The organism is Geobacillus sp. YF-1, from assembly GCF_052692335.1.
Map to the genome: position 1 here is coordinate 2,056,331 of NZ_CP199850.1, position 57,671 is coordinate 2,114,001.

41 protein-coding genes, 5 tRNA genes, 2 rRNA genes and 6 pseudogenes (1 of these 54 cut by a window edge) are annotated in these 57,671 nt (G+C 50.4%); 13 read left to right on the plus strand and 41 right to left on the minus strand.

Annotation, left to right across the window (positions count from 1 at the left end):
- The first annotated feature begins 437 nt into the window (after positions 1–437).
- Positions 438–511 (plus strand) — tRNA-Pro (locus ACTVIM_RS10120).
- Positions 512–590: 79 nt separating this feature from the next.
- Here ACTVIM_RS10120 and bioF read toward each other — a convergent pair.
- On the minus strand, positions 591–1,763 hold the full coding sequence (bioF, locus tag ACTVIM_RS10125) for an 8-amino-7-oxononanoate synthase (protein WP_445612529.1): 1,173 nt from the start codon (positions 1,761–1,763) through the stop codon (positions 591–593).
- A 208-nt stretch (positions 1,764–1,971) separates the two neighbouring features.
- Between bioF and ACTVIM_RS10130 the strand changes: the two genes are divergently transcribed.
- Positions 1,972–2,157 carry a small acid-soluble spore protein H gene (locus ACTVIM_RS10130; protein ID WP_031408827.1) on the plus strand — a complete coding sequence of 62 codons (186 nt, stop codon included), beginning with the start codon at positions 1,972–1,974 and terminating at the stop codon, positions 2,155–2,157.
- A 50-nt stretch (positions 2,158–2,207) separates the two neighbouring features.
- Here the strand turns inward: ACTVIM_RS10130 and ACTVIM_RS10135 are convergent.
- Positions 2,208–2,309: pseudogene (locus tag ACTVIM_RS10135) on the minus strand (glyoxalase); the annotation flags it as partial.
- Between the two features lie 39 nt (positions 2,310–2,348).
- A complete protein-coding gene (locus ACTVIM_RS10140; RefSeq protein ID WP_445612530.1) occupies positions 2,349–3,131 on the minus strand; it encodes a YhfC family intramembrane metalloprotease in 783 nt (260 codons plus the stop codon).
- 294 nt (positions 3,132–3,425) lie between these two features.
- Here ACTVIM_RS10140 and ACTVIM_RS10145 point away from each other — a divergent pair, with 294 nt between their 5' ends.
- Positions 3,426–4,862: a DDE-type integrase/transposase/recombinase gene (locus tag ACTVIM_RS10145; RefSeq protein WP_445612449.1), complete on the plus strand. Its 1,437-nt coding sequence runs from the start codon at positions 3,426–3,428 to the stop codon at positions 4,860–4,862.
- Positions 4,863–5,079: 217 nt separating this feature from the next.
- On the opposite strand, the gene ACTVIM_RS10150 is transcribed toward ACTVIM_RS10145, so the two are convergent.
- From ACTVIM_RS10150 to ACTVIM_RS10160, 3 genes and pseudogenes are all read right to left on the minus strand, one after another.
- Complete coding sequence (locus tag ACTVIM_RS10150) at positions 5,080–5,385, minus strand: autorepressor SdpR family transcription factor (RefSeq protein ID WP_445612531.1); 306 nt, start codon at positions 5,383–5,385, stop codon at positions 5,080–5,082.
- A gap of 312 nt (positions 5,386–5,697) precedes the next feature.
- Positions 5,698–5,955, minus strand: a pseudogene (locus tag ACTVIM_RS10155) (carboxyl transferase domain-containing protein); the annotation flags it as partial.
- 103 nt (positions 5,956–6,058) lie between these two features.
- Positions 6,059–7,726, minus strand: coding sequence for a class I adenylate-forming enzyme family protein (locus ACTVIM_RS10160; protein ID WP_445612532.1), 1,668 nt, complete (start codon positions 7,724–7,726; stop codon positions 6,059–6,061).
- A 236-nt stretch (positions 7,727–7,962) separates the two neighbouring features.
- Between ACTVIM_RS10160 and hpaB the strand changes: the two genes are divergently transcribed.
- Positions 7,963–9,408, plus strand: coding sequence for a 4-hydroxyphenylacetate 3-monooxygenase, oxygenase component (gene hpaB / locus ACTVIM_RS10165; RefSeq protein ID WP_445612533.1), 1,446 nt, complete (start codon positions 7,963–7,965; stop codon positions 9,406–9,408).
- 158 nt (positions 9,409–9,566) lie between these two features.
- On the opposite strand, the gene ACTVIM_RS10170 is transcribed toward hpaB, so the two are convergent.
- Positions 9,567–11,003 (minus strand): sodium/proline symporter, encoded by a 1,437-nt coding sequence (locus ACTVIM_RS10170; RefSeq protein ID WP_445612534.1) that lies wholly within the window; start codon positions 11,001–11,003, stop codon positions 9,567–9,569.
- A 287-nt stretch (positions 11,004–11,290) separates the two neighbouring features.
- On the opposite strand from ACTVIM_RS10170, the gene ACTVIM_RS10175 reads away from it, so the two are divergent.
- Complete coding sequence (locus ACTVIM_RS10175) at positions 11,291–12,532, plus strand: aminopeptidase (RefSeq protein ID WP_445612535.1); 1,242 nt, start codon at positions 11,291–11,293, stop codon at positions 12,530–12,532.
- Positions 12,533–12,900: 368 nt separating this feature from the next.
- Here the strand turns inward: ACTVIM_RS10175 and ACTVIM_RS10180 are convergent, their stop codons facing one another.
- The 12 genes and pseudogenes from ACTVIM_RS10180 to ACTVIM_RS10235 all read right to left on the minus strand — a co-directional run bounded on the left by ACTVIM_RS10180 (position 12,901) and on the right by ACTVIM_RS10235 (position 27,277).
- Entirely contained in the window at positions 12,901–15,711 is a 2,811-nt protein-coding gene (locus ACTVIM_RS10180; RefSeq protein WP_445612536.1) for a tetratricopeptide repeat protein, read from the minus strand.
- Positions 15,712–16,171: 460 nt separating this feature from the next.
- A pseudogene (locus ACTVIM_RS10185) lies at positions 16,172–16,813 on the minus strand (IS110 family transposase); the annotation flags it as partial.
- A gap of 69 nt (positions 16,814–16,882) precedes the next feature.
- A complete protein-coding gene (gene istB / locus ACTVIM_RS10190; RefSeq protein ID WP_445612537.1) occupies positions 16,883–17,635 on the minus strand; it encodes an IS21-like element helper ATPase IstB in 753 nt (250 codons plus the stop codon).
- Positions 17,632–19,137 carry an IS21 family transposase gene (gene istA / locus ACTVIM_RS10195; protein WP_445612379.1) on the minus strand — a complete coding sequence of 502 codons (1,506 nt, stop codon included), beginning with the start codon at positions 19,135–19,137 and terminating at the stop codon, positions 17,632–17,634. The genes istB and istA overlap by 4 nt, the downstream gene beginning before the upstream one ends.
- A gap of 139 nt (positions 19,138–19,276) precedes the next feature.
- Positions 19,277–19,777: pseudogene (locus tag ACTVIM_RS10200) on the minus strand (IS110 family transposase); the annotation flags it as partial.
- A gap of 750 nt (positions 19,778–20,527) precedes the next feature.
- Positions 20,528–20,827, minus strand: a complete 300-nt coding sequence (locus ACTVIM_RS10205) for a contact-dependent growth inhibition system immunity protein (RefSeq protein WP_033018634.1) — start codon at positions 20,825–20,827, stop codon at positions 20,528–20,530.
- A gap of 721 nt (positions 20,828–21,548) precedes the next feature.
- A tRNA-Arg gene (locus tag ACTVIM_RS10210) sits at positions 21,549–21,625 on the minus strand.
- Between the two features lie 328 nt (positions 21,626–21,953).
- A tRNA-Gly gene (locus ACTVIM_RS10215) sits at positions 21,954–22,024 on the minus strand.
- Between the two features lie 100 nt (positions 22,025–22,124).
- A tRNA-Arg gene (locus ACTVIM_RS10220) sits at positions 22,125–22,198 on the minus strand.
- A gap of 9 nt (positions 22,199–22,207) precedes the next feature.
- A tRNA-Gly gene (locus ACTVIM_RS10225) sits at positions 22,208–22,279 on the minus strand.
- Positions 22,280–22,454: 175 nt separating this feature from the next.
- Positions 22,455–25,384, minus strand: a 23S ribosomal RNA gene (locus ACTVIM_RS10230).
- A 335-nt stretch (positions 25,385–25,719) separates the two neighbouring features.
- Positions 25,720–27,277, minus strand: a 16S ribosomal RNA gene (locus tag ACTVIM_RS10235).
- The 16S and 23S rRNA genes sit together here with 4 tRNA genes alongside, the layout of an rRNA operon.
- 571 nt (positions 27,278–27,848) lie before the next feature.
- On the opposite strand from ACTVIM_RS10235, the gene ACTVIM_RS10240 reads away from it, so the two are divergent.
- Both ACTVIM_RS10240 and ACTVIM_RS10245 read left to right on the plus strand, forming a co-directional pair.
- Entirely contained in the window at positions 27,849–28,139 is a 291-nt protein-coding gene (locus ACTVIM_RS10240; RefSeq protein WP_445612538.1) for a hypothetical protein, read from the plus strand.
- 62 nt (positions 28,140–28,201) lie between these two features.
- Positions 28,202–28,645 (plus strand): Hsp20/alpha crystallin family protein, encoded by a 444-nt coding sequence (locus tag ACTVIM_RS10245; protein WP_144974992.1) that lies wholly within the window; start codon positions 28,202–28,204, stop codon positions 28,643–28,645.
- Between the two features lie 19 nt (positions 28,646–28,664).
- Here ACTVIM_RS10245 and ACTVIM_RS10250 read toward each other — a convergent pair whose 3' ends face one another.
- The 14 genes and pseudogenes from ACTVIM_RS10250 to ACTVIM_RS10315 form a co-directional block, all read right to left on the minus strand.
- Positions 28,665–29,684: a LacI family DNA-binding transcriptional regulator gene (locus ACTVIM_RS10250; protein WP_445612539.1), complete on the minus strand. Its 1,020-nt coding sequence runs from the start codon at positions 29,682–29,684 to the stop codon at positions 28,665–28,667.
- A 55-nt stretch (positions 29,685–29,739) separates the two neighbouring features.
- A complete protein-coding gene (galT, locus tag ACTVIM_RS10255) occupies positions 29,740–31,266 on the minus strand; it encodes a UDP-glucose--hexose-1-phosphate uridylyltransferase (protein WP_445612540.1) in 1,527 nt (508 codons plus the stop codon).
- A gap of 2 nt (positions 31,267–31,268) precedes the next feature.
- Positions 31,269–32,255 carry a UDP-glucose 4-epimerase GalE gene (galE, locus tag ACTVIM_RS10260; protein ID WP_031408800.1) on the minus strand — a complete coding sequence of 329 codons (987 nt, stop codon included), beginning with the start codon at positions 32,253–32,255 and terminating at the stop codon, positions 31,269–31,271.
- The gene (locus ACTVIM_RS10265) at positions 32,252–33,442 is read right to left on the minus strand and encodes a galactokinase (RefSeq protein ID WP_445612541.1); all 1,191 of its coding nucleotides are present in this window, start codon (positions 33,440–33,442) and stop codon (positions 32,252–32,254) included. The genes galE and ACTVIM_RS10265 overlap by 4 nt, the downstream gene beginning before the upstream one ends.
- A gap of 586 nt (positions 33,443–34,028) precedes the next feature.
- The gene (locus ACTVIM_RS10270) at positions 34,029–34,508 is read right to left on the minus strand and encodes a transposase (protein WP_445612542.1); all 480 of its coding nucleotides are present in this window, start codon (positions 34,506–34,508) and stop codon (positions 34,029–34,031) included.
- 173 nt (positions 34,509–34,681) lie between these two features.
- Entirely contained in the window at positions 34,682–37,723 is a 3,042-nt protein-coding gene (locus ACTVIM_RS10275) for a glycoside hydrolase family 2 TIM barrel-domain containing protein (protein WP_445612543.1), read from the minus strand.
- A gap of 21 nt (positions 37,724–37,744) precedes the next feature.
- Positions 37,745–38,569 carry a carbohydrate ABC transporter permease gene (locus ACTVIM_RS10280; protein WP_144975006.1) on the minus strand — a complete coding sequence of 275 codons (825 nt, stop codon included), beginning with the start codon at positions 38,567–38,569 and terminating at the stop codon, positions 37,745–37,747.
- Positions 38,562–39,497, minus strand: coding sequence for a carbohydrate ABC transporter permease (locus tag ACTVIM_RS10285; RefSeq protein ID WP_445612544.1), 936 nt, complete (start codon positions 39,495–39,497; stop codon positions 38,562–38,564). Before ACTVIM_RS10285 ends, ACTVIM_RS10280 begins: the two co-directional genes overlap by 8 nt.
- A 216-nt stretch (positions 39,498–39,713) precedes the next feature.
- Positions 39,714–41,003, minus strand: a complete 1,290-nt coding sequence (locus ACTVIM_RS10290) for an ABC transporter substrate-binding protein (RefSeq protein ID WP_445612545.1) — start codon at positions 41,001–41,003, stop codon at positions 39,714–39,716.
- A 208-nt stretch (positions 41,004–41,211) separates the two neighbouring features.
- Complete coding sequence (locus ACTVIM_RS10295) at positions 41,212–43,230, minus strand: beta-galactosidase (RefSeq protein WP_445612546.1); 2,019 nt, start codon at positions 43,228–43,230, stop codon at positions 41,212–41,214.
- 408 nt (positions 43,231–43,638) lie between these two features.
- A pseudogene (locus tag ACTVIM_RS10300) lies at positions 43,639–44,046 on the minus strand (transposase); the annotation flags it as partial.
- 293 nt (positions 44,047–44,339) lie between these two features.
- Positions 44,340–44,507 carry a lipase family protein gene (locus tag ACTVIM_RS10305; RefSeq protein WP_445614345.1) on the minus strand — a complete coding sequence of 56 codons (168 nt, stop codon included), beginning with the start codon at positions 44,505–44,507 and terminating at the stop codon, positions 44,340–44,342.
- A 116-nt stretch (positions 44,508–44,623) separates the two neighbouring features.
- On the minus strand, positions 44,624–45,652 hold the full coding sequence (locus ACTVIM_RS10310; RefSeq protein ID WP_445612547.1) for a hypothetical protein: 1,029 nt from the start codon (positions 45,650–45,652) through the stop codon (positions 44,624–44,626).
- 682 nt (positions 45,653–46,334) lie between these two features.
- Positions 46,335–46,445 (minus strand): annotated as a pseudogene (locus tag ACTVIM_RS10315) (transposase); the annotation flags it as partial.
- A 309-nt stretch (positions 46,446–46,754) separates the two neighbouring features.
- Between ACTVIM_RS10315 and ACTVIM_RS10320 the strand changes: the two are divergent.
- On the plus strand, positions 46,755–47,537 hold the full coding sequence (locus ACTVIM_RS10320) for an EcsC family protein (protein ID WP_445612548.1): 783 nt from the start codon (positions 46,755–46,757) through the stop codon (positions 47,535–47,537).
- A 165-nt stretch (positions 47,538–47,702) separates the two neighbouring features.
- Here the strand turns inward: ACTVIM_RS10320 and ACTVIM_RS10325 are convergent, their stop codons facing one another.
- The 7 genes from ACTVIM_RS10325 to ACTVIM_RS10355 form a co-directional block, all read right to left on the minus strand.
- Positions 47,703–49,889: an alpha-galactosidase gene (locus ACTVIM_RS10325; RefSeq protein WP_445612549.1), complete on the minus strand. Its 2,187-nt coding sequence runs from the start codon at positions 49,887–49,889 to the stop codon at positions 47,703–47,705.
- 103 nt (positions 49,890–49,992) lie between these two features.
- Positions 49,993–51,660: a glycerol-3-phosphate dehydrogenase/oxidase gene (locus ACTVIM_RS10330; protein WP_445612550.1), complete on the minus strand. Its 1,668-nt coding sequence runs from the start codon at positions 51,658–51,660 to the stop codon at positions 49,993–49,995.
- A gap of 189 nt (positions 51,661–51,849) precedes the next feature.
- Complete coding sequence (locus ACTVIM_RS10335; protein ID WP_445612551.1) at positions 51,850–52,404, minus strand: glycerol-3-phosphate responsive antiterminator; 555 nt, start codon at positions 52,402–52,404, stop codon at positions 51,850–51,852.
- A 16-nt stretch (positions 52,405–52,420) separates the two neighbouring features.
- Positions 52,421–52,576, minus strand: coding sequence for a hypothetical protein (locus tag ACTVIM_RS10340; protein WP_165570944.1), 156 nt, complete (start codon positions 52,574–52,576; stop codon positions 52,421–52,423).
- A gap of 17 nt (positions 52,577–52,593) precedes the next feature.
- Complete coding sequence (locus tag ACTVIM_RS10345; protein ID WP_445612552.1) at positions 52,594–53,979, minus strand: HAMP domain-containing sensor histidine kinase; 1,386 nt, start codon at positions 53,977–53,979, stop codon at positions 52,594–52,596.
- Positions 53,976–54,650 (minus strand): response regulator transcription factor, encoded by a 675-nt coding sequence (locus ACTVIM_RS10350; RefSeq protein WP_445612553.1) that lies wholly within the window; start codon positions 54,648–54,650, stop codon positions 53,976–53,978. Before ACTVIM_RS10350 ends, ACTVIM_RS10345 begins: the two co-directional genes overlap by 4 nt.
- 168 nt (positions 54,651–54,818) lie before the next feature.
- Positions 54,819–54,941: a hypothetical protein gene (locus ACTVIM_RS10355; RefSeq protein WP_255358719.1), complete on the minus strand. Its 123-nt coding sequence runs from the start codon at positions 54,939–54,941 to the stop codon at positions 54,819–54,821.
- 344 nt (positions 54,942–55,285) lie between these two features.
- Between ACTVIM_RS10355 and ACTVIM_RS10360 the strand changes: the two genes are divergently transcribed.
- From ACTVIM_RS10360 to ACTVIM_RS10370, 3 genes are all read left to right on the plus strand, one after another.
- Positions 55,286–55,750: an Hsp20/alpha crystallin family protein gene (locus ACTVIM_RS10360; protein WP_445612554.1), complete on the plus strand. Its 465-nt coding sequence runs from the start codon at positions 55,286–55,288 to the stop codon at positions 55,748–55,750.
- A gap of 208 nt (positions 55,751–55,958) precedes the next feature.
- Positions 55,959–56,144, plus strand: a complete 186-nt coding sequence (locus ACTVIM_RS10365; RefSeq protein WP_033021700.1) for a hypothetical protein — start codon at positions 55,959–55,961, stop codon at positions 56,142–56,144.
- The gene (locus ACTVIM_RS10370) at positions 56,144–56,398 is read left to right on the plus strand and encodes a sigma-G-dependent sporulation-specific acid-soluble spore protein CsgA (protein ID WP_445614346.1); all 255 of its coding nucleotides are present in this window, start codon (positions 56,144–56,146) and stop codon (positions 56,396–56,398) included. The genes ACTVIM_RS10365 and ACTVIM_RS10370 overlap by 1 nt, the downstream gene beginning before the upstream one ends.
- 367 nt (positions 56,399–56,765) lie before the next feature.
- Here ACTVIM_RS10370 and ACTVIM_RS10375 read toward each other — a convergent pair whose 3' ends face one another.
- Positions 56,766–57,113 (minus strand): YppG family protein, encoded by a 348-nt coding sequence (locus ACTVIM_RS10375; RefSeq protein ID WP_445612555.1) that lies wholly within the window; start codon positions 57,111–57,113, stop codon positions 56,766–56,768.
- A gap of 192 nt (positions 57,114–57,305) precedes the next feature.
- Here ACTVIM_RS10375 and ACTVIM_RS10380 point away from each other — a divergent pair, with 192 nt between their 5' ends.
- Positions 57,306–57,506 (plus strand): YppF family protein, encoded by a 201-nt coding sequence (locus tag ACTVIM_RS10380; RefSeq protein ID WP_033021686.1) that lies wholly within the window; start codon positions 57,306–57,308, stop codon positions 57,504–57,506.
- Between the two features lie 100 nt (positions 57,507–57,606).
- Positions 57,607–57,671, plus strand: partial view of a hypothetical protein gene (locus ACTVIM_RS10385; protein WP_445612556.1) — the start only. Its footprint extends 88 nt past the window's final position; only the first 65 of its 153 coding nucleotides appear in the window; the start codon lies at positions 57,607–57,609; the stop codon falls past the right edge of the window.

Below are 57,671 nucleotides of genomic sequence, written 5' to 3' on the forward strand. Positions count from 1 at the left end.
CCCCTCAAGTTGCCTCCGCTGTTTGAACAACAGCCGTTTTTCTTGTTCCCCTCCGCAAATATGTTTCTCAAATCGATCGCAAATCCGGGAAAGGGGGGACAGGAATCGTCTCATCGCGAACATACATCCCTTGATGGCGGAATCTCCTTTCTTCGAGCACATAGACATCCATCGTCTTTCTCCAACAACCTCGTTGTAGGCAAAGGAGAACGGTTTCAAGTATAATAAAAAAGAGGTGAGGAGCATGCAAGAAGCCATCAACATGTCCCCGTCCCCGTCATGGGAACATCAAATCGTTTGCGACAATCTTGTTTCCATGATCAAAGGAAAAAGTCCATACCAACTTTCAATGGCATCCTTTTCTGCCTTCATGAAAAATTAGCCATTGATCTTATCCTGTTTTTCTTGTATAATGAAGTATGTCTGACCAACCTCTTCGGGATGTAGCTCAGCTTGGTAGAGCACACGCATGGGGTGCGTGGGGTCGCAGGTTCAAATCCTGTCATCCCGATCGAAGGAAACCAGCCGAAAAACATCCGGCTGGTTTTTTTGTTCTCTCACCCATTTCCTTCTCGTAACGCCGTTTTTCCCTATGAAATCAACCCGATCTGCCTTCCTGCCCAAGCGATACGGTCAACAGCCACATCAACATCTTCTGCCGTCATGGCGGCGGTGATAGAAAAGCGAATGCGCGCCGTTCCCTCAGGGACGGTCGGCGGCCGGATGGCGATGGCGGCAAGGCCCGCTTCCTGCAGCGACTCGCTCATCGCCACAGCTTGGTCGTTCGGACCGACGATCACGGGAACGATCGGCGTCTCGCTGCCGCCGGTGTCAAAGCCGAGCTGTGTCAGTTTCGTGCGGAACCGTTCACTGAAGGCGTGCAGCCGCTCGCGCCGCTCCGGCTCGGATTGGACGATACGAATGGCCGCTTCATTGGCAGCAAGGACAGCAGGCGGCAAGGCGGTCGTAAAAATGAAGCTGCGAGCGCTGTTTATCAAGTAGTCGATCAGCCACGGCTCGCCGGTGACATACGCTCCGAAGCTGCCGAGCGCTTTGCTGAAAGTGCCGATGGCGATCACATCTTCTTCTTTCTCGAGCCCGAAATGGTGAAGCAGCCCTTCGCCGTTCGGCCCAAACACCCCGCCGCTGTGCGCTTCATCGACAATCAATATCGCGCGGTAGCGCCGTTTCAGCTCGACAAGCTCCGATAATGGCGCCAGATCGCCGTCCATGCTAAAAACAGCATCGGTGACGATCCATTTTCGTTTGCCCGGCGGAGATTGCCTTAATAATGCTTCCAGCTGATTGACGTCATTATGTCGATAGCGGAAACAGGTGGCTTTGCTCAGGCGAATCCCGTCAATTAAGCTTGCATGGTTCCACTCGTCGCTAAAGACGAGATCATCGCGGCGAATGAGCGCCGTCAGCACACCGATATTCGCGGTATAACCGCTGTTGAAAATGAGCGCAGCCTCCGCTTGTTTCCACTGTTTCAACGCGGCTTCGGCCCGCTCATAGAGCGGATGGTTGCCGACGACGAGCCGCGATGCCCCCGCCCCAGCCCCGTATCTTTGCATCGCCTCGCAACCCGCTTCAATGAGCCGCTGGTCATCCGCCAACCCTAAATAATTATTGGACGCTAAATTTAACATTGGCTTTCCGTTCAGGATGACCGAAGCGCCTGAGGTTTGTGCTCGGCGCAGCTGGCGCTTCTGCGCTTTTTGTTCCCATTCGTGCAGTTTGGCGATTAGTTCGGTTTTCATCCCTATCCCCCTTATATGTAAACTTTTTATAAAAAATAGTTTACATTAAAAACCGCGAATCGGCTAGGAAAAGATGGTCAGTTTCGCTTGTTAATTATTTAGCACATAGTTCTGTTAATTATTGATTTCCACCCTCGACTCCATGCATAGTCCAACCGCAGACATGTCATACTATACGTGTTATCGGCAAAAACAGGAGGTGTGAGAAATGGATGTCCGTCGGGCGCAAGAGATCGCCTCATCACCGGTGATGGCGAACGTCACATACAACGGCCAGCGCATTTACATTGAGCATGTCGACCAGCAAAAAGGAATGGCAACAATCCATCCGCTTGACAATCCGAATCAAAAACAAAGCGTACCGGTCGCCAGCTTAGAGGAGCATTCGTCATAAAAAACGCGGGAGAAAGGGATCGTCCTTTCTCCCGCGTGTTTGTTAATCGAAAGTCCGCCGTTTGCCTGCAGCGACTCAGGTTTTTCGATTTCCTGAAAACCGAGCACATCCGTATAAAACGTCCGCGCCTCATCCTCAGCGCCAAATGGCATGCAAATTTGTACATGATCAAGCTGTTTGTTTGATACGAATCATCGTTCCTCTCCTCCCTGTGCGAACGCCGGTTTGATCCGGCGGATGAACGAAACCGCCGCAACCGCCCAAATGAGCAGCCCGCCTTCGATCATCCAAATGTTGGTGACGGCTTTCGCTTGATAAAGCGCCGGTAAGACGTCCATCGCCGCGTGAAGCAAAATCGCGTACAGGACATAGCGGAACCGGCGCTGGCGAACGCCAAGCAAAACGAGGAGCGACAGCGCCACATGCACCGCCAAAGCAAACAATCGTTCTATGCCACCAACCACATACATCGCCAACGGCGTGTGCAGCACTTGTTCCTTGATCAGCTCCGCCTGCCCGATGGAAAGCGATGGGGCAATCGTTTTGTCGAAGGCGCCTGTTCGGATTAAAATCAGAAGCACAATCGTGTTCACAGCACCAAACACGCCAAGCAGCACTGCTTCCACCCCGCCGTGCCCAAGCCCGAATGACAGGCCGTCGCCATACGTCCGGTTTTGTTTCAACAGCCAGCGAAATCCGACATAGCGGCCGATTTCCTCAAACACGCCGGCAGCCAGCGCGGCGTACAACACAAAGAGCCAAACGTTGTCTGTCCCTTTCAGCGCCGGCCGTCCCGGTTCAAGGACAGCGATATGAAGCGCTTTTTCCAACACTTGTGAAAATATAAGAAACATCAGCGCTCCGATGCCGAGCGCTTTCCACGAAAGCCATCCTTTTTTTCTTCCGTACCATATGAGACCGACTGGAACCAACAGTGAAATGGCGAGCTGCACCGCCGCACCGATCATTCCCACGTCCTCTCCCCCTCCCGCTTATTTATGAACGATTGCGTTGTTCTTGCTGCTCATAAAGAAACGATCGAATGATGAGATACAAATTGCCGACAACGATGACACGATCGTCAGCCGGCTAACGTTCATCATGTCCCTCCCCCTTTTCGACAAGGTATTGTCAAAAGTTTATCCTCCACACTCACGGTTTTCCCTTGAGTTTCAACGGTTGAACGAAAAAAAGCTTGCCACCCCCATTGTTTTCGGCCATCATTGAGGTAACGACACCCAACAGCCAAAACAAAGGAGTGACAAGCTTTGTTACCTCAATTATTAGCCTATTTGCTCGAAATTATCAAGACCCAATATCAAATCATTGTGTATTTAATGGGTGTGATATTGGGGAAATCCTTGCATCTCGAGGACTGGGACGAACCCATCCAAAAGCCGTACCGGAAACTTCAGGTCGATGACCTTCCGATCATCGATGTGCCGGAAACCCTTGATTACCGGAAGCTGTTGGCAGACTATGAAGCCCAGCACAGACGTCCTTTACGGCCCATCCAGCGCCGCGCGAATGCGAAACACCGTGTGCCGGATTCGTTGACCTGCCCTCGCTGCCAGGCTCCCTCTTCTTACCTGTACGCCAATAACGGCGGAAAAGGGCAATACCAATGCAAAGTGTGCCAATGCCGGTTCAACCACCGAAATCGGTTCACCAAGCAAGCGGTCTTTCGTTGTCCGCACTGCAAAAAGACGTTGGAAAAAATCAAGGAGCGCAAGGAATACAACATCTATAAGTGCAAGAACAACGATTGCCCGTTTTACCAGGCCAACCTTCGCCGGATGACGAAGAAAGAGCGCCAACAGTTTCAACAGAATCCTCAAGCCTTCAAGGTGCGGTATTTGTTTCGGGAGTTCTTGTTTGACTTTCTCCCGTTGGCTTCCTCGTCGCTCATCAAGCCGAAGGTCGATTTGTCCCGGCTGGCTGCGTCGCCGCACGTGTTGGGGCTCGTGTTGACGTACTACGTCAACTTTGGGATGTCCTCGAGGGAAACCGCCGCCGCCCTGAAGGACATCCATGGCGTCTCGATCTCTCATCAGACGGTGCTCAACTACGCCAACAGCGTCGCGCTTTGGATCAAGCCCTTTGTCGACCGATTTCCGTATGAGCTGTCCGGTTCGTTCTGTGGGGACGAGACATATATTCGTGTGAAGGGCCGTTGGCATTACCTATTCTTTATGTTCGACGCGGTGAAAAAGATCGTGCTGTCCTATCGCGTCTCGCCCAACCGGGACACGCTCTCGGCCATCAAGGCGATCAATGATGTCCTCAGGAAGCTGCCGTCCCTTCCAGACGACTTGTCGTTCGTCGTGGATGGCAACCCGATTTACCTGTTGGCGCAACACTTCTTTGCCCAGCACGGGATTTCGTTTGACGTCCGCCAGGTAATCGGCCTGACCAACGAAGATCCGGTCTCGGAAGAATTTCGCCCTCTCAAGCAGATCATCGAGCGATTCAACCGGACCTTTAAAGGCAACTACCGCCCGACCCATGGGTTTGGCGCCGAGGAAGGCTCGGTGTCCTTTGTGACGCTGTTTGTGGCGTATTTTAACTTTCTGCGCCCGCATAGCGCGCTCGAAGGCCGGGTGCCGGTCGTCATCCCGGAGCTCGCCGAGCTGCCGCATATGCCGGCCCGGTGGACGAAGCTGATCGCCATGGCTCAGGACTTCCTTCAAAACGAGGCAGCCTAACTTTTTTGTCCTCCAGAGCCCGTTGAACAGAACTCCTGCCGGATTCGGCGAAGCGAACCCTTGACCAACCGAACACCGCCAAAGGTAAAATTCGGTAAAGGCAAGGGCGGCTTTCCTATTGCCTTCTTTTTTGTCCCCGTCGCCCTTGACGACTCTTCCGCACCTTTGGCGGGTGTTGGTCAAGGGCGAATCCGGCTCTCTGCATGCCCCACGATGCTCAATGGGATGGTCTGTGTGGAGTTTTCATAGAACTTTTGACGCTACCTTCGACAAAATCGTAAAACCAGCGAAGCAAATCTTGAAACACCGTCGTGTTCAGAGAGTAGTAGATATGCTGTCCCTCGCGCCGGTCTTGCACCAAATCAGCCTGCTTGAGAATTTTCAAATGATGCGATACGCTCGGCTTTTGCATAGCAAAATGTGAAGCGATTTCTCCTGCCGTCAGCTCTCCTGCCCGCAGCAACGTTAAAATCTTCCGGCGCGTCGGATCAGCAATCGCTTTAAACGCTTCGTTGAACGACAATGGTCATCCCACCTTGTGAACGATGTTTCGATGCGTCTTACGGAGTTAGGAAGACACCGGAAGAGCGTCGGCGTTGCCTCGTATGGGCCAATGTGAACAAGTTTTCATACATGTATACGTATATAGTTAGATAGTTAGAAAAACATCTAAGTATCCGACGAACAATTTTCTATTAAAAGAATATTCCATTGTCATTCGACTGTCAATGCCTTTTCCCGTTTTCCCCATAGATATCAGTGGAAAGGTGGGCGCGCGCGGCTAGGCGCCCCCGAGTCCATGGTAACGTGGGGTTTGGCTTCCCACTGATTTCCGTTAAAACCCCGTCGGCCAAGCGGCGAGCAAGCGCTCGCTTTTTTCGCGCTTGGATGTAAGCAAATATTCAAGTGTCTGGCAAAGGAATTTTCTCGTCTCCGCCGGATGGATGACATCGTCGATCAAATGTTTGCGCGCCGCCCCATACGGCGAGCTGTCAAACGACCACTGCATGAGCAGCTCCTGACGCCGCTCATGCGGATTGTCGGCACGTTCAAGCTCGCGGCCGTATACGACGTTGATGCCGACTACATGACCGTTTAGATACGCCAAAGCGGCGATCAGCGCCTTGCCAAATTCTCCACCATGATCCCCCCTTTTTTTGGAAAAGGCGGGGGCGGCCCGTGCCCCCGCCGCTATGTTATTCTCTTGGCAGCAGCTTTCGCAATACTTTGCCTGACGGCGTCGCCGGCAATTCATCAATGAACTCGATATAACGCGGATACTTGAACGCCGCCATCTGCGTTTTCGCCCATTCGATCAAGTCAGACGGCACGACCCTTCCTTTGTACGAATCGTGAAGAACAACAAACGCTTTCGGCACTTCCCCTTTCATCGGGTCAGGCACACCGATGACTGCGCATTGCTTGACGGCCGGATGTTCGTTCAACAACGCTTCGACGTCTTCCGGAAAGACGCTGTAGCCGGACACTTTGATCATCTCTTTCAGCCGCCCTTGGAAATACAAATAGCCGTCTTCATCGACATACCCGATATCGCCGGTGTACACCCACCCATCTTTCAGCGTCTCGTTCGTCGCGTCAGCGCGGCGGAAGTAGCCTTTAAAAACCCCCGGATTTTTGACGACAATTTCCCCCGACTGTCCGGGCCCAAGCTCCCGTTTCGTTTCCGGATCCACGATGCGAATGTCTGTCTCATACGTTGGGATGCCGCACGAGCCAAATTTCACACGGTCATCCGGCATGAACGTGTCACACGTATGCGTTTCGCTCAGCCCGTAGGCGGCTTCGTACAACAGGCAGCCGCCGGTCGCTCCCGCCCATCGCTCGGCAAGGTCTTTCGTCACCGGCAGGCCGAAACTTGTCGCTAAGTTGCGTTTTAGGCTCGATAAATCCGCATTGACAGAAGAGAGCGCTTGGAGGATGGCCGCGTTCATCGGAGCGATGCTGTACCATGCCGTGACTTTGTACGTTTCGATGGCTTTGATCGTCGCCAGCGGGTCGAAGCGGGTGAATAATACGCACGGATGGCCGGTGTACACCGGCATATTCAGTCCCATCACCATGCCGGCAATATGGCAAAGCGGGGAATGGGCCATCAACGTTTCCGGTTTTTCCGTCAGCCGGTTCGCTTGGGCCGATGCGGCCGTCTTAAATAGCGCATTACCATAGGTGAGCATCGCTCCTTTCGGCCGACCGGTCGTCCCCGACGTAAAAACGATCAATCCGACATCGTTCCACAAGTCAATGGGAGCGGCCTCATCAAGCGGCGGAGAAGCGGCAATGATGGCGGTGAACTCATCCGCGCCTTCACACGTCTGCTTCGGTTGCAGCACCTCTTCGCAAAGCGGAATCTCCCCTGCCGGATTCGCATAGTCGCCGTAATGACAAGCGACCGTAAACGACAGCGGCGCCGTTTGTTGTTCAGCTTGTTGAATGCGGGATAATCCTTCTTCCCCAGCGATGATGCCGACAAGCGGCACTTCGGAAAAGAAGTAGGCAAGTTCAGATTCGCGGTACATCGGATTGAGCGGAACGACAATGCCGCCGAGCTGCTGAACGGCGAAGTGAGCGATGATGTATTGTGGACAGTTTTGCATGTACAAAGCCACGCAACTCCCCTTTTCCACCCCCTTTTCCCGCAAATAGCGGGCAAACCGGTGGACATGGTCAAGCAACGTCCCCCATGTGATCACCGTATTGTAGAAGATGTACGCTGGTTCGTTCGCTTCACGTTCACCGCGGTGGCGCAAATAATGATAGAGCGGCTGTTCGCCGAGCACATAGCGGAGCTTCTTCGGCAACCCGCTCGGCCAATACGGGCGCGTTTGGTTCACCTGTTTCACCATCCTCCGAATAGAATACTGAACGGTCAGTATTTTCGTTTTAGAAAACGCTTTCAACCTATGATCATGTCCTCTGCTTTATTCCTATGAATACAAATTCGCTGTCATTCGTTGATTTCCTTTTTCGAACGACCCATTATTTTCTCCGACATGGCAACGCAGATGAACTCCTCCCCTTTTTTCTAGGCGCGCATACAATGGCTATAAACGGTCTTTACGGAAAAAAGGGGATGGAGACTATGGCCATTAGTAACGGAACCCAATATATCGAGCGCATTGACAATCTTCGGTCAAATGTATGGATCAACGGCGCTCAGGTCGAGGGAAAGCTGTCGGAGCACCCGGCCTTCGCCGGCGCAATCCAAAGCCAAGCCCGCTTATATGACGCCCAGCACGATCCAAACAAACAGCCGGTGCTGACGTTCCGCACATCGACGGGGGAGCTGGCCGGCGCGGCGTTTTTGCGGCCGACGACAAAAGACGATCTCGAACACCGGCGCTTGGCGTTCCAAGAATGGGCGCGCTTGACAGCGGGGATGATGGGTCGGTCTCCCGACTACATGAACACCGCCGTGATGGCGCTCGCTTCCGCAGCCGACTTTTTCGGGCAGCAACACCCGTCCTACGCCGAACATATTGAACGCCTCTATGAGCGGGCGATCAACAACGACTTGTCATTCACCCATACGTTTGTCAACCCGCAAGTGAACCGTTCCCTCGGCTATATGGAAGAAGACGGCGAGCCGATCGCCGCCAAAGTGATCCGCGAAACGACAGACGGACTTGTCATCAAAGGCGCGCGCCTGCTCGCCACTCAAGGCGGCATGCCGGACGAACTTCTCGTTTTGCCGGCCGGCGGGACGCTTCTTGGCGATGAATACATGTACGCGTTTTCGATTCCGAGCAACACGCCGGGGTTAAAGTTCATCTGCCGCCCTTCTTTTGCTGCTGGCGCCTCTTCGTTTGACGCCCCGCTCAGCGCGCACTTTGATGAAATCGACGCCGTTGTCGTATTTGATGATGTGCTCGTTCCGTGGGATCGGATCTTTTTCTACAAAAACGCATGGGTGGCCAAAGACCTAGATGAAGAAACCCATTTGGGCATTATGCTGCTGCACCAAGTGCTGGCGCGGCGCATCGTAAAAACTGAATTTTTCCTTGGAACGGTGGAGCTGCTCAGCGAATCCATCCAAATTGGCGGATACCAGCATGTGCAAGAAAAAATCGGGGAAATCGCCGCCGCCCTTGAAGCGCTTCGGGGGATGCTTCTCGCCGCCGAGCTCCACGCGAAACCGGACCGGCGCGGCACCATGGTGCCCGATCCTGCCCCGCTTTACGCTGCCGCCTTTTTGTATCCGCGCTTGTACCCGCGCTTTGCCGACATCGTTCAGCTGCTTGGCGCCAGCGGGCTTGTCTGCCTGCCGACGGAAGCAGACTTTTCTTCCCCGCTCCGCCCGGATTTGGACCGGTATTTGCAGGCAGCGACGCTTCCAGCCGAACAGCGGGTGCAGCTGTTCCGCTTCGCCTGGGATTTGGCGATGAGCGCCTTCGGGACGCGGCAGACGCTGTACGAACGGTTTTTCTTCGGCGATCCAGCCCGATTTGCGACAACTTTTTACCATCGCTACGACCGGGAGGCATGCGCCCAAATGGTGCGACGGTTTTTGGACAGCGAACAACGTTGACAAAACGGCAGCAACCACCGCACCGGACCGGCATAAACGCCCGCCTTTTCTTCAAAGAGGCGGGATCACGTCAATCGTTCAGCGCACCGATCCAACAATCGGAAAGGGTGCCCCGCCTCTTTCGGGACACCCTCATGCGAATGGATTGACGTGATCGATCACATCGTCCGCTGACGATCGGGAAACAGCAGGCTAAACAACATCCCGGCCGCCAGCGCAATGGCAAACGTCGTAAACCGTGAACTGATGATGGCCTCAAGCGGCGAGGAAATCCAGATGACCGTGCTGAGAAACCCAGCCAAGATCGTGGCGATGACGCCGATGCCAGAATACCGCTTCCAGAAGAAAGAGAGCAAAATCGCCGGTGACAACGTGCAGCCGATTCCAGCCCATGCCCAGCTGACAACGAGATAGACGAGCGATTCGGATGTCATCGCCAGCACCAAACCGAGCAGTCCGGCGATGACCACCACCGCGCGGGAAAGCGCGACAAGCTGCTTTTCCGACAGACGAAGGCGCAAAGAACGGCGCGCAATGTCTTCGCTAATGGCGCTCGTGATCACCAGCAGCTGCGAATCGGCCGTTGTCACGATGGCGGCCAAAATGCCGGATAACAGCAGCCCGGCCAACCATGGCGGCAACAAGTCCAACACCATTTGCGGCAGCACGGTCTCGACATCGGTGAATGATTGTCCTTGGTAAAGGGCAATCGCCGCAAGACCGATGCAAAACGCGCCGCCATAGGCCAACAGCGTCCAAATGATCGCCACCGTTTTGGCCGTTTTCGCCTCGCGGGCGTCTTTCAACGCCATGAAGCGGACGCTCAGTTGCGGCTGGCCGCCCAGATAGCCGAAAAACCAAGCAAAATTGTTAAACAACAATAGCCCAAGCGCAACACCGGTCACTCCCCCCGTCCATGAATCGAGGCTTGGTTTCGCGTGATGAAGCGCTTCACTGATCGACAAGCCACCACTATAAATTTCCACGAACGCCACAATGGGCAAAATCACGAGCGTCGCCAGCATGAGCACACTTTGAATCATATCCGTCCAAACGACACTGACGAACCCGCCGGTGTATGACAAGATAATGACAATCGCCACACTGATGACCATGCCAAGCGCTGGGTCGATATGGAAAACGGTAAACAATGTCTTGCCCGCTCCGGCAATTTGCGCGCTAAAATAAAACATCATAAAGCTAAAAATAAGGACGGTCGCAAGCCATAAAATCGTTTGCCCGTGCGCACCGAACCGTTTCGCCAAATAGCCGGGCAACGTCAGCGCACCGTACCGCTCCGCCTCTTGACGAAACCGGTCGGCCAAAAAAAGCCAGGCGCAGACGATGCCAATGATAATGCCCACCGCCACCCAAATCGCAGAAAGACCGCTCGCAAACACAAACCCCGTGTAGCCAAGCAACAGCCAGGCGGATTCGCCCGTCGCCCGCTCAGAAAAAGCGAGCGCCCAACCCGGAAGCTTTTTTCCGCCAAGCAAAAAATCGCTATGGCTCATCTCTTTCTTTCCATACCAATAACCAAGGGCTGCCATCACGAGACAATACAGCACGAGCTCCGCCAAAATGAGGCCATTCATCGTTTCTCCCCCTCGCGATCTTGTTCGCCTCACGACACCGCCGCCCGCCGTTTCCCCCGTAAAAAACCGGCATTGCCATCGAACGAAGACGACAATGCCGGTACAGCCAAGAAAAGTGCAGCTTCTGAATTATTTGGTTCATTACTACCATTATGATGATGGGAAGCGGTTTATGCTGAAATTCTTGCTCCACTCGTTGTCACCTTTCCCTCACGCTGTTCAAAAAGTTGCAAAAAACAACGCTATGTAATAAAGTGGACTTGACACCAAAAAAAGGAGTGAACGATATGGATCGCTGGGAAAACGAGCTAAACAAATACGCCGAATTGGCCGTGAAAGTCGGCGTCAACATTCAGCCTGGGCAGACGCTGTTCGTCAACGCCCCGCTCGAGGCGGCGCCGCTCGTCCGCAAAATCGCCAAAACGGCGTACGAAACCGGGGCGAAACACGTGTATGTCGAGTGGAACGATGAGGCGCTTACATACATCAAATTTCATCACGCCCCTGAGGAAGCGTTTTCCGAATATCCGATGTGGCGGGCCAAAGCGATGGAAGAGCTCGTCGAACAAGGAGCGGCCTTTTTGTCGATTTACGCCCCGAACCCGGACTTATTGAAAGACGTCGATCCGAAGCGGATCGCGACCGCCAATAAAACAGCGGCCCAAGCGCTCGCCAACTACCGGAGCGCCATCATGGCCGACCGGAACTGCTGGTCGCTCCTGTCCGTCCCGACGGCGGCATGGGCGCGAAAAGTATTTGGCGATCTGCGTGATGAAGAAGCGATCGACAAATTATGGGAAGCGATTTTCCGCATCGTCCGCGTCGACCGAGACGATCCGATCGCGGCTTGGCGCGAACATAACGATCAGCTCGCCCGCATCGTCGCTTACTTAAACAACAAGCAATACAAACAGCTCGTTTATGAAGCGCCGGGCACCAACATCACGGTCGAGCTCGTCGACGGACACGTTTGGCACGGCGGCGCCGCGACCAGCCAAACTGGAGTGCGCTTCAACCCGAACATGCCGACCGAGGAAGTGTTTACGATGCCGCATAAAGACGGCGTCAACGGCACCGTCCGCAACACGAAGCCGCTCAATTACAACGGCAACGTCATCGATGGGTTTACGCTGACCTTTAAAGACGGTCAAGTTGTCGACTTCAGCGCCGAAGAAGGATATGAGACGCTCAAACATTTGCTTGACACCGATGACGGGGCGCGCCGCCTCGGCGAAGTCGCCCTCGTGCCGCATCAGTCGCCCGTATCGCTGTCCAATCTCATTTTTTACAACACGCTGTTTGACGAAAACGCCGCCTGCCATTTTGCGCTTGGCAAAGCGTACCCGACGAACATCGAAAACGGCGCGGCGCTGTCCAAAGAAGAGCTTGACCGCCGCGGCGTCAACGACAGCCTCGTCCACGTCGACTTTATGATCGGCTCGGCCGAACTGAACATCGACGGCGTCACGAAAGACGGCAAGCGCGAACCGATTTTCCGCCGCGGCAACTGGGCGTTCGAATTGTCGTAAGCTGGTTTCCCTTCACTCGAAAAGGCCGGTGAAAAACGGTTGATTCCCCTCATTAATGGGAGAGCGTGTGAAAAGCAGGACCGATGCATCAGGTTTTTTCTAGTTGAGAAATGCCATTGCAAAGCCGTATCTAGGATTAAATCACCGCCTTCTAAAAGGCCGGTGAAAAACGGTTGATTCCCTTCATTAATGGGAACGAAAAGCTCGATCGATGCAATAAAGTATTTCTCATTGAGAAATAACATCGTCAAGCCGTACCCATGATGAAATCACCGGCCTCCTAAGCCATCAGGCTGCGTCCAACAGGCGGGCAGACCCGACCGTTGGTGCAGCCTGATTCGATTCCAACACGGATTCACATGCAACGATCAAAGCGAACCGATAGGGTTGTTTATATCTTGCCGCAAATGCACAGCGGCCGATGCCGCCTGCGCCAGTTGCTCGCATTGCCGCAAACGAATGCTAAAGAGAACGAGCGGGTCGCGGTACGCCTCCGGATGGGTGCGCATCTGTTTTAATTCTCTTTCTTGGGCGACCGTTTCGAGCTCCAACCGTTCCAACGTTTCATTTAAAACGGCGGATGGCGCTTGGAAAAACCGAGCCATATCGCGCTCGAGCGATTTGGCAAACCATGCAAACGGCATCAGCAACTGCTGGGCGACCGTTTCCGCCACATCGCTGTAATCTTGCGTTTGCATCCACTGTCGATACCTTTGCGCGAGCATCGCCTTATTTTGCGGAAACGCACCGAGCAGTTTGCCCGCCCCTTTCAACAGCAGCTGACTTGGCGTTCTCCGCAAAAACACGTTCACCTTGTCTATTTGTACTCCGTTGATCAACCGATCCGTATCGCGCCGCCAATCGGCGAGAAGGCGAAAATCGCATTCAAGCTTCAGCCGTTCCTCGCCAAACATGGCATTCAATCCTTCGGCCATTTCATATAAAAACGCTTGGCATTCATTGAATTCTTCCTCGGCTCCAGCAATCCACTCGTTTAGAGCACAATGCAACCGCGGCAGCACCTCGCCGTCGATATAGGCGCGAATCCGCTCGTTCACCCGCTCATTCAACTCAAGGTGAAGACGGGCAAAATCGCTGTCGTCGCCCACGAAGTCAGCCGCTTGGCGCAACATGTCGGGAATCGCCGTTGCCAAAGCCGTCCGCGTCTCTTCCAACACCGCGCGGAACGATTTGACGATCCTCGTCGTCTTTTCTTCTTGCTGATCACCGAGCTGATGAATCGCCCCGTTCAGCTTGGCCGCCATCTCTTTTTTCCAGACAATCGACTCGGCCAACCGGCTTTCCGCCTCCGCTCGCTGCCGGAACAAATGAGCAATGAACTGGCGGATCGTCGCTAATAGCGCCGTTTCCCGACGCTCTATCGACCGATGACGGCCCAATTCGCCGAGCCAGTCAACGAGCGTTTGCTGCTGGCTGCGGCTTGGGGCATGCGGCGAATAAACGATGACATTGGCTTCCGGAACAACCGTGCGGATATGCGCCTCTATTTCCCGAACAATACTCATTGTCTCCTGCTCATCGACCATCCCGTCTCCTGGAGGAAGCAAAAAGTGAATCGGCGCCTGCGGAATCCGTTCGCGCAGCTGGAATACCAGCTGCTCATCAACACTGGAAAACGGATCGTCTCCGTTTAGAAGAAAAAGAACGCTATCGGCAAGCGCAATAGAGATCAGCGCCTCATGGTCGAAGGAAGCGCGCCCGCCAAGCGGACCGATATCGAGCAAGGAAACTCCCTGCGGCAAAAGGGAAAACGGAGCTGTGCATTCAATGACCGCATCATCGGGGAACCGGCTTCCGCGACCTCCTGATGCTTGTTGAAACTCTTCAATGTTTGAGAAAACCGTAAACTGTTCATCGCTGATTTTCACTATTTCGGCTTCTTCCCCGTGTTTCCACACGAGCACCGGGGCAGATGGTGCTGCCAGCGCCGCCTCACCAACCAGCGTCCGCAAAAACGCCAACCGCTCATGGCGCGACGCCCCGGCAATCAACACGCAATGTCCTTGCGCATCCGCTAGGCGCCGCATGAGCCAGCGAAATCGGAAATGAGCCCCCGCCCGCTGCGCTTCTGCCCATTCGGCCATTTCTTCAAACAGGGCTAGCGCTGCTTCCCGTGTTTTTCCTCTTGTTCCCATAAGCCGCTTGGCCGCATCACGAATGATGTCTTCGGCAAACGCCTCGGGAACTTTCTCGCTCCACGCCAACAAGGCAGCCGCAGCCACCGCCGCCGCGGAACCTTCCGCCATATTCACCCAGCTTTTTAACAGCGGCGGGATCACTTCCACGAGCTCTTTCCATCGATACGGTCCTTTCATTAACCCTTCGTACGCCTCGGCCAAAAGAGCAGGAATCCTCTTCCACTCATAGTCTCGACCTAGCGCCAACTCATCATCGAGGCGATTCCACTCCGCGAGCCACGAAAAATAGAGATCTCCATCTCGATAACCGTTCCATAGCGCCTGCACAAGCCGCTCAAACTTTACGCGATCCGTTTCATACAACAGCGCTAGGCAGCGTGAAAACCGCGCCGGCGCCATCGTCCGCGCATGTCCTTGTTCCACATAACCGGTCAAAATGTCTGCCCAGCGCCGCGATGAAGTCCGCACCGCCTCCCCCAAAGCGAGCTCAATGGCGCTTTCCCAATCACCTTGCTCCTCGAAAAAGGCGCGCGCCCATTCGGTCATGTTCGGATAATCCGGATACAACGTCACGCCGCGCTTGACCATTTCATCTGCCTTTTCTTTTTCCCCCAACTCGCGATAGAGGGAAAACAAACACAAAATGAGCTCCGCTTGAAGCGTCTCACTTTCCGTCTCGACCGAACGGTACAGCTCCTCAGCCATTCTTAGCTGCCCGAGCTCATAGTAGCTGTCCGCCATGTTCTTTTGCGCCCATGGGCGCAGCTCGTTATGAACGTTTTCCCACTTAAAAATGGCGGCCTCATAATCGCGGCGATGAAAATAGACTTCCCCCTGGGCAAAGCGAATGGACGATAGATCCGCGCCATCGCGGTGCGCGGCGAAAAAAACGTCGCCGAGCGCGCCAACCACATCGCCCTCCCCTTCGTCAATTAGCGTTTCATAAAACCTTTTATGAACAAGCCGTTGTTCAAACTCCATGTCCATCACCCGACTTACTGATTTGCCATGCATGTTCATTGTATGGCTTGTTTGGTCATTTTATTTCTATCCTATACATTTTAACAAACTTTCACGACCATGAACGTTTCAATTTGTTTTCATTTGCAAGACAAAAAGCTTCTGCGGTTGCGGTAAACGAGAAATTTGAATTCAGGCCCAAATCAAACTGCCTGTCTCCCAAAATTATTAGTTCAAGGATGAATGGCATGTTCGTCTATCCCGTACCAAAAGGCGGAGCGATCCGCCTTTTCTCTTTCCAGTATTCCGTGAAAAGGCCGCACTGGCGCGTGATGTTCAGCCCTGGATGGAGGGAAAACGCTGCCCGTTGAATTTTCTGTGAAAATCCCCACCACTGGGTGAGTGCTGTATACGCTCCTGATCCGTGTGGGTATACTGAAAATGGCCAAAGAAGGCAATAGGAAAGCAGAGGTGCCCGATTTTCGGACATCTCGTATGATCTGGCTGCCTGTTGGCTATACTAGATAAGTTGTGGTTGGCGGAACGGCTCTTTGCGGGAGATCATGCAAAAGATGATCACCAACATTCGTCGAGCCGTGGCGATGAGGGCTTTTTTCTTCCCGCATCGGGCCGCCAACGACCAAAATTTTCGGGACAAGGGATGTGTCTTGGATCGAGATGCTGACCATGCCGCCTCGCATAACGCTGATCGAAGATGGGGATTGCCTTTGGTGGTGCGCGTGCTCTTTCGCTTTCCGGCGCTTTCATGGTTGCCGGGGGACAACCCCGTCCATGACGCCGCCCGTTCCGGCGTTTCAAAGACGCTCATGTCGGTTCCCATCTCGGCGATGATGACGGCGGCGGTTTGTTTTTTGATTCCAGGCATGGTCATCAGTAAGTCCACTTCCTCCCGATACGGCTCGAGCAGGCGGTCGATGTGCTGGTCGACTTCTTCGATGAGCCGCTCGCATTCCTCCACGTGTTTCCACAAGAGGCGAAGGAGACAGAGCTCATGTTCGGTCAAGGTGCCCAGCAGCGAATCGTACACCGCCTGCTTTTTCGTTTTGAGCCTGCCGCGCAGGCATTGATCCAGCTCGTCCTTGTCCACGTATCCCTTCTCGAGCAGCCGGGCAAGGATGTTTCGTCCGGAAACGCCGAAGAGATGTTTTTTGCAAGCAAAAAGTGCAGAGAATTGCAAGAAAAAATACATAGGCTTGCCGGCTCAATGAATTTACCTTTCAACCGAGTGAGAAGGGAGCGACTGAACGGCAGAAAGCGCATGCCGCAAGCGGTAGCTCTCACCCGTAAACGCGAGAATGTGGGCGTGATGGACCAAACGATCCACCAGCGCTGCCGTCAGGCGGTTGTCCCCAAACACTCGATTCCACTGTCCAAACTCTAAATTCGATGTCACGATGACACTTTTTCGTTCATAACAATCGGCAATGATGTGAAACAGCAGTTCCGACCCCTGCTTTTGGAAAGGTACATAGCCGAGTTCGTCCAAAATCAACAGCTCGCATGTGTCGATTTGCCGTTTGAGCCGTCCGAGGGTGCCGTCTTTTAACGCCTCTTCGAGCTGGGCGACAAGATCGGCGACACGGAAAAACCGAACTTCATGGCCCCGTTCACACGCTTTTAATCCTAATGCGGTGGCGAGATGGGTTTTTCCTGTTCCCGGCGAACCTAAAAGCAGGACGTTCTGTTTTTGCTCCAAAAAGCGAAGGTCGCAAAGTTCTTCCTTCGAGGTCGTGGTCGGCCAATGAATCTGATCCGACCATTCGTCATCGTTGAGCCATTTCAACTCCCGGAACTTCGCCTTCTTGATCAATCGAGCCTGTTTTGCTTTCTGACGGAACGACAGCTCCAACGCCAACACATCACGCAAAAACTGTTCCTTGGTCTCGTAGGCCACCTCCTCGAATCGATCCGCGATGTACGCCAAATGCAGGGCTTTACAAATCTCTTTTACATCCATCTTCATGCCCGGCTTCCCCCTTCCCTTGACGGACAAAGACGTTGATCATACACATGTAAATCGGTTTCATAGTCGACGAAAACGGAAGGGGTATAGGCTTCTTCCCATTTCGCGGGATACTCCGAACGCTTCGCCTCCATCAACACCCCGATCTCATGGGGCGCCAAATCCCACCGTTGATACTTGTCAAGCCACTGAGCGATCTCATAGACGGTGTACCGGTCCAGCAGCTTCTGCACCCCTCGAATGCGTGATGCCGTCTGTTTCGGTTGTTCCATGAAGTATTTCCTAATGGCCTCCGGTAAGTAAACTCGAAACCGCGAATACTCCACCACCCGGGGCTTTTGCGCCCATTCCGCCAAAATGTCCTTCCAAGGGAGCTCCCGTTGCTTTTTCGTGTACGGCCTTGGCGCTTCCAGGTACACCTCCCCTTCCTGGGACAAAACCATGAAACGATCCCATTCCTTTTTGACAAGGACACGGTTGGGGACCGGGATCCCATGAACCACAAACGCCTCCCCATCCACCGTTACTTCCCCGTATTTATTGACATTGGCGTGGTGGAAGGAGAAGATCGGGAGATCTCTCTCCGGCAGGACAAGCAACTCCTTTTGTTCTTCCTGCCATAATTCCTCAATGGTTCTCCCTTTTTCATAGTGGGGGCGGGCTCGATCTTCGATCATCTTGCGATGCAGCCACTCCGTCAGTTCTTCATCCCCCTCGATCAACGGAGCAGGGACAAAGCAGTGTTGCCGAGTATAGTAAACTTTCCGTTCGACATTCCCTTTTTCGTGTCCGCTATACGGATTGCATGCCTGTACGTCAAACCCATAATGAAGCCGGAATCGCTCAAATGCTTCAGTATATTGACGTTCGCCTCCTTTTCGAATCGAAACCACCGCCGCCGCCAAATTGTCGATGCGCAGTTTTCTCGGGACGCCTCCGGCCTGTCGAAAGAGCTGAGTGAGCCCGTGAAGAAAACATTCGCTGTTTTCCGCCGGCAATGGATACGCATACGCGGCGTTGCTGTACGGAAAGCTCAAAATCAGAATTGATCGGTCTTCCTCTTTTCCCTCCTTCGTCACAACGGACATGGTGCCGAAATCCACCTGCGCTTCCCCCGGAGGGTGTTCCAGCCTCTCGTAACGTTGTTCCTTCTCCAGCTTAAGCTGAGGTCTTCGTTTTTGAACGTAGGCGCAAACCGTTCGATAAGACCCTTTAAAGCCATGTTCCTGCTTTAATTGTTCGTACATCTTCTTGCTTGTCCGCCGTTGTTTTCTTGGCAGTTTGGCGTCCTCCTCCAGCCAGTCATCAATGATTTGACCGTATCCTTCTTCCTCCATCATTCCCCGTTTTCTCTTTATTTTTTGTCTGACCGAAATGTCTCCATCCGCATATTTCTTGACTGTTCTCCAGTTAAATCCCGTCCTGCGGACAATTTCGGAAAGCGATAACCCTTTCTTTTCACGCAAATGTTTGATATGATGAATTTCAGGCATTGCTAGCATCCTTTCTTTACCTCCACTGTTTTGTTCTTCACAACCTTAACAGTAGAGGGAATTTTAGGAGCTGGCAAGCCTTTTTTTATGCCATGAAGCTCTGCACTTTTTTGTTGCAGAACTCTGTACTTTCATTTTGCACTAAACAGAAGAGATCCGAGAGGACGGAGCCTAGTTTGACATTGGAAGACTCCAGCACTTTTTGAATCCGGTTTTTCTCTGAACTCAACTGTCCGACCCACTTTTTGCGCAGGCGGGTAAAATCCCGCAGTTCACGAATGGGCGCTGGGGGGACGAAACTTTTTTCAATGAGTCCATGGCGGAGCAGCTTCGCCATCCACTCGGCGTCAGAGACATCGGTTTTTCTTCCCGGGACATTTTTGATCCGCTGCGGATTGGCCAACGTCAAGTCGACATAGCCCTCGAGGAAAGCAAAGACCGGTTTCCAATACACGCCGGTGGATTCCATGGCGACATGGGTGACCCCATGGTCTTCGAGCCACTCGAGCAGGTCGCCAAGCCCTTTCGAGAACGTTGAGAACGTTTGGATCTCCTTTTGGATCTCCCCCTCTTCTTCCCATAGGGCACAAGCGACGATGGTTTCGGTATGAACATCCAATCCTGCGCAGCGAGGATAGATGACATCCATGATGAAACGCCTCCGTTTCGATGATGGAGTGCGCAAACAGCGAATCCACGGGAGACATGCGGCAGTTTTCTGTTCGTCGTCACCTTTCTCTGTCACAGGAAAGGGCGGACAATGGGTGGTGCACCCAGTGGATTCAAACACTTTTCTGTACAGGGTCTAAGCCACCATTAAGCATAACGTCCTGTTGAACTGTTTGCGCCTATTCTTCATTATGGGAAGAAAAGGGGGATTTTCATCCCCGGGTGGAGGGCAAAAGGTTGCCCATGGATCTTTTCTGTGAAAATGCCGAGCTGGCGCGAGATTTTCATTCCTGGGTGGAGGGCAAAACGTTGCCCATGGACCTTTCTGTGAAAATGCTGAACTGACGCGGATTTTCATCCCCGGGTGGAGGGCAAAACGTTGCCCATGGACCTTTTCTGTGAAAATGCCGAGCTGGCGCGAGATTTTCATTCCTGGGTGGAGGGCAAAACGTTGCCCATGGACCTTTTCTGTGAAAATGCTGAACTGACGCGGATTTTCATCCCCGGGTGGAGGGCAGATCGCGCTGCCCATGGATCTTTTCCGTGAAAATGCCGAACTGGCGCGGATTTTCATCCCCGGGTGGAGGGCAGATCACACTGTCCATGGAAATTTTCCGTTCCACCTAACCTATGTTGATCCCTATGAAACTGAAGAAACCGCTTGAAGAGATAGGGATAAAAAGGAGGCTTCGCAAAGCGGGTAGGCTTAACATTATTCTAATCTGTAACATTACACATTCTTTAATAATTTACTAGCTATTTCAATAAACTCTTTACCATCTTCGTATGGAAAATATCGCATACTATTTTCATGCACTAGTTCCTCTATTTTTTTCCATGTCTCAAGATCTTTATTATTATATATTTGTTCTAACTTTTGAATTTCCTGTTTTAGAGCTTTTGGTACCCATTTAGGTTCTTCATTAAGAAATTCTAAAAATTTATCTTCTAATTTTGCATCGAAAAATGTCTGATTATAATATGAATCGAAAAAATACTGGAGGGTCTCAAACTCTTTTCTTATATCCATCTCTTACACCTCTTACTTTCGTTTTTTTACCTATTTCATATGGAATTTGTGTGGAAGAACGGATATAATATTCTTGAGAGGGGGAGGTTGGCGGTAACCTTACCCCCTCGTTAGCTTATCGCTTTTTTGTTTCTTACGCTTGCACTTCGCGACCATTTCCTCAATCTCTAGCGCTGTTTTGATTAATGTCGCGAGAGCTGCAAGCGTAAAAATATTCTGATTGCAACGATATTCATTCCGTATCACCTCTTGCTTTTTTGTTCATTCCAAGAAAGTGAGCGCTCTCTTCCGTTTTTTGTTTGATATATTTCCGTAGTTCTGGACGATTCTCGCCACCATGATAGTATGAACTCATCCTGAATTTGCACGTCTTCGTCCCGTTCAATTCAACATCCAAGTCGTGCAAAATCTGATGTGCATACACTAGGCCAACGCAAATGCTCCTTTGTTTTTTCATCAAGCGGAGTAATTTGCTCACGAAGATATTGCCTTATTCTCCCCGTCTCTTTAATAAATTCCGGCGTTTTAGCCTGTCTTTGTTTAACTTCCTCTTTTGCTTTCCTGTATGCACCCTTTTCACCCTGCCTAAAAAGCGTAATAGCCGTACAAGATTTTTTCGGATTCTATCGTTTTTTCGGGATTCCCAAAAAATGAAAAATGACCGCAAATGCGGTCATATCAAGGGTTTCAACACTGTTAACCCGAACCAATCGTATGTAAGTGGCGTCCCAGGAGAGACTCGAACTCCCGACCGACGGCTTAGAAGGCCGCTGCTCTATCCTACTGAGCTACTGGGACATAACCAAGATGACACTCTAATCTTCATCGCTGCCCCTTCCTCTACCAGCTCACACAAAGAAGCACGATGCGTCGGGGCAACTCGCAGCCCATTCGAGGATGTCTCGCTCGTTGCTCTATCCTACTGAGCTACTGGGACATAACCAAGATGACACTCTAATCTTCATCGCTGCCCCTTCCTCTACCAGCTCACGCAAGGAAGCACGATGCGTCGGGGCAACTCGCAGCCCATTCGAGGATGTCTCGCTCGTTGCTCTATCTCGCTGAGCTGCAGGAATGCAATGCAGACAATGAGTAACATCTTTCACCGTTTCTTTAAATAAAGAAAAGCGGGTGATGGGAATCGAACCCACGACTTCAGCTTGGGAAGCTGAGGTTTTACCATTAAACTACACCCGCATGATCCATATCATTGGAGCTTGTCTTAGGAACGACTGCAATAAAAATATAATCGCTAATTTCTTTTTTGTCAATATCTTTCTTAAAGCTAGTGGATAAACGCGCTCGAGAGGATTCGAACCCCTAACCTTCTGATCCGTAGTCAGATGCTCTATCCAATTGAGCTACGAGCGCACGGCAGAGAGCGGAAGACGGGACTCGAACCCGCGACCCCCACCTTGGCAAGGTGGTGTTCTACCACTGAACTACTTCCGCATCATGAGAGGAATTCATTCCCTCAAAACTAGATAACCGTCGGAAGAAGCCACGCTTCGTACTGTCTAGCTCCGGCCGCCATCGGCTCGCGACGCTTCGGTCCTGCTGTGGCGGCATAGCCTCCCCGCAGGCCATCCAGCGCGTTTCGCCGATAAGCGGGCGTCCTCCACTTTTCTAGGTTAAGCCCTCGATCGATTAGTATCCGTCAGCTCCACGTGTCGCCACGCTTCCACCTCGGACCTATCGACCTCGTCATCTTCGAGGGATCTTACTCGCCTAACGCGATGGGAAATCTCATCTTGAGGGGGGCTTCACGCTTAGATGCTTTCAGCGCTTATCCCGTCCGCACATAGCTACCCAGCGGTGCCCCTGGCGGGACAACTGGTACACCAGCGGTGCGTCCATCCCGGTCCTCTCGTACTAAGGACAGCTCCTCGCAAATTTCCTACGCCCGCGACGGATAGGGACCGAACTGTCTCACGACGTTCTGAACCCAGCTCGCGTACCGCTTTAATGGGCGAACAGCCCAACCCTTGGGACCGACTACAGCCCCAGGATGCGATGAGCCGACATCGAGGTGCCAAACCTCCCCGTCGATGTGGACTCTTGGGGGAGATCAGCCTGTTATCCCCGGGGTAGCTTTTATCCGTTGAGCGATGGCCCTTCCATGCGGAACCACCGGATCACTAAGCCCGACTTTCGTCCCTGCTCGACCTGTCCGTCTCGCAGTCAAGCTCCCTTGTGCCTTTGCACTCTCCGAATGATTTCCAACCATTCTGAGGGAACCTTTGGGCGCCTCCGTTACCTTTTGGGAGGCGACCGCCCCAGTCAAACTGCCCACCTGACACTGTCTCCCACCCCGCTAAGGGGTGCGGGTTAGAATTTCAATACCGCCAGGGTGGTATCCCACCGGCGCCTCCACCGAAGCTGGCGCTCCGGCTTCTTAGGCTCCCACCTATCCTGTACAAGCGATACCAAAATTCCATATCAGGCTGCAGTAAAGCTCCACGGGGTCTTTCCGTCCTGTCGCGGGAAACCTGCATCTTCACAGGTAGTATAATTTCACCGGGTCTCTCGTTGAGACAGCGCCCAAGTCGTTACACCTTTCGTGCGGGTCGGAACTTACCCGACAAGGAATTTCGCTACCTTAGGACCGTTATAGTTACGGCCGCCGTTTACTGGGGCTTCGGTTCGCACCTTCGCTTCCGCTAAGCGCTCCCCTTAACCTTCCAGCACCGGGCAGGTGTCAGCCCCTATACGTCGCCTTTCGGCTTCGCAGAGACCTGTGTTTTTGATAAACAGTCGCTTGGGCCTTTTCACTGCGGCTCTTCCAGGCTCTTCACCCGAAAGAGCACCCCTTCTCCCGAAGTTACGGGGTCATTTTGCCGAGTTCCTTAACGAGAGTTCTCCCGCGCGCCTTAGGATTCTCTCCTCGCCTACCTGTGTCGGTTTGCGGTACGGGCACCTCTTCCCTCGCTAGAGGCTTTTCTTGGCAGTGTGAAATCGGGGACTTCCGGATCACTCCGTCGCCATCACAGCTTGGCCTTCCGGCCAGCGGATTTGCCTACTGGCCAGCCTCACTGCTTGGACAGGCTCTTCCAGCCGCCTGCTCGCCCTATCCTCCTGCGTCCCCCCATCGCTCAAACGGGAAGGGGGTGGTACAGGAATCTCAACCTGTTGCCCATCACCTACGCCTTTCGGCCTCGGCTTAGGTCCCGACTAACCCTGAGCGGACGAACCTTCCTCAGGAACCCTTAGGCTTTCGGCGCAGAGGATTCTCACCTCTGTTTTCGCTACTCATACCGGCATTCTCACTTCTCAGCGCTCCACCAGTCCTTCCGGTCTGGCTTCTCTGCCCTTAGAACGCTCCCCTACCGATGACCAACGGTCATCCCGCAGCTTCGGCGGCACGTTTAGCCCCGGTACATTTTCGGCGCAGAGTCACTCGACCAGTGAGCTATTACGCACTCTTTAAATGGTGGCTGCTTCTAAGCCAACATCCTGGTTGTCTTCGCAACTCCACATCCTTTTCCACTGAACGTGCACTTGGGGGCCTTAGCTGGCGATCTGGGCTGTTTCCCTCTCGACCACGGATCTTATCACTCGCAGTCTGACTCCCGGGCATAAGTCGTTGGCATTCGGAGTTTGACTGGGTTCGGTAACCCGATGAGGGCCCCTAGCCCAATCAGTGCTCTACCTCCAAGACTCTTACACCCGAGGCTAGCCCGAAAGCTATTTCGGGGAGAACCAGCTATCTCCAAGTTCGATTGGCATTTCACCCCTACCCACACCTCATCCCCGCACTTTTCAACGTGCGTGGGTTCGGGCCTCCAGCCGGTGTTACCCGGCCTTCACCCTGGACATGGGTAGATCACCTGGTTTCGGGTCGACGACGACGTACTCCTGCGCCCTGTTCAGACTCGCTTTCGCTGCGGCTCCGCCTCTTCGGCTTAACCTCGCACGCCATCGTCACTCGCCGGTTCATTCTACAAAAGGCACGCCATCACCCATGAACGGGCTCTGACTACTTGTAGGCACACGGTTTCAGGTTCTCTTTCACTCCCCTTCCGGGGTGCTTTTCACCTTTCCCTCACGGTACTGGTTCGCTATCGGTCACTAGGGAGTATTTAGCCTTGGGAGATGGTCCTCCCTGCTTCCGACGGGATTCCTCGTGTCCCGCCGTACTCAGGAGCCGCTCGGGAGGGAACGAAGTTTCGACTACAGGGCTCTCACCTTCTCTGGCCGGCCGTTCCAGACCGGTTCGTCTACCCCGTTCCTTTCTCACTCCCATAGTGAGCGGTCCTACAACCCCAAGAGGACTCGCCTCTTGGTTTGGGCTGTTCCCGTTTCGCTCGCCGCTACTCAGGGAATCGCGTTTGCTTTCTTCTCCTCCGGGTACTAAGATGTTTCAGTTCCCCGGGTGTGCCCTCCATGCCCTATGGATTCAGGCATGGATACTGCCCCATTACGGACAGTGGGTTCCCCCATTCGGACATCTCCGGATCGACGCTTGCTTACAGCTCCCCGGAGCGTTTCGGCGTTTGCCCCGTCCTTCATCGGCTCCTAGTGCCAAGGCATCCACCGTGCGCCCTTTCTAGCTTAACCTACAGCGTCTCGGCTTCTTCCTTTGCGTTTCCGGTTATCTAGTTTTCAAGGAACGAAGTCGCTCCATTGAGCTTGCTTCTTCGCTGGTTTGCGTCGAGGAATCTAGCTTCTCTGGATTCGCTTGTAGACGCAGACGCAAACGAAGCAGTCGAAGGAATTCTCATTCCTTCAAAACTGAACGAAACGAAAGCGCGATGTTCATGCATATGGACTATTGTCTAGCTCCGGCCGCCATCGGCTCACGACGCTTCGGTCCTGCTGCGGCAGCATAGCCTCCTCGCAGGCCCTCCAGCGCGTTTCGCCGATAGGCGGGCGACCTTCGCTTTTCCCCTTAGAAAGGAGGTGATCCAGCCGCACCTTCCGGTACGGCTACCTTGTTACGACTTCACCCCAATCACTTGCCCCACCTTCGGCGGCTGGCTCCCGTCAGGGTTACCGCACCGACTTCGGGTGTTGCAAGCTCTCGTGGTGTGACGGGCGGTGTGTACAAGGCCCGGGAACGTATTCACCGCGGCATGCTGATCCGCGATTACTAGCGATTCCGGCTTCATGCAGGCGAGTTGCAGCCTGCAATCCGAACTGAGAGCGGCTTTTTGGGATTCGCTCCCCCTCGCGGGTTCGCTGCCCTTTGTACCGCCCATTGTAGCACGTGTGTAGCCCAGGTCATAAGGGGCATGATGATTTGACGTCATCCCCACCTTCCTCCGACTTGTCGCCGGCAGTCCCTCTAGAGTGCCCAACCGAATGCTGGCAACGAGAGGCAAGGGTTGCGCTCGTTGCGGGACTTAACCCAACATCTCACGACACGAGCTGACGACAACCATGCACCACCTGTCACCCTGTCCCCCCGAAGGGGGAACGCCCAATCTCTTGGGTTGTCAGGGGATGTCAAGACCTGGTAAGGTTCTTCGCGTTGCTTCGAATTAAACCACATGCTCCACCGCTTGTGCGGGCCCCCGTCAATTCCTTTGAGTTTCAGCCTTGCGGCCGTACTCCCCAGGCGGAGTGCTTATCGCGTTAGCTGCAGCACTAAAGGGTGTGACCCCTCTAACACTTAGCACTCATCGTTTACGGCGTGGACTACCAGGGTATCTAATCCTGTTTGCTCCCCACGCTTTCGCGCCTCAGCGTCAGTTACAGGCCAGAGAGCCGCCTTCGCCACTGGTGTTCCTCCACATCTCTACGCATTTCACCGCTACACGTGGAATTCCGCTCCCCTCTCCTGCACTCAAGCTCCCCAGTTTCCAATGACCCTCCACGGTTGAGCCGTGGGCTTTCACATCAGACTTAAGGAGCCGCCTGCGCGCGCTTTACGCCCAATAATTCCGGACAACGCTCGCCCCCTACGTATTACCGCGGCTGCTGGCACGTAGTTAGCCGGGGCTTTCTCGTGAGGTACCGTCACCGCGCCGCCTTGTTCAAACGGCGCTCCTTCGTCCCTCACAACAGAGCTTTACGACCCGAAGGCCTTCTTCGCTCACGCGGCGTCGCTCCGTCAGGCTTTCGCCCATTGCGGAAGATTCCCTACTGCTGCCTCCCGTAGGAGTCTGGGCCGTGTCTCAGTCCCAGTGTGGCCGGTCACCCTCTCAGGCCGGCTACGCATCGTCGCCTTGGTGAGCCGTTACCTCACCAACTAGCTAATGCGCCGCGGGCCCATCCGCAAGTGACAGCCAAAGGCCGCCTTTCAACCAAAGACCATGCGGTCTTCGGTGTTATCCGGTATTAGCTCCGGTTTCCCGGAGTTATCCCGGTCTTGCGGGCAGGTTGCCCACGTGTTACTCACCCGTCCGCCGCTGACCCAACCAGAGCAAGCTCCGATTCGGTCCGCTCGACTTGCATGTATTAGGCACGCCGCCAGCGTTCGTCCTGAGCCAGGATCAAACTCTCCAAAAGAAAGTTGATTGGCTTTTTGCTTCAGCCGCAGCGCCAAAGGCGCCGAGCGGCCTCCGCTTTTCGTATTGTCTAGCTTCGGCCGCTATCGGCTCGCGACGCTTCGGTCCTGCTGCGGCGGCAACAGCCTCCTCGCAGGCCCTCCAGCGCGTTTCGCCGATAGGCAAGCGGCCTCTGCTTTTCGTTGCGCTTCGTTTCGTTCAGTTTTCAAGGAACGAGCAACTGCTTTTGCAACTCAACGACAACTATTATTATAAATAAATCTTTCAAAATGTCAAGCGGTTGTTTCCATCGCTTTGTGCCGCGTTCATTTCATGACGGCAATTTATTATTATAATCATCATTCTTTGTTTGTCAACAACTTTTTTGATTGTCCCATCTCCGTCGTTTGCCTTTTGATTTTGCACGATCGCGAAATGGCGAATTTGATTATATTACGTCCATCCCTTCATGTCAATTGGAATTTCTGACCGCCACATCGCAGACCGATTCACCCCCCTGTCCTGATCGTTCTTATCAACTATAATGATTGTAAGACCAAAAACAAGCCATCAATAAAGGAGGAATCGTTACAATGAATCACCCGTTTTCTGTTTTGCTTGACGGATACCGCCGCCTTTGGCCGAATCGTTCGCTCACAACAGAAACGCTTGATGAACAGAGAAGCAAAGCCCTTTTGTATGAAACGATCCGTCAGGAGCTGCTCGACGAATGGACGCATCCGCGTTTGCGGCAGACGCCTGAAGTGAAATTTTATTACGCGGTTAAGCGAGTGACTGCGTCGGACTTGCCCGATGACATAAAAATCGCGCTCATTCAAGCGTATTTGACGGCAATGGAACAATTGCGCCCCAGTCATACATAATTCACGAACATACGGCTCACACTATTGAACGGAATCCAGTGATACCAAGGAGGAAAGCAGTTATGGCGTTAATTCCGTATGACCCGTTTCGCCATTTGGAATCGATTCGCCGTGATATGAACCGCTTTTTCACGAGTGATTTTCCATCGCTGTTCACTCATATGGATGAGCAGCACTGGATGCCGCGCATCGACATGCATGAAACAGCCAACGAATACGTTGTTTCGTGCGACTTGCCGGGTCTCGAGCGAAAAGAAGATGTACACATTGACGTGCAGAACAACATGCTGACCATCAGCGGCACGATTCAGCGCCATCATGATGTCAAAGAGGAACAAATGCACCGGCGCGAACGCTTCTTCGGCCGCTTCCAACGTTCGATCACCCTGCCGGCTGATGCGGCGACGGAAAACATTCGCGCGACGTACAAAAACGGCGTGCTCGACATTCACATCCCGAAAACAACAACAGGAACGAAAAAACGCGTTGATATCGAATTCCACTAATATGGAAGGGAGCGGTTGATCAACCGCTCCCCTTTTCACGTCCCTCGCTGCTGGCGCGGATGACGAGCTCTGTTGGCACGACAACTTTCTTGCAGATGGTTCGGTTGGTCGTCAACCGTTCAACGAGCATCTCTACCGCTGTTTCACCCATAAATTCTGTGTATACTTTCACCGTTGAAAGCGGCGGGTGAAGAAAGGCGGCGGTCGGAAGATCATTGAACCCCACAACGGCCACTTCTTCCGGAACGGCGATGCCCGCTTCGTGCAACGCGCGCAAAGCGCCGATGGCCATCGAATCGCTGGCGATAAAAAACGCTGTCGGCAAGTCCCCTTTGCCAATCGCCTCTTTCATCAGCCGATAGCCATCCTCGGCCGTAAAGGAGCCAATCCATACATGGCGCGAATCGTGTATCCCCTTGACATATAAATATTCGTAAAACGCTGTTTCCCGCTCATCGCGAATTGGCGTTTCCCCGTCAACATATTCGCGGCCGCCGATATACCCGATTTTCGTGTGTCCCAACTGAAGCAAGTAGTCCAGCACCGCAATCGTCGCCTGGCGCAAATCGATTACGACCGAGTCAAACCGCTGTTCATCAGGCGAGCAGTCGACAAAGACGATTTGCTTCGCCCCTTCGGCAAAGGCGCTCACTTCGTTCGGACCGAATTTCCCGACGGCGATGATGCCATCAAGCCCTTTCATCCGTTCAATCGGATAAGCGCCGTTTTGTTTAAACAATTTGACGAGTTCGATGCCGCGGTCAAAACATTCTTTTTCCACGCCGAGGCGGATCGCCATATAATACGGGTCGTCGATTTCTTGATGCTCCGAATACCAGTGAATGAGCCCGAAGCGAAATGATTCACGCGCCTGTTGGCTCCGTTCCCGCAATGTTTTGTAGTTCAGCTCTTGGGCGACTTCAAAAATGCGTTTTCTCGTCTCGTCGGAGACGGATAGCGTTGTGTCGTAGTTGAGCACGCGCGACACGGTTGCGACAGAGACGCCGACCTTTTCGGCAATTTCTTTTAATGTGGCCATAGTCTGTGTGACTCCTTCCTTCCTGTTTCATATGAAACACGTTTTTTCGCCTCGTTTATGCAAAAGACGACATCTTCTCCATCGCATGGCTAAGAAAGCGGCGAAACGCACCCCTTCCCCGCTTGTCCCGCTTAAATACGCCGGCGTGCTCCAATACGGTCACAAACCGTTGTCCGATTTCGTAGCGCAAAATATCATGGACATTTTCCTTCGTGATGTCCGGGTAGGCCGAGCGAATGGCTTCGCACCAATACCAATGTTTACGCATTGTCTCGTCCCATTCTTCTTTTTTCGTCCGATGCACAAGGTAGTCGGCCAACGTTTCGAGTTCCACGGCAAGCCGCCCCGGCAGCACCGCCAGCCCCATCACTTCGATCAAGCCGATATTTTCTTTTTTGATATGATGTAGTTCCTGATGCGGATGGAAAATGCCGTACGGATGCTCTGCCGATGTTCGGTTGTTGCGCAAAACGATGTCCAACTCAAACAAATCGCCGCGCCTCCGGGCGATCGGGGTGATCGTATTGTGCGGGACATCGCCGCTAGAAGCGATAATCTCGACACTTGAATCGCTGTACGCCCGCCACACCTCATACAGACGCACCGCCGCCTCCAGCACGTCCTCTTTCGCCCCGGTTAAGCGGATGACCGACATCGGCCAGCGGACAATCCCTGCCGTCAGTGATGGAAACGAAGGGAGATCTATGTATTCCTCGATCTCTGCCTTTTCCATCGCAAACGGATAGCGCCCGCCTTGAAAATGATCGTGTGTTAAAATCGAGCCGCCGACAATCGGCAAGTCGGCGTTTGAGCCGATAAAATAATGGGGAAATTGTTCGACAAAATCAAGCAAACGCTCGAGCGTCTTTCGCTCCATTTTCATCGGCACATGCTCGGCGTGGAAGACGATGCAATGTTCATTATAATACACGTAGGGAGAATATTGGAAATACCACTGTTCATCCAATAACGTGATCGGGATGACTCGATGATTGGAACGAGCTGGGTGGCTCCACGTTCCTTCATACCCTTCATTTTCTTTGCACAGCACGCATTTCGGGTACGAGGATGACGGTGCTTCTTTCATTTTGGCGATTTCCTTCGGGTCTTTTTCCGGTTTCGCCACATTAATGGTGATATCCAATTCGCCGTAGATGGTCGGCACTTTCCACTGCTGGTTTTGAGCGATGCGCGCCGTTTGAATGTAATTGGACGATTGGCTCAGCGCATAAAACCAGTCCGTCGCCTCCTGTGGGTCGCGGCGATACCGCTCGTAAAAGGCGCGGATCACCTCCGACGGCCGGGGCATGACGCAGTCCATCAGTTTCGCGTCCCATCTATCGCGCTCGGTCGTTGTGTTCGTTTCCAACAGCCCTTGTTCATGCGCCCAATCGATCATGGCGTCCAACACTGGAGCCGGCGAGGCCAAGGGAGTATCCTTGACCTCGACAGGCTGCCATTCGGTGAGTCGGAGCGCTGCCAGCAGGCGGTTGCGCGCGTACACCGCATCTTCCGGCGCTAACAGACCGCGCTGCTTGGCATAATGAATCAGTTGTTCAATCGCCGCAAAAATCGTTTCCATTGTCACACACCTCGATAGCCGTTCGGCCGCGCTTTGTGCCATTCCCACGCCGAGGCGACAATATCGGTAATGGATGGGAATTTGGGCTCCCAGCCAAGCTCGCGCTTTGCTTTTTCCGATGACGCGACAAGTCTCGCCGGGTCGCCCGGACGCCGCGCCACAACGCGGGAGGGAATGGGATGACCGGTCACTTGCCGCGCCGCTTCAATCACTTCTTTGACGCTGAAGCCGTTGCCGTTGCCTAAATTGTACACGTCGCTGGCCGCTCCGTTCCGCAGTTTATGAAGCGCCAAAACGTGGGCATCGACAAGATCGAGCACATGAATGTAGTCACGGATGCATGTGCCGTCGGGCGTATCGTAGTCATCACCGTAAATGGAAATGTCCTCGCGCTGGCCGAGCGGCACTTTCAAAATCAACGGAATCAGATGCGTCTCCGGATCATGGTCCTCGCCGATTGCCGTGCCGTACGCTCCGGCAACGTTAAAATACCGAAGCGAAATCGAACGAATGCCGTAGGCGCGATCCGCCCATTTCATCATCTTTTCCATCGCCAACTTCGTTTCTCCGTATGCATTCGTCGGTTCGGTCGGATCGGTTTCAACGATCGGGACTTGTTTCGGCTCTCCATACACCGCGGCGGTTGAGGAAAAAACGATTTGTTTGACATCAAACTCCTTCATCACTTCAAGCAGCACTTGTGTGCCATACACATTGTTGTCGTAATATTTCAGCGGCTCTTCCATGCTTTCACCGACCAATGAGTTCGCCGCAAAATGAATGACCGCCTCAATGTCGTGCCGGCGAAACACGCCGCGCAAAAAGTCGCGGTCGCGAATATCGCCTTGGCAAAACACCGCATCAGGGTGAACCGCTTCTTTGTGCCCCGTCTGCAAGTTATCGACAACGACGACCTCTTCCCCTTTTTCGAGCAGGCGGTATACCGCATGGCTGCCGATATACCCTGCCCCTCCGCAAACCAAAATCATCGGTACATCTCCTCCAGTTCCGTGAGTTCTTTCGCCCCGTCACCAACATCAACGACATAAAAGCTTGCTTCGTACCCGATTTTTTCGGCATACGCGCTTCCGACCCGTTCAATGAAGTCTTGAACATAGGCTTTTTTTACAATGTTCACCGTACAGCCGCCGAACCCGGCTCCGGTCATGCGCGCCCCGACCGTTCCTTCGTGCGCCCATGCCGCTTCGACAAGCGTATCGAGTTCGATGCCCGTCACTTCATAGTCATCGCGCAGCGACAAATGCGACTGCTTCATCAGCTCACCAAAACGACCGAGGTCTCCCTGCTCAAGCGCCGCGGCCGCCGCAAGCGTCCGCTCGTTTTCCGTCACCGCATGGCGGGCCCGTTTTTGTTCGAGCGGGGAAAGAAGGTGAGCGTATTGATCGAGCTCTGCGCTCGTCAGCTCGCCGAGCGAGGCGATGTTGCGCACGTTTTGCAACTTGGCAAGCGCTGCTTCGCACGTCGCCCGCCGCTCGTTGTACGCCGAGTCCGCCAGGCCGCGCTTTTTGTTCGTATTGGCGATGACGATCGAACAATCGTCAAGCACCAATGGCAAATAGCGGTACTCAAGCGTCTGGCAGTTTAGTAGGATGGCGCAGTTTTGTTTCCCCATGCCGACGGCAAACTGATCCATAATGCCGCAATGGACGCCAACGTATTTATTTTCTACCTTTTGGCTCATTTTCACAAGCTCCAGCTGGTCAAGCCCGCGCCCGAACAATTCGTTGAGCAGCACCGCGGTCACGAGTTCAATCGACGCCGATGACGACAGTCCGGCGCCGTTCGGGATCGTACCGTTATACAAAATATCCAATCCGGTCTCCAGCGGGCCAAGCGCCTGGAACGCGGCCAAAACCCCTTTCGGGTAGTTCGCCCAGCCGTGCTCGCTCCGGTATGACAAGTCATCATACGGAACGGTAATGACGCCGGTTCCCGGAAAGTTTGTTGAGTACAGCCGCACGAGCGGCTCTTTCGTTGGCCGCACAAGCGCATACGTGCCCATCGCAAGGGCGCACGGCAGCACATGCCCGCCGTTGTAATCGGTGTGCTCGCCAATTAAATTGACGCGGCCGGGGGCGAAGAAGATACGAATCTGTTTTTCACCCCCACCAAATACATTTCTAAAGGTTTCTGTCAAGCCGAAACTAGCAGCCATGATGACGCCTCCTAAACAATCAATTCCTAGTATATATTTTAGTATAAATTTTACTAAAAACAATAAAAAAGAATTTTTTCTAGGTTGCTTATTCGACATGTAATTCAAAATTACAACCGTAATACCTTTCCTCTCTGTGAAAATACCGAACTGACGCGTATTTTCATCCGCGGGTGGAGGGCAGATAGCACTATCTATGGAACTTTTCTTTTTATATACCTAAAAAAGTAAAATCACTTCATAATTTTATTTCTTAACCTTAAACTAGCGGTAGTGTTCAACTCTTAGTATCGAGCTAATTCAAAGCAACAAATAAATAAAATATACCGGATATCACTTTCAAATTTGATAATTGCATAGACACCAATTTTTCTTGTACTATATTGGCCAATGAGAGCTGAAAACATAGCTTCCTGCACTTTTCATTTTTGTTTATCTACCTATATAATACATGCACCTTGAGTGAACTTCTCCATGAAACAGCATACCCCAAGCACTGCAGCACATCCTTCGGGCGTTCCTGAATGGAATGACCCAATCGTTGAATCGCTTGCCGGATCCAGGGCGGTCTTTGTGAAAGGCGTTGTCAATCACCGTATCCCTTCAACCATTTCCACAAACGCTCGATCGGATTGAGCTGCGACGAGCAGGGGGAATATTGCCAAAATCCCTTCACGATTCGAGCTTGATGAATCCGGGCATGGTCCAAGACAAGCACCACGATCGGATTGGGATCCCGCTCTTTGAGCCGGAGCAAGACATCCAAGAATGTCGTGGCATTGACGGCTTTTCCGCCTCGTGAAGCACGGCATCCCCATCGTGGACGTTGACAGCCCCAAATACCCAAGGTGGTGTGGTAGCCGAATGTCAACACTCGTTTTTGACGGCGAACCTCAGACCAAGTGAACCTCAACACAGGATGCAAATAGACAGGCATTTCATCATCGATGAACAGGAGAACGCCCATCACCCGTTCGCGAAGAAGAGCATGTTTGACGTTCCGTTCCTGTTTACGAAGCGTCTGCGGCGTCCATCCGTGATCGTTGGTGATGCACAAACGCTTCATGAATGATCCTGCTCCTTTTCCATTGGTTTCCTTAGGAACAGGATCATCGGAGTGTGCACGAGTAATTACGAAGATTAGTTTTTTTAATGAGCACATATTGTTATGGCAATTTTTATTTTTCGAGATAAATGAAAACGCTAAGATGAGAAGATTACATCATAATGCTGTTTTTGCTAAACTTTATGAATCATAAACTCAAATTCCATGTCTTGATCTGCCTTAATGACGTATTCATCGTGAACGGGGGCGCCCCAGCTGTCGTCTCCGCCAACTCCCATTTGTCGACCTGCTACAGTGACAACCGTATAATGAATATTGGGCAGCTCGTAATGATGATTAGCATGTTCAAGTTCAAAGGCTGTGTATGGCGAAAAGTTGCATTCCAACGGTTCAGTTATAGAAGAAATTTTTATTCCCTGTCCATTGTTATTCGTTAAGTTCACTTTACGAACACCCGTTCTATTCCCTGATTCCTGCGGTTTGAGATAGCACGATACATTGTCAGATACTTGATTTCTAAAAATTCCAAGTCTTGCCCCCTTTGAGCGGTCGACATAGTTTTCTTCGGGTCCCATTGCATACCACTCGAGTTGATTATAGTCGGCTGGAACCTTGAATGATACCGCAAAAATCGGCATTGATGGAAGATTCTCAACTCCATGATAGACCACCTTCACGCGAATGCTCCCATCAGCATAAACGGTATAACCAATTTTCACTTCCAATTCGGGGTTAATAGAAAATTTGTAGGTAAAGGTGACATTTACTTGGGCCATTTCCTCTTTCACATCGACTTTTACACATTTACGCGCCAAACTTGCCGCATACCAAAGCCCCGAATAAAAGTCTTGCATAAACCCTCGGTCATTATCAGTCGAGGCCCTCCAAAACAATGGTGCAGGGGGGACTGCAATCATCTCATTGCCTGCGTAATTCATTGAAACTAGGCTTCCTACATGTTTGGAAAACAAGATCGTAAAATCTTTGCCGTGCACCCCAATATTGACATCACCATGGACAACTTTTAACTTTCCGCTAGGAATACCGAATTCCTTGGAACCAATCTGGAATACAAACTGGCCGAATGCCACCTCATAACCAACATCAGCCCAAAGGGTTTTTTCTTTCAATTTAAATGAAGCATGAATGCAATATTCACCTGCATCTTTCATCATCCCAATGGGCCAGTCGAACTCGACTCTTTTCTCTTTCTGCGGTGCTACCGATACATTCATCTTGTTTCGATACAACTCTCTTCCTTCAAGAAATAGGACGTATTCTAAATCATATTCACTTGTGTCAGTGAAAAGACTTTCATTTCTAATATTGACACCGTATTGATCGGGTGAAAGCTTAAAATTTTGATAAAGATATTTTACTTCCTGCATCTTCGGCGACAACTCCCGGTTGGCATAGACAATTCCGTTCGTGCAAAAATTGTAATCGGTTGGACGGTCGCCAAAGTCCCCTCCATATGCCAAAAATTCTTTTCCATAGCGATCTTTTTTTACAAGGGCTTGATCAATGAAGTCCCAAATAAAACCACCTTGATACATCGGATACTTTTGTTCCAAATCCGTATATTTGTACATACCGCCGAGCGAGTTCCCCATTGCATGCATATATTCGCAACTGATATACGGTTTATCCGGATCTTCTGTTAAATACTTTTCAATTTCATGAGGCTTTGCGTACATACGACTTTCTATGTCGCTTATATCATTGTACTCGCGAGCATGGAATACTCCTTCATAATGGACAAGACGGCTCGGATCAACTGACCGAAAATAGTTGGCGACGTTTAACAAAACTTCCCCAGCATACGATTCATTTCCACATGACCAAATCAGGATGGAAGGATGGTTCTTATCCCTTTCAAACATTGAAATCGCCCGGTCCATAACAATGTGTTGCCATTCTCGATTGTTCCCCGGAAGATTCCATGTGGGGTCGACACGTCCTAATTTTTGCCATGTCCCGTGCGTTTCTAAATTCATTTCATCAATGACATAGATGCCGTATTCATCACATAGTTCATACCAATAGCTTTGATTCGGATAGTGTGACGTGCGGACCGCGTTAATGTTATGACGCTTCAATGTTTTAATATCCCATAGCATATCTTCCTTTGTGATCGACCGACCTCTTCGGCAATGAAATTCATGTCGGTTAACGCCTTTAAATACGATCCGTTTTCCGTTAAGGTGCATAACTTTATTGATGATCTCGAATCTTCGAAAACCAACCTTCTGTGGAACAACCTCTACCAATTGACCAAACTCGTTAAAAATCTGAATATATAGCTTATACAAATACGGTTTCTCCGCGCTCCATAATTCCGGTTCATCGACCGCAATAGAAAATGTCCCTTTTTCGCCATGAAGCCCTCCGTTTTTTTGGGCGACAAGGTCGCCTTTCGCATCATACAGCGCAGCGATAAACCTAGAGCCGGCAGGTACCGGAGACAAAAAGGTAAAGTCCGCCGTTAACATGCCTCTCGTATAGGACGAATCCAATTCGGCGCGAACATGTAAGTCATAGACATGAATATCTGGCACTGTATAAAGGTATACATCGCGAAAGATTCCAGAAAAACGCCAGAAATCCTGATCCTCAAGCCAACTCCCGGTACTGTACTGGTAAACCTCAACCGCGAGCTTATTCTCTCCATCCTTTATAAAAGGTGTAAGTTCAAATTCTGCCGGCGTGAAAGAGTCCTCACTATACCCAACAAACTGCCCGTTCAACCAAACATAAAACGCTGACTCTACTCCTTGAAAAGAAATATACACCGGTTTATCTTTCATGCTTTTAGGGAGATTAAAAATTTTTATATAGCTTCCTACTGGATTATAATCCATAGGAACTTCTGGAGGATGAACATCGCAATGACCATCCCACGGATACATTATATTTACATACTGGGGAGTTCCATAACCTTGCAACTGAATATGCCCTGGTACGGAAATATCACTCCAGTTTGAGCAATCAAAATCAAGCTGATAAAATTTCGCCGGGCGGCTAGCTGGATTGACTGCATAGTGAAACTTCCAATTCCCATTCAACTCATAGCGCATCGACATAGAAATTCCACTTTTTGCTTCTTCCAACGTCTCATAATAAATATGGTCCGAATGGGCAGGCAGGCGATTAACCCCGAAAACACAAGGATCCAAAAGCCATTCTAATGTGGGGGTTGTTAATGTTTTTTTCATTATTTCCACACTCCCTACTCATCATTTTACTGAACCGAGCATCCCGGCAACGAAGTGCTTTTGCATGAAAAAGAAGATCAGCGCCGTCGGCAAGGTAGCGATCACAATAGCGGTCATGATCATTCCAAAGTCTGGAGAATAACTCGATCCGAGATTTGATATAAGCAATGGCACCGTCTGGTTCTCCGGGGACTGTAATATGACAAGTGGCCATAAATAGCTGTTCCAGCTCGACATAAATGTAATAATGGCCGCGGCTGCATAGGTTGTTTTCATGGTAGGGACATACAGCCTGAAGAAGATCCCCCATTCAGACAATCCATCAATTCGGCCCGCTTCAATAATTTCCTTCGGGAACATTTTCGTGCTTTGGCGGAAGAAAAAAATCAGAAATGCCGTTGTGACTGTCGGCAAAATAACGGCCATCATTGTATCAATACCCATGCTCGGAAATATTTGCGATATTGTCCCAAACATTCTAAACAACGGGACCATTAAAGCAGCAAAAGGTATCATCATTGAAAGCAATAAGAAATTAAATACCAAATCTTTGGTTTTGCTTTTAAAAATTTCAAATCCGTAACCAGCCAAAGAGGAGACCAACAGTGCAAGTAAAGTTGTTACAATCGCGATTTTTGCCGAATTCATTAATGCATTGACCAGATTAGTGCTATCAAGCAGGTTGCGGAAGTTTTCCATAAAGTGACTACCTGGCAACAACCGCCCTTTCGTCACTTCTACTGATTTATTCGTTGCACTAACAACCATCCACAAAAATGGAAACACAGAAACAATAGATGCAATGGTTAAAACAGTATAGTTGAATACGTTTTTAAGATTACTCATTTTTATCACCTGCCACTTTAAACTGAATAATAGAAAAGAATACAATCATAATCACAATCGCATACGAAACTGTTGCCGCATAACCGAAATCAGGAGTATATTTAAATGAAAGATTGTAGATATATTGAGAAATCGTCATCGTTGCATTTCCCGGTCCCCCTTGCGTAATGTTCATTACTTCATCGAACAGCTGGAGCGTACCGATTGTTGAAGTGATTGATGTAAACAAAATCATAGGCTTTAACAATGGAATCGTAATTTTAAAAAACTGCTGAACTGGCGAAGCACCATCAATTTTAGCGGCTTCATAAATGGATTGATCGATATTTTGTAGAGCAGATAAGTAAAAAATCATATTATAGCCTGTCCATCTCCACGTAAGAGCAATAATAATGGTCACTTTAGCCCAAAAAGGATCAGCTAGCCAGTTGATTGGTTCAGATATAAGGGAAAATTTCGTCAACAGAACGTTGATCAGTCCATCTTGGCTAAACAAATATTTAAATATGACAGAATACGCAACTAGGGAAGTGACACATGGCAAAAAGATTGCTGTTCGGAACAATCCTCTCAGCTTTAATTTCGGATTATTCAATAGTACGGCTAAGAATAAAGCGACAATAATCATAATCGGAACTTGAATAATAAGGTATGTCACTGTATTTTTTACAGTTGTTAAAAAGGTAGGATCGTTAAATAGACGAGCATAATTTTTCAGTCCAACAAAAGTTAGATTCGCACCCGAACCTGATTGTAACGAAAGAATCAATGCCTGAACCATTGGATAGAAATAAAATACGCAAATCATAATAGTAGCCAATATCACAAAAGACCATCCAACTATTGTGCTCTTAATACGGTGTTTCCGATTAATATTTCGACTTGTTTTAATCGTCAAATCTATATTCATCTTTGTTGACGGAATCACTCTATCTCAACTCCCTATCACTATTGATAACAAAAAATCCGTGGACAAACTTTTACTCTCCGTACGTGCATGAAAATAACAACTCAAGGCGCACCTCTTCACTGAAAAGCCCCGAACCATTCCGCCTCCTACGGAATGGTTCTAGTATAACAACCAGACAGGACGGCGGAATCCCGGGGCTTAATTCATAAAACAATTGATAGATGTTCTGTATATTTATTTAATTTGTTGTTCTGCTTGCTTCTGTGCATCTTCCAATACTTTGTTCAGATCTTTACCTTTCAAGTAGTCTTGCATAGCAGCTGCTAAAATGTCTTCAATCACATACGTATGTGCACCGTAGTTAACTTGAGGAATGTCTTTCATCCATTTAGAAAAATCCGCCGTAACTTTTTGTCCTCCAAAAAATTCATCTGCAGCTTGATAAGTCTCGCTATTAGCAACTGGTTTGTATGTGCCAATTGCACCAATCTCTTTGTTTAGTTCTTCATAGAACTCCACATTTGATCCAAACGTTTTGGCTAGAAATTCTGCCGCCTTTTCTTTTCCGGGAATGTTAAGTACATACCAAGAACTTCCGCCTAGGTTCGTAGCATTAACAGAGTTTGGAATGCCCGATTGTTTTGGAAAAGGCACAACAGCCCACTTACCGGCTTGAGAAGCTTCAGCTTTAACAGAAGCCGTAATCCAGTTTCCCGTTGGAATTGATGCAACTGCTCCACTATTAAAAGAGGCAACAAATTGACTCCAGTCGGAAATAGGTTTCGATATCCCTGCGTTTACAATCTCTTTGTAAGTTCTAAACGCTTCCTTCAGCGGCTCATTGTCTGCCAAATTCGGAGTTACGCCATCTTCTTTCACATACCACGAACCACTAGTTTGAATCATCTCGCGAATAATCCCCAGATTTTTAGGATCGAGTGCAAGCATATATTTACCTGTTGCTTGTTTTACCTTTTTTCCGATTTCAATATATTTGTTCCAGTCCAATCCTTGCAAATCATCAATAGTATATCCTGCTTTTTGTAAATAATCTGTTCTCACATATAGTCCAGCAACCCCTGTATCAAATGGAAGACCATAATGTTTGCCATTTAAACTAGTAGGAGCAAGCTTATATTCAGCAAAATCTTCCGCTTTGAAATATTTTGATAGGTCATAGAATGCATCAGGATACGCTTTAAGGAAGCTCTGCGCACGATAGTCTTCAATTAATACGATATTTGGCAAGCCTTTCGTTGTGCCAGAACTCAAACTTGTATTAAGCTTCTGAACGATATCCTCTTGAGCATTTTCAATAATTTTTAATTTAAAATTAGGATTCTCTTTCTTATAAAACTCTTCTGCAATTTTCATCGCTTTTACGTTAAAATTTGGATCCCACGTCCACACTGTTATTTCGTTCGTACTTTTTGTGCTATCTCCAGCTCCACCGTTTTGCGTTTTTGAAGAACAAGCAGTTAATAAAAGAATACTTACTAAACATAGTGTCAAAATCTTTTTCAAAGAAAACCCCTCCTGTTTTTTAATTCTTATAAATTTTTAGCAAAAAAGAAGTCTAATTAAGAATACACAGACGAAAAACATACATTTTTCAGTTGTTGTCTTAGTGAAAGTAAATGAACCTTTTCACTAAGTGCATAATAAGATGACAATGTTTATAAACATTGTCATCTTATGCATATTATGTTGCCAACTGCCGGAACGAGACTATCTAAACCTTCCCGGCTTCGTCATGCTCTCTTAACACTGCTACATCAACCCCTTGAATCCTCAATTCACCTCCTCGAAAACATTTCCCATCAATCATATTCTGGTATACCTTATCTTCTGGCAGTGACAGCGTCACTTCGTAATCATTATGATTGATAATAATTAAATACTTCCATTCATCAGTCTCTCTTTGTTGCACCTCTACATTTTCAGCTACTTCAAGAATGGGATTAATATGATGTTTAACCAAAACCTGCTCTAAAAGTCTGCCTAAATAATTACTATCTGGATAAGTACCGACGTAAATCCCCTCTCCTTTACCGTAGCAGTTACGTGTAACCACCGGAAGTCCTGCATACCAATCTCCCTTAAACGTCGCTAGGGGTTCTGCTCCCTCTAATCGGATTATGTCCGCCCACGTTGTACAATCATATTCCCCATCGTTACTATATATTTTGTTTACCTTTGTTTCTGGGTATGGTACAAATTCCTCAACAAAAATTCCCAAAATATCTCGCAGAGGACCAAGATATCCACCTAGATATACACGGTCATTTTCATCCACAATACCACTAAAAAAACTGACAATCAAAGTGCCACCGCTAGCAACAAATTGCCGTAATTTTTCATCTTCTCCCTCTTTAACCATATATAACATTGGAGCGATAACTACTTTGTATTTTGTTAGGTCATCAGATGGCCTTACAAAATCGACAGCAATATTGCGTTTATATAATTCTCTATAATAAGCTTCAACTATAGAGATATATCTTAGTTTATTATGTGGTTTGGAACTTAGTTCGACAGCCCACCAATTTTCCCAATCAAAAATGATTGCGACCTCTGCTTTGATTCTAGATCCGACCAAACAATCTAACTTTTTCAGTTCTTGCCCTAACTGTGTAACTTCCCTATAAATTCTATTATTCTCGTTCAAAGAGTGGGGCACCATTGCACCGTGGAACTTTTCAGCTCCTGCTCTACTTTGACGCCACTGAAAAAACATAATACCATCTGCACCACGGGCAATAGTTGCATAACTCCATAGACGCATTACACCTGGCGGTTTGGGGACATTAATATCACGCCAATTAACATGTGAGGTTACTTGCTCCATTAAAATAAACGGTTGACCTTTTCTTAAACTACGCATAAGGTCATTCATCATAGCATGCTGAATTGGCAAACCCTCTCTAGGATCAGGATATGAATCCCATGTCACAATATCTACATGTTGAGCCCATTGAAAATAGTTTAGCGGTTTGAATGAACCCATGAAATTAGTTGATATTGGGATGTTTGGTGTTACCTCACGTAAAACTTCCTTTTCCGTTAGAAACAATCTAAGAATTGAATCGTTCATAAAACGGTAATAATCAAGTTCTTGAGACGGATTAATAAAAGTTGGGGCTTTTTTAGGTGGATTAATTTCATCCCAGTTATTGTATCGTTGTCCCCAAAAGTTTGTACCCCAACGTTCGTTTAATTCATCGATTGTTTTATATCTTTCCTTCAGCCATTTTCTAAACGCGACAGCGCAATTCTCGCAAAAACACTTAGAAACATGACATGCATACTCATTATTAACATGCCACATTTTCAGCGCCGGATGATTTTTATACCGTTCTGCTATAGCCCTTACAAGTCTCTTTATGTGCGTAATTAATTGAGGATGATTAGGACAATAATGTTGTCTACTACCAAACGAGAGAATGACACCGCTTTCATCTTTTGGTAGAGAATCTGGATACTTTTTTACAAACCAAGCCGGAGTAGTTGCAGTTGCCGTCCCCAAGTTAACATAAACACCGTGGTCATATAGTATGTCTATAACCTTGTCTAGCCATTCAAAGTCGAACAGTCCATCAGACGGTTCGATCTTGCCCCAACTAAAAATCCCCAAAGATACCAAATTTACTCCTGCTTTTTGCATCAACTGAGCATCTTCATACCAAATTTCCTCCGGCCATTGCTCTGGGTTGTAATCTCCTCCGTAACAAATTGAGGATAATACATTCAAAGTTATCCCCCCTAATAATTTTCATCTAATTATAAATTAAGTTAAAATTTAATATAAGTCAACGATAAAATTTTACTAAATATATATTTTTTTAAATTTTTAAATTATAAACTGTAGATTAGCATTTTTTATTACATTAATTTCCATGCCCTAAGAGACAAACAGGCCCCCCATAGCCATCAAGAGGGTGCCCCAAAAGGATCGGGATACCCTCTCTTAAAACTATATATAGACAATGGATGGCGAATCCAATCTATATGTTGTGTCTTTCTTGAGGAGAGATCGCCTTTTGGGTCATCCCCTCTTCATCTTTGGAGGTTGTGACCGTGGGAATATGGAAAGATAGGCATGCCAAATACACCTTCCCTATAGATAGAAGGTTTTTTTATGGTATGAGACGGGAATTTCTTACGACAACGGCATGATGACCAAACTCTCGATCATGTCTAAAGCGCTCTTTTTTGTATAACGCCTTGATTTTTTCCGTGTTAAGCAATTATGTCACACAGTTTGAAAAGGAGCTGGATAGCTAAGTCTCAGAACACCATAAGGCTTGAAATCAATCCACCCCCCCACTCCTTGATCATACTCATGGCCTTCTATTCGCTCAATTCCTTTTTCTGTTTTCGATAGAGCCATTCTCGCATGGCAAACATGACCGTAGAGCTGATCAATAAGGCAATCAACGTTCCACAAGTGGCACTGAAAGCGAGTCCCTTTCATCCGTTTGAATCGATGAATGTGAAACAGGGATTTCCATGTTTTAACTATCACCTCAATTTGCCAGCGAAGAGAATACAGCGTATGAATGTCATGCTAAGTCTTTCAAACAAAGGTCTCCTTCTTGAATGGTTGATAGAAGAGACGCTCCGTAGGCGGCGTCATGATGACGAGCATCCCCGACATCCACATGGAGAAACTTCCTGTAAATTAGCACATTATTTCAGAATCCCTCTTTCAAATTATTTCAGGCGGATTCGGAAATAATGTGCAAAATTTTTGCGGATTGTTCCGGATTTTGCACATTCTTTCGGAACGTTTGCACGCTCTTTCAGATGAAGATTTCCAGCGCGCCTAGTGGACCGATGGAAATCTGAATGGTTAATGATTTAGTTATCATACCCTCCATTTAAAGCTTTTAATATCTGCAAAGGATTTAAGAGATGCAGAACCCCAGACGCGTTAAAGGTAACCGCAGACAGATCATTATTCGCCGCCAACACCTGAGTTATTGCTCCTCCTAAAGAATGTCCCGTTACGGTGATACGATTTTCCAGCTTTAATTAATACTTGATTATAAAATGATTGGCAAGTTGACTTAAGATCAGATATTCTTTATCCGTTGGCATTTAAATTCTCCTTTCTAATGTAATTCTATAAAATTCATAATTTTTTAATCATTAATTTTTTTAAGATATTTCGTTACATCTTCTGGTGTTTGAATGGATGGGATATCTTCTACTTTAATTCTGAGATAATACTGTAGCTCATCCCAAAATTTATGAGAAACATCCTCCAATACTTCCCTCCCTTTCTTTTCTAATTTCGGATTATAGTAACTTATTGTAATACCAATTCTTGGTATACCTGTTTCCTTTAATTGTTGTATTAAATCAAAAACTTTTTTCATTTCTACCTGCCTATTTTCTTGGGTCAATTTCTTAAACAAAACAAGTTCAAAAGATAAAGTCATCTCATTGATATAGTGTTTTCGAGCCTGTTTCAAGCTTGGAACTTTAGTAGATTTCTGTAATTTGTCTATCGCATCTCTATTAATAATAATGTCTGCTCTAAATGGCGGTGACTCAGGGTAAAATTTTTCTACTAAAGGCTTTAATTCCTCTTTCGATTCCTTATCCCAGAGTTTACTAATATAATCATCCGAAAATTCATCACCTGTAGATGGTGCATACATAGTAATAGTCACATCAGGGTTATTTAATGAATACGCTTTGATTTCAAACGTATTGTAAGGATAACAGTTGAACTTTACCTTTGTAATCTCAAACTCTTGTTCATACTTTTCTGTTAAATATTGAACGGCATCTTCCTTGACTATCTTTTTATCAGGATGAGGTTCGCAATAAATCCCTGTACCAATTTTCCAAACAAGAAATACCAATACAATAGCTATAACCGCACCAATACCAAGTTCAACATAAACATATAAAGATTTATCACTTGTTGTGAATGGTTGGTTTTGTCTGTCTCTTTTTTGAGCGTTAATGATGGCATCGACGATTCCCCAAATCCATAGAATAACGGCGGGCGCTCCTAAAAACCCCATCGTCAATATACCAACTAAAATAAAAACAAACTGAAGAAGCATCAAAACAAGCCCTTTACTTGTTTGGCGATTGTAGATTTGCCCTAGTCCAGGAAATAACAAAGATAAGAGTCCTGCAATGAGCCAAGGTTTCAAGATCCTTCATCCCTTTTCGATTTTTATAGTGTTTATCGTTGCTCTAGATGATCGGTATCGTCGAAACTTTTATATGCTAGTGCTAAAATATCGGCATACTATTCTATTTATGGAAATTTTTAATACTACCTTAATTCATGTTTTCGCCTTATTTTTATTCAAATGATCTCTCAGATTTTAAAATCCCTTGATCATTCGAGTCTCACGACTTAGAGTTTTCATTGTTTCACCCCCATAACACAAATGCGAACAAATCTTTCTCTTGGCATGACAAACATGCATATTCCCTCACTTTGTTAAGTCGCTTAATAACGAGGGAATATCCATGATTTCAACCACACGATCATATGAGGATGACTAGACCTTTATCATCGAAACTATCATCTTTTCTTGCAAAATCAAACAAAAACAGCCATGATTATTTTTCCTAATCATGGCCGCCTTTGATTATCATACCACTTTTTCTGATATATTACAATATATTTTTGGATTTTTTTGATAAAATTTAAGAAATGACAATACAACCAAGCCATCAGCTACTTGGGACGTACAGAATCGAACTCTTTTACAAATACCACATATTTTTTGTTCTGTTTTGGTGTCAGGAAGATATGGTATCATGTCAAGAAAATAGACACAGGAAAAGTGATACTTACAGTCGAGATAATTGAGAATGAGAAGCTAAAAAATTCATTTCTTCACGCATGATTAGCTCTAATTTTTCCTTTACAAACTGACGAATCGCACTTTCCAGCTGATTAGCCCAGTCTACATTCAGTATACTTTTAGACATAGGTAGGGTATCTCTGGAATGTGTTATGGCCAAATCAGAGAAGACCCTACCTTTTTCTTTTGGGCTAGCAAAATGCTTTACACAAAATTTTATACATCATCCAGTGATTTGAGTAAAATGTCTACGCTTTCATAATATCAAATTTAAAAAATTATGTCTAGTTGTTTAAAACAACTTTTTCTAAAATTGTTTTTCATTTCAATTGATGGACATAGTTGGACTACTTGAAACAAAATCATCCCCTAACCCGTATAATTCATTCAAATCCATATATCCTAAAACTAGAAAAAACATGGAGGCCTTTCAAAAATGGAAGCAAAACTACAGTTGCAAGAGGAATTGAAGCGGATCAACCAGTGGGAACACTCCCAAAAAGATCTCTGGTTTTGGGAAAAGCTCGGCCGCTTGCCGTTTCAAGTGTTGGACAAGCTGACGCCAAAAATGGTTCATCGAAAGCTCGGGCAATGGCTCGACGAATTAGGAAGCTATATTCAAAACGGCGGAAAATACTTAGTGAAGAAAGAGAACATATTGGAACGCCTTGGTGTCACGTCGCTTGAGGAAGTGCCGCACTTGCCGCTTGAGACGATGGATCGCGTCTGTGATGAATTGATCGAGGCGCGTGTGACGTTCGCCCAGTTGCAAGGAGCGGCGACCGGAATCGGCGGAGCGCTGACGCTGGCGGTGGACGTTCCCGCCCTGCTCGGGTTGGCGCTGAAAACGCTGCAAGAAATCGCCATCATCTATGGATACGCCCCAAACGAAAAACAAGAGCGCGTGTTTGTCGTGAAATGCCTGCAGTTTGCCGCAGCGGACATCGTCGGGAAAAAAGCGATTTTAGAGGAGCTGGCTTCATTTACCGGCCAGCGTGAGCGGGTATTTTCCGAGCTGCAAGGCTGGCGGGAAGTGATGATGACGTTCCGCGACCAATACGGGTGGAAAAAGCTGTTTCAAACTGTACCGATCATCGGCGTCCTTTTCGGTTCGCTGTTTAACAAATCGTTTATGGAAGATATCGCCGAAACCGGGAAGATGCTCTATCGGAAGCGGCGCATCATCGAGAAGCTCAAACAATGGGAACCCGATGTCTAGACGACACCGGGTTCGATTGATTTCGGGATGATCGATAGAAAGCCCGTGATTGAAAGAGCATGTTGTTCCCTCTCCAATAGAGAAGCCTCACAGCAGCAACTTTCACATCACCTGATGTCAGTTAAGGGGCGACGCTGTTTTTCACCGTCCCTCATTGGCGAAAGCCTATCGAATGACTTTCAGCCGCCACATCGCGCTGAAAAAATCACCCGCACGAGGCGGCACGGCGAGTCCGGCGTACATCAGCTCATCGCCTCCATAAACGCCAAGCCCCTCGATTTCGTAGTCTTGATTCGGGTCAAGCCCTTTGAGGCGCAGGTAGGACAGCGGCGCGTTCGCCTCGGCCAACACGCGAAAGTAGGCGACGAGCGCTTCCGAGCGGTCGGCGGAGACGAACATCCACGCTGCTTCATTGCCCGCAAACGGGCTTACCAACCGATAGAACGTGCCGAACTGGACGAGGCGGCGCACTTCCTTGTAAAACGCGACTTGTTCCTTTATTATTTGTTTTTCTGTTTCTGTCAATTTCGTGATATCGAGCTCATAGCCGAAGTTGCCCGACATCGCGGCATGGCCGCGCGTCTTGAGCGGCGTCACTCGCCCGACTTGATGGTTCGGCACCGCGGAGACGTGGGCGCCCATGGCGCTCACCGGGTAAACAAGGCTCGTGCCGTATTGGATTTTCAGGCGCGAGACGGCGTCGGTATTGTCGCTCGTCCACGTTTGCGGCATGTAATGCAGCATCCCCGGATCAAATCGCCCTCCGCCTCCGGAGCAGCTTTCAAACAAAATGTGCGGAAAGCGTGAGGTGATCTCGTCCATGACGCGATACAGTCCAAGTATGTAGCGATGCGCCGTTTCGCGTTGGCGTTCAGGCGGCAGGGCAGCCGAGCCGATTTCCGTCATATGGCGGTTCATATCCCACTTCACATAAGTGATTGGAGCGCTCGCCAACACGTTCGCGATCGTTTCGATCATATAATCGCATACATCTTGGCGGGAGTAATCGAGCACAAGCTGGTTCCGCCCTTCAGAGCGCGGACGGTCCGGCACATGGAGACACCAGTCGGGATGCTTCCGGTACAGCTCACTGTTTGGCGACACCATTTCCGGCTCGATCCATAAGCCGAACTGCAGCCCAAGTTCGTTCACTTGTTTCGCCAACCCGTCTAAGCCGTTCGGAAGCTTGCGCCGGTTGACGATCCAATCGCCGAGCGAACGGCGGTCGTCGTCGCGCTCGCCAAACCAGCCATCGTCAAGCACAAACAGTTCGATGCCCAGTTCCGCTGCCGTTTTCGCAATGTTGACGAGTTTTTCTTCGTTAAAATCGAAGTACGTTGCTTCCCAGTTGTTGATCAAAATCGGGCGTTCGCGGTCGCGGAATGCGCCGCGCGCTAGGCGGGTGCGGTACAGTTCATGGTACGTTTGCGACATCCCATTTAACCCCTGGTCGGAGTAGACCATGACCACTTCCGGCGTTTGGAACGACTCGCCCGGCTGAAGCAGCCATGTGAAATCAAACGGGTTGATTCCCATCGAGACACGGGCGGTGTGAAACTGGTCCACCTCGACTTGGGCGAGGAAATTGCCGCTGTACACAAAACTGAACCCGTACACCTCACCTTGATGCTCATCGGCGTTTTTGGCGGCGAGCGCGATAAACGGGTTTTGTTGGTGGCTGCTCGCGCCGCGGCGGCTTTCGGCCGCCTGCACCCCGGTCAGAAGCGGGAGCCGCTCGATCCAGCGTTCGCGCCCCCACGCTCCGGGGAGATGGATCCAGTCATAATCGGCAGACGGGAAATCGACGCTCATGCTGAGCGCCCGCAACAGCGTTAGGCGCTCACGCCCCTTGTTTTCGAAACGGGCCGCGCGCGTGATGGTGTTCCATTTTTCATACGCGGTATACTGCAACGTGACCTCTAGACCGCTCAGCGCATCCTCGAGGACAATTTCCAACGTTTCCGCTTCATTCTCGTGTTCCACGTATGTCGCCGGCAGCCCGTTCAGTCTAGGCTTCCCTTTGTAAATGCGGTGTGTCTTGTAGCGCAAATCCGTCACCGTCGAACCGTTCTCAAGCTGCACGTGATACGCCGGGGCACGGAAATCGGTATTGCCATAGGCCGGATATTCTTGCGGCAGCGTATCGAGCGAAAACGTGCGGTCGGATGGGTCGGGATTGGGGGAAAACGCGCGGTCTAGCCGCGCAAACCTCCGCTCCCCCCGAACATCGCGCACCGCTTTGCCCCAATAGGCATGTGCTAAATATCGCGCACGGAACAAGTGAATGATGTAGCTTACCTCACCTGCTTGCAAATGAAACTGCCGCGTTTGTGGATGATAAGTAATCGCCATCGCCTTCTCTCCCCCTTATTTTTTTATTTAAATTTTACTTAATTTTTTATGAAAAGACCAATAAAAAAAGCGCCTCGATTTAGGCGCTCGTTATTTTGTTGGCCTACCGCTCGTTCCCTTCCCCCTTTTCCCCCAACACCGCGCGCCGCAGTTCCGTGTCGAGTTCGTTCTCATACACGTCCCGCTCTTCTTCCGTCCATCCCAAATACCGCGCCATAAACGCCACTACTGCCTCTTTTTCCCGCCGGACCGAATCAATGTCAAACAACAGCGCGCCGGTGCGGCGGATGAAGTAGTCGACCGGTTTGGCCGCCATTTCTTCTTCCATGGCGTAGACGAGGCGGATGAACGTTTCGCGCGTTACGCCAGATGAACGGTCGTATTGCCTGCTTAAAGCAAACAGCCGATCAACGTTCGTGCCATATTGTTTCGCGAGCCGCGCTCCCGCTTCTTTCGTTAATCCGTAGCGCACCGCTTCGTCCGCCTTTTCAGCGATGAAGGCAGGGAGGCGGTGCGAGCCGCCGACATCGCCGCCGGAAATCGGCAATTGTTTCGTCTGGCATGGACGGAACGTTTTCCGCTCCTCTTTTTCGAGCTGCTTGGCAACAAGATCGACGACGGTCTCGGCCATTTTCCGGTAGCCGGTCAGCTTGCCGCCAGCGATCGTAATGAGGCCAGACGACGACGTCCAGATCTCGTCTTTGCGGGAAATTTCCGATGGGTCTTTCCCTTCTTCATAGATGAGCGGGCGGACGCCGGCCCAGCTTGATTCCACATCGGCCGCGGTGATGCCGACAGACGGAAACATGTAGTGAATCGCTTGCAATAAGTAGTCGCGGTCTTCGTCCGTCATCGTTGGGTGGGCCGGGTCGCTGTTATAAAATGTATCGGTCGTGCCGATATACGTTTTCCCGTCGCGGGGAATGGCGAACACCATCCGGCCGTCCGGGGTGTCAAAATAAACGGCTTGCTTGAGCGGAAACCGCTTTTGGTCGATGACGATATGGACGCCTTTGGTCAGTTGGAGGCGTTTGCCCGTTTTCGAACCGTCTTTGTCGCGCAGTGCATCGACCCATGGCCCAGCGGCATTGACGACTTTTTTGGCGCGAATGTCATACACTCGTCCGCCGAGCAGGTCGCGGCAGCGGGCGCCGATGATCCGGCCGCGCTCGTCGTACAACAACTGTTCGGCCTTTGTATAATTGACAGCGTCGGCGCCAAGCTCGACCGCTTTTTTGATCACCTCGATCGTCAAGCGGGCATCGTCCGTCCGGTACTCGACGTAATAGCCGCCGCCAAGGAGGCCGTCGCGCTTTAAGAGCGGCTCTTTTTCCAACGTCTGCCGGGCGTTAAGCATCGTGCGCCGCTCACTTGACTTGACGCCGGCCAGCCGGTCATACAGCCAAAGGCCGACCGACGTGCTCCATTTGCCAAACGTCCCGCCGCGATAAATGGGCAGCAGCATCCACTCCGGTGTGGTGACGTGCGGGCCGTTTTCATACACAATCGCCCGTTCGCGCCCGACTTCGGCGACGAGCTTCACCTCGAACTGCTTCAAGTAGCGCAAGCCGCCGTGGACGAGCTTGGTCGACCGGCTTGACGTGCCGGCGGCGAAATCTTGCATTTCGACAAGCGCGACCGTCATGCCGCGCGAGACGGCATCGAGGGCGATGCCGCATCCCGTGATCCCCCCGCCGATCACCAACAGATCGTATGGCTTTTCGCTCATTGTCTCGAGAACATCGTTTCGCTGTTTGCTTGAGAATGTCATGCTTGACTCCTCCTTTGAGAAAAGACAAAAAGAGACCAGTGCAAACACGATAAGCCTTCGCCTACCATGTGTGCATGGTCTCTCCTCGTCTCCTGACTGATGATTAACTTGTTGCTTTCATTATAGCACATCGTAGCCCGTTTGACCAGCCTGATGCACATAACCGCTTATGGCGGCCTCAGGCGGGCGCTACGGGCTGTAATGGCGCCAAAGCGTTTCATTTGACGTGGTCACCGCCGCCGCCCCGGCTTCTAGCGCGCGCTCGACATCGTCAGAGGTGCGGATGAGCCCGCCAGCGTAAATCGGCTTTCCGGTCCGCTCTTTCACTTCACGGATGATGTGCGGCATAGCTCCTGGAATGACTTCGATGCAGTCGGGATTCGTTTTCGCAATCATCTGGTAGCTTTTCTCCAACGCGTGCGAATCAAGCAAAAAGATGCGCTGCACGGCCAAGACGCGTTTTTGACGCGCCTTCGTAATGACGCCCGCTTTCGTGGAAATTAGGCCGTACGGGCGGAATTGTTGGCAAAGGTATTCCGCCGCGTGTTCGTCGTGGCTCAACCCCTGCACCAAATCCGCGTGGACGATCAGCTGCTTATGGCGGCGGCGCGCATAGTCAAAAAGGCTTCGTAACTGGGCGATATGTACCTCAAGCAACACCGCCAATTCATAGCGGCTCGCCAAAAACGACTCGAATTGCTTCATCGTTTTGATGGCTGGGATGACGCGTTGCTTTGTTTCCATATTCCGTTGCCTCGATTCATCCTCTCGTTTTGTCCATCTCCTCTAAGCATGTGAGCGACATCATGGTTCGCGGTTTGCACGTCGCGATTTTCACCCCGCGCTTGCGAAACTTTTCGACGACGTGATGGATCGCTTTTTTGCTGGCTGCCTCTTCCTCGTGAAGATGTTCCATTGCCTCACGCTCCTCTCCTACTCCGCTTTCGGAACGGCGAGCTCGACCGTCGTTCCTTGCCCGACTTCACTTTCCACCGCAATTTGCCCACCGTATTTATCGATGATTTCCTTGGCAATCGAAAGCCCAAGTCCAGCGCCGCCCTGTTCACGGCTGCGCGCCTTGTCGACGCGGTAGAAGCGCAAAAAAACGTTTTTCAGCTCGTCTTTTGGAATGCCGATGCCGTGATCGCGAACAGCCACGATGACGAACGCGTCTTCTTCGCGCAAGGAAATGACGATCTTTTTCACCTGCTGAGAATATTTTACCGCATTGTCAAGCAAAATGAACAGCAATTGTTCAAAATGGTGCTTTGTGATTAGAACGCGCGCGAGCGGATAGGCCGGTTGGTCGATGAGAAACACAAACTCTGGATGCAGAACGCGGAAATTTTTGACGACTTGTCCAACCGCTGCCGCTGCATCGATCGGAGCAATCTCCTCAGGCACGGCAATCGCCTCGGCTCGCGATAAATCGAGCAGTTCCAAAACGAGCCGTTTCAGCCGCTCCGCCTCTTTCACCGCCGCCTGAAGCGATTCTTCCAAAATTTCCGGATTGTGCTTGCCCCATCGCTGCAGCAGCGACAGATGGCCTTGCAAAATGGCGATCGGTGTGCGCAGTTCATGGGACGCGTCCTCCACAAACTGGCGCTGCACGGCGAACGATCGTTCAATTTCGTCCATCATGCGGTTGAACATATGCATCAGCTCGGTGATTTCATCGCGCGCCGGAGGCACATCAATGCGCTGTTTCAACCCGTTATCCTGGATGGCAGCCATCGTTTTCGCCAGTTTTTGCAGCGGCCGGACGAACGTTTGCGCGACGAATCGGCCGGCGAGCGCGCTTGCCGCCATGGCCAGCACGCCGATGACCGTCATAATGATAAACAACGTATCCGTTGTTTGTTGAAACTTGACGAGCCGGCGGGCGATTTCAATCGTCCCGTGCAGCTGACCGGCATGAAAAGGCTGGCTTAGCAGCAAAAACCGCTCATGGTTGACGAAATGCTCATCCAATTTGCGCGTGCTCGGTTTTTCGTCCGGCGTCAGCGAGACGGAAGCGCCGTTCGAAACAGAGACGATGATCGCTCCTTTCTCATCGGTCACACGAATGAGCTGATAGCGCTCATTCAGCCTCTCGAGAAACGAGCGGCTGCGGCGAATATCCTCCCATGATAAATTACGTTTCTCCGCGTAATAGGTTTCAATTTCCGCCACGGTTCGTTCCATCGTTTTTCGTTCTTCCCTCAGCATCCACTGCTTCACCATATAGTACTGCAAAAACGTAAAGAGAAAATACGTGATGAAAATGGCCGCTGCGGACAACATCGTCAGCTTGCTTTGCAACGAAAGGCGGCGGGTCATGGGCGCATCACATATCCCGCGCCGCGCACCGTCTGGATATACCGCTCTTTGTCGTGCTCATCGAGCTTTTGTCGCAAGTAGCGCACATAGACGTCAACCACGTTCGTCTCCACTTCCGCATCAAACCCCCACACTTTGTCAAGAAGCGCATCGCGCGTCAAGACGACGTTAATGTTCTGCATAAACGCGACGAGCAGATCGTATTCCCGCTTCGTCAATTCAATAAACTCATCCCCTTTCTTCACCGTGCGCGCCTGCACATCGACGACCAAGTCTTTAAACGTCAACACTTGTGCATCCGCTTCCGGGTGAACGCGGCGGAATAAGGCGCGGATGCGGGCGAGCAGTTCTTCAATGGCAAACGGTTTGACGATGTAGTCATCGGCGCCGTTGTCAAGTCCCATGACGCGGTCAAACACGCTGTCGCGCGCGGTGATCATAATAATCGGCGTCGATTTCGCCGCCCGAATGCGGCGACATACTTCCATGCCGTTCAGACGCGGCAGCATCACATCGAGCAAAATGAGATCCCACGGTTCCGACAAGGCGAGATCCAATCCTTCGCGCCCGTCGGCGCATACGCGCACTTCGAACCCTTCGTGCGTCAAATCCAGCTCCAAAAACCGGGCTAGGCCGGCTTCATCCTCTATTAGCAAAATGCGTCCATTCACTGTTGTCGTCCTCCTTTCCATCCGTGACCGTGCGCTCATTCCTTTTCGTCCTTGAGATATTTCCTCTTTAACTATACACCTTGCCTTGCTTGTTCGCCACCGCACCGAAGCAGCTGAGCCGAAAAAAGAGGTTGGCGGCCGTCCAGCGCGCCGCCGAATCGCGACCGCTCACGAATGACGGTCGACCAACCAGTCGATGATAGCTTGAACGATTTCCACGGCTTGATAAGACAGAAGCGAGACGGCTGTTCCGGAAAAAAACGCCGTCACCAACCAATGAATGATATGCATCGCGTCACCCTCCTCTAGGTCGCCAGCTATAGCTGACGGCGCCATTTGCGCGTTTATTCGATGCAAGTGTCATTATATTCCTTTGGGGTTAAAACAAAATGAAAAGTTGCTAAAAGGATGGTAAACAGCGGTTTTCTCGCCGAAAAAAACGCGGCCAGCACGCTTGGCCCGATGACGAGCCGCCGACAGCGGGCGCACACCATTCGCGTTCTCCTCGGTTTCAAAACGGCTCGGCAACCGTCGCCTTTTCCTTGCCTGCAACATACATTGACAATGAATCGCTTTGCCGGCCGGAGCCGTCTCGGCAGAGCCATTTCGCTTTGTTGCTGAAGGAGGGAAGCGCCATGAATCAGCCGTTTCAACCGCCGTCCGGCGGAGGCGAAGACCATCCGCTTCATCATTTGCGGCACATGATCCATCAATGGTTGGACGAACGTCCGTGGCAAAAACTGCTGGAAACGCTCGACGACTATTTCGCGCAAACGTTTGTCGAAGCGTACATCCCGATCGAAGTCAAAGAGACGAAGCGCGAATACCAAATCATCGTCCGACTGCCCGAAGTAAAACGGGAACAAATCAGTCTACAGTGGCAGGACGATGGGCTGCAGTTGTTCATCGACCATTATGAAACGATCGAGTCCGCCGACAGCCATGGCCATGTGTACGAGCGGCGGCAGGCGCGGCGACGTGTGGCGAGATGGATCCCGTTTCCCTACCCGGTCGCCGAACACGAAGTCAAAGCTTCGTTTCACAACGGGTCGCTCGTCATTCGGCTGCCACAAAAACGAAAATATATCGACATTGAATAGGCCAAAGCTCATCTCGTCGAGTAGAAAAAGGGTGTCCCAAAAGGAGCGGGATACCCTCGTTTTTTCTGCGACAGGTTGCTTTTCCGCTCGCGGCTGCCGCTTCCACTGCTCGCGATCCCGGCTTGGCGTTCCGCGCCGAAACTCCCCCACAGGCATACATACTTTTCTGGCTGACAAGCTACGCTACTAGGTAGGAGGTGGAAAACGAATGACCAAACTGCCTGATTTCAAGCAGCTGAACGATCGGGTGATCAATGAGCCGCCGAACGAACCGATGCTCGTCATCAAGACGAAGCTCGACCCGGATCGCGTCACGGAAGAAAACCCCTACGCCCAAGGCCGTTCCGAGGTCAGCCAAGCGTTCGTTTCGTTTTTTGAAGGGGGTGAGCCATGATGGAACAAACGCTCGCTTACTTGCGTGAGGTGCTGTCCAACTATTTGGACCACCATGACGACACGCCAAAGCGCATCTATCAAAAGCTCATTACCAAGCCGTATCGGGGCGAAGGGGAATTCGTCCGCGACTTGACGCAGGAAGAAAGCGCGTGTTTGGATCGGATTTTGCGGCATGAAATCCGCTATGCGATGGACGAGCGCGATGAAAAACGCGCCTTCCATCTCAACGAAGTATACGAGCTGCTCATTTAACTTCACGAGCAACGACGTCTCCCGTCTCAACGAATCGGCCGAGCGGGCTCCGTGCATAAGAGGAAGGACGACGGCGGCGCGTTTCGGCGTGCGGTTTGTTCGCCGAATGCGCCGCCGTTTGACAGTCTCTGGGCGAAAAGGCCGGCGACGGATCGTTCCCCCGGACTCTCCTCCCAAGAAGGTTCGTAACACCGGCTTTTTTCGCGGCGAACTCCATCGAGCTCGCCGCTTTCACCGTTTTCACCGGCCCGCTAAGTGAAACAGAGGCCGCGGGACGCTTGCTGACGCCACCAAAAGGGGCGCCAAAAGCGATGAAGGCGCCCGCTGTCTTTTCAACCGCTTCTTCCACACCGAAGACCGCTATGATTTATTTTTTCCACGTGCTGAGCAGCCCTTTTAACATACCGTTCACCTGATTGATCGTATTGATCATTTGCCCCATCGTGCTCATCATTTTGTTGATGTCGTATGTGCCATCGCTGTTTTTAAACTGTTCAAGGAAAGAGGGGCGCGGCGGCGGCAACAAAGGCCCAGGTTTAGGATACGATGCCGGGTGGGAAGTCGCCCCTACTTGACCGGGCGGGAAATGGGGCCAGTGAACAGGAGCGGGCGGGAAGAAGGAAGCTCCATGCGGAAACGAAGACCCGTAGTGATGACCGCCGAAGCCGTACGGCCCATAGAAGGGCGGCGAACTTGGACGAGAATAACGGTACATCGTCGCTCTCCCCTTTTTCGTTGTTCCGTTCCCCAGCCTAAAATAGGGATGGGCTGCCACTAGTATATGTGCGAACGGCCAATGGCGTGTATGGACATGTCACCTCTTGTCGGAAGTTTTAATTTTCCGAAATCGTTCGTTTTTCCTATTTTCATGGTACGATGTAAAAAAGGGGAAGGGGGAAAAGCAGCAATGAACGTGACCGAATTAAAGCATAAGTTTATCGCGGTCAAACAGAGCGAACCGACCGAGGCGAACGAACTGCTCGATTTTGCCCGCCGCCTGTATTTGCGCGGGGACATTTCGCTCGCCCAGTACCGCAATTTAGTCCGCGAGCTTGAACGAGCAGGCGCCTCCCTGCCGAACGAAGCAGAGGAATATGCCGGCCTTTGACATCCGGGGAAAAACATCTTCTGCCTCGTGGGGCGAGACGAACGATGGTCTCGCCAAGGAGGAGAGCGCTGCCGAATCGGACGATGGGTGGCGAACACGAATGTTCATCAAACCGGCGGAAAAGGCTGAACGTGCGGCTGATCGTCCGATCGCTTCAGCTCGCGG

Coding starts and splice junctions, on each gene's coding strand:
- ACTVIM_RS10375 (WP_445612555.1), bottom strand. CDS start 57,113: ATGTACCGTTATTCTCGTCCAAGTTCGCCGCCCTTCTATGGGCCGTAC.
- ACTVIM_RS10250 (WP_445612539.1), bottom strand. CDS start 29,684: ATGGCCACATTAAAAGAAATTGCCGAAAAGGTCGGCGTCTCTGTCGCA.
- ACTVIM_RS10175 (WP_445612535.1), top strand. CDS start 11,291: ATGGATCGCTGGGAAAACGAGCTAAACAAATACGCCGAATTGGCCGTG.
- ACTVIM_RS10160 (WP_445612532.1), bottom strand. CDS start 7,726: ATGGTGAAACAGGTGAACCAAACGCGCCCGTATTGGCCGAGCGGGTTG.
- ACTVIM_RS10265 (WP_445612541.1), bottom strand. CDS start 33,442: ATGGCTGCTAGTTTCGGCTTGACAGAAACCTTTAGAAATGTATTTGGT.
- ACTVIM_RS10335 (WP_445612551.1), bottom strand. CDS start 52,404: ATGGAAACAAAGCAACGCGTCATCCCAGCCATCAAAACGATGAAGCAA.
- ACTVIM_RS10245 (WP_144974992.1), top strand. CDS start 28,202: ATGGCGTTAATTCCGTATGACCCGTTTCGCCATTTGGAATCGATTCGC.
- ACTVIM_RS10170 (WP_445612534.1), bottom strand. CDS start 11,003: ATGAATGGCCTCATTTTGGCGGAGCTCGTGCTGTATTGTCTCGTGATG.
- ACTVIM_RS10320 (WP_445612548.1), top strand. CDS start 46,755: ATGGAAGCAAAACTACAGTTGCAAGAGGAATTGAAGCGGATCAACCAG.
- ACTVIM_RS10180 (WP_445612536.1), bottom strand. CDS start 15,711: ATGAACATGCATGGCAAATCAGTAAGTCGGGTGATGGACATGGAGTTT.
- ACTVIM_RS10355 (WP_255358719.1), bottom strand. CDS start 54,941: ATGCATATCATTCATTGGTTGGTGACGGCGTTTTTTTCCGGAACAGCC.
- ACTVIM_RS10365 (WP_033021700.1), top strand. CDS start 55,959: ATGACCAAACTGCCTGATTTCAAGCAGCTGAACGATCGGGTGATCAAT.
- ACTVIM_RS10340 (WP_165570944.1), bottom strand. CDS start 52,576: ATGGAACATCTTCACGAGGAAGAGGCAGCCAGCAAAAAAGCGATCCAT.
- ACTVIM_RS10270 (WP_445612542.1), bottom strand. CDS start 34,508: ATGAAGCGTTTGTGCATCACCAACGATCACGGATGGACGCCGCAGACG.
- ACTVIM_RS10130 (WP_031408827.1), top strand. CDS start 1,972: ATGGATGTCCGTCGGGCGCAAGAGATCGCCTCATCACCGGTGATGGCG.
- ACTVIM_RS10330 (WP_445612550.1), bottom strand. CDS start 51,660: ATGACATTCTCAAGCAAACAGCGAAACGATGTTCTCGAGACAATGAGC.
- ACTVIM_RS10380 (WP_033021686.1), top strand. CDS start 57,306: ATGAACGTGACCGAATTAAAGCATAAGTTTATCGCGGTCAAACAGAGC.
- ACTVIM_RS10275 (WP_445612543.1), bottom strand. CDS start 37,723: ATGAAAAAAACATTAACAACCCCCACATTAGAATGGCTTTTGGATCCT.
- hpaB (WP_445612533.1), top strand. CDS start 7,963: ATGGCCATTAGTAACGGAACCCAATATATCGAGCGCATTGACAATCTT.
- ACTVIM_RS10240 (WP_445612538.1), top strand. CDS start 27,849: ATGAATCACCCGTTTTCTGTTTTGCTTGACGGATACCGCCGCCTTTGG.
- ACTVIM_RS10370 (WP_445614346.1), top strand. CDS start 56,144: ATGGAACAAACGCTCGCTTACTTGCGTGAGGTGCTGTCCAACTATTTG.
- galE (WP_031408800.1), bottom strand. CDS start 32,255: ATGATTTTGGTTTGCGGAGGGGCAGGGTATATCGGCAGCCATGCGGTA.
- ACTVIM_RS10360 (WP_445612554.1), top strand. CDS start 55,286: ATGAATCAGCCGTTTCAACCGCCGTCCGGCGGAGGCGAAGACCATCCG.
- istA (WP_445612379.1), bottom strand. CDS start 19,137: ATGCTAGCAATGCCTGAAATTCATCATATCAAACATTTGCGTGAAAAG.
- ACTVIM_RS10325 (WP_445612549.1), bottom strand. CDS start 49,889: ATGGCGATTACTTATCATCCACAAACGCGGCAGTTTCATTTGCAAGCA.
- galT (WP_445612540.1), bottom strand. CDS start 31,266: ATGGAAACGATTTTTGCGGCGATTGAACAACTGATTCATTATGCCAAG.
- istB (WP_445612537.1), bottom strand. CDS start 17,635: ATGAAGATGGATGTAAAAGAGATTTGTAAAGCCCTGCATTTGGCGTAC.
- bioF (WP_445612529.1), bottom strand. CDS start 1,763: ATGAAAACCGAACTAATCGCCAAACTGCACGAATGGGAACAAAAAGCG.
- ACTVIM_RS10205 (WP_033018634.1), bottom strand. CDS start 20,827: ATGGATATAAGAAAAGAGTTTGAGACCCTCCAGTATTTTTTCGATTCA.
- ACTVIM_RS10345 (WP_445612552.1), bottom strand. CDS start 53,979: ATGACCCGCCGCCTTTCGTTGCAAAGCAAGCTGACGATGTTGTCCGCA.
- ACTVIM_RS10280 (WP_144975006.1), bottom strand. CDS start 38,569: ATGAGTAATCTTAAAAACGTATTCAACTATACTGTTTTAACCATTGCA.